This is a genomic window from Nocardia sp. CWNU-33 (genome assembly GCF_046764895.1).
GTDB lineage: Bacteria > Actinomycetota > Actinomycetes > Mycobacteriales > Mycobacteriaceae > Nocardia.
Genome location: NZ_JBKOQN010000003.1, coordinates 57,672 through 114,576 on the forward strand (window position 1 = coordinate 57,672; position 56,905 = coordinate 114,576).

The window sequence follows — 56,905 nt, forward strand, 5'->3', positions numbered from 1 at the left end:
GGGCGCGTTCGGCTACTGGCGCGAATCGGGCCGATTCGTGCTGTTCGAAGCGCCCGCCGTGGTGCTCGCCACCGGCGGCATCGGCAAGTCCTACAAGGTGACCTCCAATTCCTGGGAGTACACCGGGGACGGGCATGCGCTCGCGCTTCGAGCAGGCGCGACGCTGATCAATATGGAATTCCTGCAGTTCCACCCGACCGGCATGGTCTGGCCGCCGAGCGTGAAGGGCATCCTGGTCACCGAGGGTGTGCGCGGCGACGGTGGAGTGCTGAAGAACTCCGAGGGCGAGCGGTTCATGTTCGACTACATCCCGCCGGTCTTCAAGGGGCAGTACGCCGAAACCGAGGAGGAGGCCGATCAGTGGCTGCGCGACAACGATTCCGCGCGGCGCACCCCGGATCTGCTGCCCCGTGACGAAGTGGCCCGCGCCATCAACTCGGAGGTGAAGGCGGGGCGCGGCACCGAACACGGTGGCGTGTACCTGGATATCGCCTCCCGGCTGCCCGCCGACGAGATCCGGCGACGCCTGCCCTCGATGCATCACCAGTTCAAAGAACTTGCCGACGTGGATATTACGAAGGAGCCGATGGAAGTCGGCCCGACCTGTCACTACGTCATGGGCGGCATCGAGGTCGACCCGGACACCGGCGCGGCGACCGTGCCCGGGCTGTTCGCGGCGGGCGAGTGTTCGGGCGGCATGCACGGCTCGAACCGGCTCGGTGGCAACTCCCTGTCGGATCTGCTCGTCTTCGGCAGGCGCGCGGGCATGGGCGCATCGACCTACGTCGAGCAACTGACCGAACGGCCGGTCGTCGCGGACACCGACCTGGCATCGGCGGCGAAAGCGGCCGTGGCCCCGTTCGATCCGCCGTCCTCCGGCACCGGAGAGAACCCCTACACACTGCACACCGATCTGCAGCAGGCGATGAACGACCTGGTCGGCATCATCCGCAAGGAACACGAGCTGGAGCAGGCCATCGAGCGGCTCGCCGAGCTGCGCAAGCGCTTCGCGGGCGTGGTGGTGGAAGGGCACCGGCAGTTCAATCCCGGCTGGCATCTCGCGCTCGACCTGCGCAACATGCTGCTGGTCAGCGAATGCGTCGCGCAGGCGGCGTTGCTGCGCACCGAAAGTCGCGGTGGGCACACACGCGACGATCACCCGGCGATGGACGCCGACTGGCGCAACAAACTGCTGGTCTGCTCGATCGACCTCGCCGAAGCGGGCGAGGCCGTCCCGCCGGTGCGCGTCACGCCGGAGGAGCAGGTGCCGATGCGCACGGATCTGCTCGCGCTCTTCGACCTGGCCGAGCTCGAAAAGTATTACAACTCGGACGATCTCGCCGCTCATCCGGCCGGTTCGACCACTGCTGCGAAAAAGGAGGCGTAGCAATGGGTTACGACGCCAATTTCCGCGTTTGGCGCGGCGACAACGATGGCGGTGAGCTGCAGGATTTCACCGTGCAGGTGAACGAGGGCGAGGTGGTGCTCGACATCATCCACCGGCTGCAGGCCACCCAGGCGCCCGATCTCGCGGTGCGCTGGAACTGCAAGGCGGGCAAGTGCGGTTCGTGCTCGGCCGAGGTCAACGGGCGACCGCGGCTGCTGTGCATGACGCGTATGTCGACGTTCCAGCCGGAGGAACTCATCACCGTCACCCCGATGCGCACCTTCCCGGTGGTCAGGGATCTCGTGACCGACGTGTCCTTCAACTACCAGAAGGCCAGGGAGATACCGTCGTTCACACCGCCCGACGATCTGAAGCCCGGTGACTACCGGATGAAGCAGGTCGATGTCGAGCGCTCGCAGGAGTTCCGCAAGTGCATCGAATGCTTCCTGTGCCAGGACACCTGTCACGTGGTGCGCGATCACGAGGAGAACAAGACCGCCTTCGCGGGGCCGCGCTTCCTGATGCGGATCGCCGAACTGGAGATGCATCCGCTCGATGTCGCCGATCGCCGTGACCTCGCGCAGGACGAACAGGGCCTAGGCCTCTGCAATATCACCAAGTGCTGCACCGAAGTCTGCCCGGAACACATCAAGATCACCGACAATGCGCTGATCCCGATGAAGGAGCGCGTGGCAGACCAGAAGTACGACCCACTGGTCTGGTTGGGTAACAAGCTCTTCCGACGTTGAGTGCGAGGAGCCGCCGGCCGGGTCGACACCCGGCCGGTCGGCGCACCCTTTACAACATTGCCACTACTCCGACAGCGACGACCCACACCAGCACACCGACGAACAGCGCCGACAAGAATGAGCTGGTGAGGACGAACACCCCTACCGCTGACACCGCGAACAGCAGCGCAACGATCAGCCATTCCACCCAATCGCCCGGCCGCAATTTCTTGTACCGGGGGTGGGAATTCTTGAGCCCACGGTCCACAAATTCTTGTCTACCCGGTATTTAGCCCGGGCAAACACAAATTTGTTGCCGAACCTCCGCCGTTTCGTGATCAACACCACCCGCCGGCAATGCCGCGCGTCCTGCGTTCGGTGGCGGATCAGCACGGCCCGGCAGCCTGCTGCCGCCGGGCCGTGGCCAGCTGTCTCAGGGCCGGTCGAACTCGCCGTCGTGCACACCCGCGGTGAATGCGGCCCATTCGCCCGGGGTGAAGATCAGTACGTCGCCGTCGGGATTCTTGCCGTCGCGTAGGCCGACATGGCCGTCCTCGAGCAGGGCGACTTCCACACTGTCCTTGCCTGCGCCACTGCCTGCCTTGCGCCAGACCGCGCCGGTCAGATCAACCTTCGAACCACGATCGATACTCACGATTCGGACTCCTTCAGAATTCGCCACTCACCACGCGTGCGGTAAAACTGTCCCACTCGCCCTGGGTGAACAACAGCGCGGGTCCACCGGGATTCTTGCTGTCGCGGACCCCGATCCGGCCGCTGTCGAGGAATGCCACTTCCACGCAGTCCTTGCCCGCGCCGCTGCGCGTGCTCTTGAACCACTGCGCACCAACCAGATCCGTACTCATGCCACATACTCCTTCGCTACCTGTCGCAACAGGTGTCTACTGGGTTGAATATCCAGCGCGCAGCGCTGGAGGCACTCGTGAGCCCGATCGTACCGCCGTACATCAGCACATCTTTCGAGGTAGAGATCCCCGGTGAAACCTTCTGCGTAAACCACCGGCGGTTCAATCGGCTGGCCCTTACTATCGGTTCCGAACTCCAGAACCGTGAACGGGCCGGTGGAAACTCCGAGTGGTACACCGGCCGCGAACGGCAGGATACGCAGTGAAACGTTTTCGCGGGTACTGAAATCGGCAAGATGACGTAGCTGCGCCGCCATCACTTTCGCGCCACCGACCACGCGGTGCAACACCGACTCGTGTAGCACCACATCAACGGTGGCAGGTGAGGCCTTCCTGGTGATCAATGCCTGGCGTTGCAACCGTAACTGCACGCGCCGATCCAGCTCCGCGTCGGAATCGTTCGGGTAGCCGAGTCGATTGAGTGCCCAAGCGTAGTCTGCCGTCTGCAGCAGGCCGAGGACCAGTTCGGATTGGTAGGAGGTCAATTGCTGGGCGGAGGCCTCCAAACCGACATAGACGTCGAAGTTTTCGGGGATCAGATCGCCGTAGGCGTGCCACCAGCTTTTGACGGCCGCCTGCTGAGCGAGGCCCTTGAGTCCGTCGGCGAGTTCGTCGGGAATGCCGTAGATGCGGCAGAGCTCTTGGATGTCGATGGTGCGGATGCGGTCGGCCTGGCCTTTTTCCAAGCGCTGCAGGGTACTTGCGCCCCATTCCATGAGCTTGGATGCCTCGGCGATGGTCAGGCCCGCCTGGGTGCGCCAGTCACGCAGATATCTGCCCAGCTGGCGCCTGGGTAGCGTGGACGATGCATTGTCGGTGGACAGACGATCCGAAGCCCCAGACGCTCTTGCGGAACTCGTGGATCCGTTCAATGATGCTTCCGAACTTGCCGATGATCTGGCCGAACTCGCTGACGCTCCTGCTGAACTCGCTGACACAGCACGCTCCGTTCTGCGATCGGATCCTCACCCAAAGGGCAGTCCGGGCGACCCACAAGTTCGGTTCCCCGTCACTTCGCTTGGGCAGAGGGCTCTTTCGTCCACTATGGAGAATCCTCCCCTCCCGGCTGGATTTCATGCTGGGAATTCGCCTCAAATCTTTGGATATCCACCAAGGACGCCGCCTGAGCCGCACCCGAATGGTGTGCTGGAAGTGTGCCCGGAGCCGAGCAGGTCTTGCCCCCTCCCGCCGCGAGACCGCCTGGCACACCAACTGAATCGCACATAGGAACGAGGAGTCATGGCCGTACATGTCATAGCGTCTTCCTTGATGACCAGCGATTTGACCTCGCACAGGGCCCGCAGCGTCGGCCAGGAGAACTGGGTGGTTTCCTATCTGCCAGGACGCACACTGACCTGCGCGCAGGCAGTGGCCGCACTGCAGGTTGCTGAAGTTATGCCAGCCCTGTTGGACACGGTCGGCGAGCTCGCCGACGAGGTCGGCCTGACCGCACTGGAGGCCGTCGGGATGGCCGTCCGGCAATCACCGTGGGACGAGCCCACCACGTGGCATCCGTGCCGACTCGGGGCCGACGGGCGCCGGGCGGAGGTCGCCTGATGCAGTTGACCAACCTGAACATGCACGTAGCCGGACTGCTGATCTGCGGACGCGACCCCGGCATCATGACGAACGAACAAGCCCACGCCGCAATGCAATTGCACATCGACTGCACCGTCGACCGCTGCCGCGTCCGCCGTAGAGCCCGCACTACTCTGGTCGAAGCGGGCAAATGCGTGCTCGACGAGCGCGCGCTGCCGTGCTGACCGGCCCTCGAGCGCGCCTCGCCGACATTCCTCGCGCCGTCTTCCTCCGTCTCCCGCACTGATCGGCCGATCCGCCGTCGCAGTGCCCTCACCCCCGCACCTCGATCGCCACCCGGCAGCGATCGCGGGCCACGCGCGGGGTCGCGTCCACCGATGCGATCCCGCGCGGCCGGTGTCAGTGCCAGGTGTGATCGGTGAGCGGGGTGCGCGGACCGAACTTCGGTTTGTGGGCATGGCCGCTGATCTCCAGCAAGCGAACCGCCCGATAGCGGTGCGGGCGCAGCGGTTCCAGGTATTCGACCATGGCGTCGTCATCAATGGGGTGCCCGAGCAGCGTCCAGCCGACAACTGCGGCCAGGTGGTAATCGCCGACCGACAACGCGTCGGCGTCGCCGAAGGCGCGTTGGCCGATCTCGGCCGCGGTCCACACACCGATGCCGGGCACCGTCTGCAGGCGGCGGGCGGCCTCGACCGGATCGTGGGCGGCCGACTGCTCCAGCGCATCCGCGAGCCGGGCCGCGCGGACGATCGTCTGCGCACGTTGCGGACCGACATTCGCGCGATGGAAGCTCCAGGACGGAATGCGCCGCCAGGTCTCAGCGTCCGGAGGGAGCAGCAGGCCCGCGGGCGCGGGGCCCGGAGCCGGCGAACCGAACTGCCGCACCAGCTGCCGCCACGACGCGCGGGCGGAGACGGTATGCACCTTTTGTTCCAGGACCGCGGGAACCAGCGCCTCGAAGACCAGACCGGTGCGCAGCATCCGCAGACCGGGAAATCGGCGGTGTGCCTCGACGAGCTTCGGATGTTCGGGGGCGAACTCGGAGAGGTCCTCGTCGAGGCACAGCATGCGGTCGAGGCGATCGAGGAACTCGGACGCGCCCTCACCCCAAGCGTGAGCTCGTACCGAACAAAGGCCCGACTGGACGAGTCGGTAGGTGACCGGACCGGTCGGCATTCGCGATGCGTGCCAGTGCGCGCCGTCCGGCGTCACGTGATGACACGGGTCGCCTCGACCACGTGAGAGCGGTGCGAGGGTCGGCGCGAGATCAATGGGCCGCGCGGCCGTCACCGTGCGGGTCAGCCCGTCTGGGCTCACTCCCGGCTCGACCATCTGTTTGCGCACTGGTTCATTGTGCGCGGCGGGGTCGGGCGGTGGTTCGCCGGAGTGCGTCCCGCGAGGGGACCGCTGTCCACTCGCACGCATAGCGCCGGGCGACAGGTGCCGGAGTCGTACCGGTATTCGCCGGAAACGCGCGCTACCGACTCTGTCTCATCTCTGCTCCGAGTTATCTATCACGCGGCCGATAAAGTGTCGCGATAACTGGTGCCGATTGGCAAATGATCGGCAGTCGCCTGCGATGGAGGATGTCGAATGATCACCAACGTGCTCAACTCGTTGCTCAATGCCTGGGGTGGCGTCTCCGCAGGCAGCTCGGGTTACCAGATTCCGCCCGGCATGCTGCCCTTCGGCAGCTGACGGCTGTGCGCGCTCGCCGCGACAGGCGCGGCGGGTGCGCGAAAGTCTCACTCGTCCAGCAGGAATTGCACTAGGTGTCGGCTTTGTCGGTGCGCGAGCTGCGCGGCTTGGGTGCGGCACGAGAAGCCGTCGGCGATCAGGATCGAATCGTCTGGTGCGCCGCGCAATGCGGGTAGGAGTCCATTCTCGGCGACCGCGACCGATATGTCGTAGTGGCCGGATTGCATTCCGAAATTTCCCGCAAGTCCGCAACACCCGGTGATCTCGGTCACCTCAACCCCCATTGCGGCAAATAGTCGGCGATCCGCATCGAATCCGAGAATCGCATGGTGATGACAATGCGGTTGCACCACCACCGACCGACCGTGCCGCTGCGGCGGACGCCACTGCGGCTGCTCGGCCAAGAACTCCGCCACCGTACGCACCGCCGCGGCGGTAGCCGCCGACCTCGGATCCTCCGGCAGTAGCTCCAGCAGGTCCGAGCGCAACACCGCGGTGCACGACGGCTCTAGGCCGACGACGATCCCGCCCTTGCGCACATGCTCGTCGAGCGCGGCCAAGCTCGCCCGCAATCGGGCGCGCGCGCCGTCCAACTGCCCGGTGCTGATCCAGGTGAGGCCGCAGCACACATTGCGCTCGGGTATCCGGACCCGATAGCCCAGCGATGTCACCAATTGTGCTGCGGCGAGGGCGATCTCAGGTGCGAAGGCGTCGGTGAAGGTATCGATCCACAGCATCACCTCGCGCTGGGCCGCTATCGGATCGGTATCGGACCGGGTGGCCTCGACCCGCGCGTTCAGGTCGCGCCAGATCCGGCGAAAGCTGCGGTCGGCGAACCGCGGCAGCTCGCGGCGCGGATCAATTCCAGCGGCGCGTAGCCCTATTCGACGCAGCCATCGGACATCGACCAGCCGATTCGCGACGCGCGGCATCCGGTTCGCCACAGCCGACCACCGCGGCAGCCACCCGAGCGCATAGTGATCGATCGGCCGCGGGCGGCGACGATAGCGGCGGTAGAGCGCCTCCGATTTGTAGGTAGCGACGTCGACGCCGGCAGGACAATCGGAACGACATGCTTTGCAGGACAGGCACAGATCGAGCGACTGTGCGAGGGCCTCCGACGACCACGGCAGCGCACCACGCACTACCTCCTGCAGTACCCGGGCCCGGCCCCGGGTGCTGTCCTTTTCGTCCGCGGTGGCCAGGTACGACGGGCACATGAAACCGCCGCTCGCGCGAGTATCCGCGCGGCACTTGCCGACTCCGACGCACCGGTGGACCGCGGACCCGAGGTCGTCGCCGTCGTGCGGAAAAGCGAAACCGCCGACCCGTGGAGTGCCGGGCAATCCGACCAGGCGCAGATCACTGTCGACCGGCTGTGGCGCCACGAGGACGCCGGGGTTCAGCACATTGCCCGGGTCGAATAGTGCCTTGTATCCCGCGAATACGTCGAGCACCGCAGGGGAGTACATGACCGAGAGCAGTTCCGAGCGGGCTCGGCCGTCGCCGTGTTCACCCGACAGCGAGCCGCCGTAGCCGACCACCAGTTCTGCGGCATCGAACAGGAAGGCGCGAAAACGTTGCGGGGCGTCCGCGATCGGCAGATCCAAGCGGACGTGGATGCAGCCATCACCGAGGTGGCCGTAGAGCAGTCCATCCACACCGTGCTGTCGGGTCAGCGCGCTGAAATCACGCAGGTAGGCGCCGAGACGTTCGGGCGGCACCGCGGCATCCTCCCAGCCGGGCCAGGCAGGCTGCCCGTCCGGGGTACGGCCTGCCAGCCCTGCGCCTTCGGCCCGAATATTCCAGAGTGCCTTGGCCACCCCCGGATCGGTGACGATTCGTGATTCCAGTGCGCCGACCGATCGGCACAGTATCTCGGCGGCGGCCCGCGCCTCGGCCGGACTTTCGCCCGCTGTTTCCACGAACAGCCAACCGCTGCCGCGCGGCAGATCGGGCACCGCGCCGGAGCCTGCGCCGCGATGCACGCGCACGATGTCCACGAGGCGCGCGTCGATACCTTCGACCGCAATGGGGGCGCACGCCAGCACTGCGGCCACATCGTCTGCCGCGCATGCCATGTCGGGATAGCCGAGCACCGTGAGCACCGTGGCCGGCGGCAGTGCGACCAGATCGACGGTGGCATCGAGCAGCAGTCCGCAGGTGCCCTCGGTGCCTGCAAACGATTTCGCTACCGCCGAACCCTGTTCGGGCAGCAGGTGTTCGAGGCCGTAGCCGGATGCCTGCCGACCGAACCTGCCGAGCTCGGTGCGGATCACGGCCAGGCTCGCCCTGGTGAATTCGGGGAGTCCGGGAACTACGGATGGATCGGCCGCGAGGGTTCGCTGCGTACCTGTCCCGTCGAGGATGCGCAGTTCGCGCACGTTGTCCGAGGTACGACCCCAGGCAAGGGCATGGGGTCCGCAGGCGTTGTTGCCGATCATGCCGCCGAGGGTGCATCGATTCTCGGTCGATGGATCGGGTCCGAACCGCAGGCCGTGCGGACGAGCTCGGCGCTGCAGCTCCGAGAGCACCACTCCTGGCTGAACTCGCGCTACTCGTCGCTGCGGGTCCAGTTCCAGGACCGAGTTCATGTGCCTGCTGAAGTCGAGCACGATCCCGGGGCCGATCGCATTGCCTGCCACCGAGGTTCCCCCGCCGCGCGCGGTCACCGGCAATCCGTTGTCGCGCGCGAATTCGATTGTGGCTGCGACGTCGGCCTCGACCTGCGGAAATACCACCGCAGCGGGGAGGACACGGTAGTTCGAGGCATCGGAGGAGAACTCCGCACGCCGGCGCGCGGATCCGTCGACCTCGCCGCGGAGTTTGCCTCGCAGCGCCTGTGCGATTCGGTCCTCGGTCACCTCGCCAGCCTAAGTGCGGCGGCGGGTGGTCCGCCTTATCCACGCTCGAGCAAGCGACGCACTCGAAGCGATGAACGACGCCATCGAAATGGCCACCAACGGCTAGAACCGCCGCGGTCGTGAGATCGGTGTCGCGGACCTGCGCGGCACCGCTCGGGCGCGGGACGAGGCGAACGGGTGTACCTGACGAAGACGGGCCGAACAGGCTCGCTCGCTGGGGGTTCACCGAGCAGCGCGGGGTGCGTCGAGTGCTGTACCCCGACTGCCTCCCGCAGTTCGGGAGGCAGTGGCGCCTTCCAGCGTGGCCATCTGGCTGTGGATGCGTTTCGGGCGACTGGACACCTGTTGTTGTTGCACGTGCGCACCTGCTTGCACGGAGTGTGTGGTTGGCGCGGGGGTGTGCAGTCGGCACGGAGGCATCGGGAGTGAGCGATGCGCCGGTGCAGGGTGGGGAATGGGCTTGCCCTAAACCTTTGTTCAGGTCTTAGTGTCGGTGGCCAGAGGTTTGATGGTGGGGAGCGAGAGGGAGTTACGACGTGAGTATCGAGTCGGTGGCTTATAGCCAGATGTATCGGCGGATGAACGCGCCCGACGAACAGCGGCCGTTCCGGCTGGCCACCGCCAAGCGGATCCTGCGATTCGCCGGGCCGCATCGGCGCCGGATCAGCGCGTTCCTGCTGTTCAGTGTGGTTTCCGCACTGTTGGCAGTGGCCACGCCGGTGCTGGCGGGGCGGGTGGTCAACGACATCGTCGGCGGTGCCGCGCCGCGGGTGGTGGTCACTCTCGCGCTCGTGATCGGCGGGCTCGCGGTGATCGACGCCGCGCTCGGCGTGATCGTGCGGTGGCTGTCCTCGCGCATCGGTGAGGGGCTGATCCTGGATCTGCGCACGGCGGTGTTCGATCACGTGCAGAAAATGCCGGTGGCGTTCTTCACACGGACGCGGACCGGTGCGCTGGTCAGCAGGCTCAACAGCGATGTGATCGGTGCACAGCGCGCATTCAGCGACACCCTCTCCGGGGTGGTGACCAATCTGGTGACGCTGGCGCTCACGCTCGCGGTGATGGTGCGGATCTCCTGGCAGATCACGTTGCTCGCGCTGGTGCTGCTCCCGGTCTTCGTGATTCCCGCCCGCCGCATGGGCAACCGGCTCGCCGGTCTGCAGCGCGAGGCGGCCGGTCTCAATGCCGCCATGAGCACGCAGATGACCGAGCGGTTCTCCGCGCCGGGCGCGACCCTGGTGAAGCTGTTCGGTCGGCCGCAGCAGGAGTCCGACGAGTTCGCGCTGCGGGCCCGCCGGGTGCGCGATATCGGTGTGCGCACCGCAATGCTGCAGACCGTGTTCGTCACCTCGCTCACGCTGGTTTCCGCGCTCGCGCTCGCGCTGGTCTACGGACTCGGCGGCTGGTACGCACTGCGCGGCCAGCTCGACGCGGGCGCGGTTGTGTCGCTGTCGCTGCTGTTGACCAGGCTCTACACACCGCTGACGGCGCTGGCGAGCGCCCGAATGGAGGTCATGGCCGCGCTGGTGAGTTTTGAGCGGGTGTTCGAGGTTCTCGACCTGAAGCCGCTGATCGAGGACGCGCCGGGGGCGGTCGCGGTGCCCGAAGGACCGGTCGCGGTGGAGTTGGACAATGTCACCTTCGGCTATCCCTCCGCCGACAAGGTGTCGCTGGCCTCGCTGGAAGATGTTGCGACGCTGGACAGTCGCGGCGGAGTGGAAGTGCTGCACCAGGTGTCGCTGCGGGCCGAGCCCGGTCAGCTGGTCGCATTGGTCGGGTCCTCGGGCGCGGGGAAGTCCACTGTGGCCCAGCTCGTTTCCCGGCTCTACGACGTGGACGGCGGCGCGGTGCGATTGAACGGCACCGACGTGCGCGACCTGACCACGACCTCGATCCGCGAGACCGTCGGGCTCGTCACCCAGGATGGGCATCTGTTCCACGACACTGTCCGCGCCAACCTGCTGCTCGCGCGGCCGGAGGCGACCGAAGCCGAGCTGTGGGACGCCTTGGAGCGGGCCAGGTTACGCACTCTGGTGGACTCACTGCAGGACGGACTGGACACCGTCGTCGGTGAGCGCGGCTACCGGCTCTCCGGTGGCGAACGTCAGCGTCTGACCATCGCACGACTGCTGCTCAAGCAACCGCGGGTGGTAATCCTCGACGAGGCGACCGCCTCGCTGGATTCGACCTCCGAAGCCGCTGTCCAGGAAGCACTTTCCGAAGCGCTGGCCGGGCGGACCGCACTGGTCATCGCGCACCGGCTGTCCACGATTCGCGCCGCCGACCAGATCCTGGTGCTGGAGGACGGCCGAATCGTGGAGCGCGGCACGCATACTCAGTTGCTGGCCGCCGATGGGCGCTACGCCGAGCTGTACCGCACCCAGTTCGCGCAGGACCCCGTCACCGTCGCCGCCTGAGGTCAGCGGTTGCGCCGGGATTCCAGCCCGTCCAGGATTCGATCGAGCCCGTAGGTGAACTGGCGGTCGCGCGCGGCCGTCGGGTCCTGGTTCCACGTGCCGGTCGCGTCCGTCTGCCGCAATCTCGGGTAGTCGGCGGCGGCCTGCTCGGCGGCGGGCCGCAGGCTGGCAACCAGTTCGACCTCGGTCTGACCGCTGCGGGTCAGCAAGGTCAGCCACGCGGCCTCGCTGATACCGATGCCGATGACATAGCTGATGACGGCACCGATCGCGTCGCTGCGTTCATCCGCTGCAAATCCGCCCACTTCGAACAGCGCGAGCATGCGGTCGTTGAGCCGCATGACATTCGGGCCCAGGTATGAGAGTCCGACCTGGCCGAGCGTCGAGGCCATCCACGGGTGATGCAGGATCATCGCCCGTAGACTCGCCGCGCACTGCTCGGTGGCTGCGCGCCACTGCGCCCGCGCCTCGATCTCGGGGACCCGGATCTCGCCGTACACCTCGTCGACGACCAATTCGATGAGCTCGTCGCGGTTGGCCACATGCCGGTACAGCGAGGTGGCGCCCGCATTGAGGCGGGCGCCGAGCTGACGCATGCTCAGCGCTTCCATGCCTTCGGCGTCCAAGAGCGCGACGGCCTCCGCCACGATCTGTTCTCTGGTCAGCGCAGGCTGTTCCCTGCCACGCCGCGGGCGCGTCCAGACCGATCCGACCTGCTGCTTCTCGACGGGCATGCCGACTCCTTTCGATGCCGTCAGCTTAGCGCACGACGTTCCCCGTTGCGAACGCTCGACATTCATTCGTACAGAGTTCGCATAGCAAGAACATCGTACGCAACACCGTTGAGAGAGTTTCCGAGGGACGCGATCGAGGCCCGTAACCCGCGGCGCTGGTGGATCCTGATCGTGCTGCGCCTCAGCATGTTGGTCCTGGTCATCGACAACTTCACTAGCGAAGGGCCGTTATAGTCGCAGCTCTGCATGGTGCTCCGCATACTCCGCACAGATGCCCGAAGCCTGATCAGGTAGGCACTGGCTTCCAGCGGGCGAAATAGCTGTGGTTCCCCGTTGTCGGACGGTCCGGCTTGATCAGAATTCGCCCGCGACGCCGAAGACCGTGCGGCCGGAGTGGGTGCCGCTCTGGATAGAGCGCAGTACTTGTTCGGCGTCGGTGATGGGGGACAAGTGCTCGATCGTCGAAAGATGTTGGGGCCGTAGGTCGTTGCCGAGACGAGCCCACAGAGCGCGGCGCTTGTCGCTGGGGACATAGGCGGAGTCGATGCCGAGGAGGGCGACGCCGCGCAGGATGAAGGGCATAACGGTGGTCGGCAGATCCGAGCCGCCGGTGAGGCCGCTGACCGCCACTGCGCCGCCGTAGCCGATTGCGCTGAGAATGTAGGCGAGGGATTTGCCGCCGACGCTGTCCACGGCACCGGCCCACGCGGCCTTTGTCAGGGGGCGCAGGGTGGCATCCGGGTCCGTCGGCAACCTGCCGATCACTTCGTTGGCGCCCAGTTCGGCGAGCAGGTCGGCCGCGTCGGTTTTGCCGGTAGAGGCGATCACCTCGAAACCGAGACCGGACAGAATGTCGATGGCGACGCTGCCGACGCCGCCGGTCGCGCCGGTGACGAGCACCGGGCCGGTTTCCGGGGTGAGCTCGCGATCGAGCAGCCCTTGCACGCTCAAAGCGGCGGTGAAGCCGGCGGTACCGAGCGCGGCGGCGTCGCGGGTGCTCAAGCCGTCGAGCTTCACGACCCAATCGGCGGGGACCCTGGCGTACTCGGCGAAGCCACCGTTGTGCGAGACGCCGATGTCGTAGCCGTGCGCCACCACCAGATCACCGGGGGCGAAGTCGTCGTCCTCGGAAGAGACGACCTCACCGGTGATATCGATGCCGGGGATGATCGGGTATTTCCGGACCACACCGCCGCCGGGGGTGATCGCCAGGCCGTCCTTGAAGTTTGCACTCGAGTAATGCACTTTGATCGTCACATCGCCGGGCCCGAGGAAGTCCTCGTCGACCTGTTGCCGCGTGAGCACGATCCCGCTGTCCGATTCGTGTGCCACCATCGCCCAGAACTCCATGTCGACGAGCATACGAGCGTCGGCATGCGCTGGGGCAGAACTTGCCGTCGAACGGGGTCGGCGGCACGTCGATCATTCCGGCACGAGTTCGACGCGGACGCCGAGCAGCCGAATCGGGCGGTCCAGGTCGAAGCGGTCGATGATGCGGAGCGCGGTTTCCACGATCCCGGCGATATCGGCGGTCGGCTCCGGAAGCTTCGCCTGTTTGCTGCGGGTGTAGAAGGTGTTGGTCCGGACGGTGACCGAGACCCGGATGCTGATACGACCGGCCTCGGCCATCTCCTCGGCGACCTCGGTGGCCAATCGTGCGACCTGGGCGCGGATGTCGCCGGGATCGGTGAGGTCGTGTGGGAAGGTCTCGGACTTGCTGCGGCCCACCGGAACTCGCGGATCGGTCGTCACATCGGTGTCGCCCTTGCCGCGCCCGAGCACCCAGAGGTACGGGCCGGTGTTAGGGCCGAACTCGGCGGCGAGGCGATGCCGGTCTGCCGCCATCAGATCGGCGACCGTCTCGATGCCGAGTTCGGCCATGCGGGCCGCGATCCGATTTCCGATGCCCCACAGGGCATGCGTCGGCCGGTGCGCCATCACCTCGGTCCAGTTCGCCGCGGTGAGCCGGAAGACGCCCTCGGCCGTACCCGCGCTGTCGTCCGGTTGCGCCGAGGACTTGCCTGCGGACTTGGCGAAACCGGTGGCGAGTTTGGCGGTCAGCTTGTTGTCGCCGATACCGATGGAACAGGTGAGATCCAATTCCGCTATGGCACTGCGGATCTCGCATGCCAATGCCTCCGGGTCGTCGGTGTCGGCGGCGAGAAATGCCTCGTCCCAGCCCCACACTTCGACACGCCCCGGAAAGGTCCGCAGCAGCGACATCACCTCGTCGGAGGCCTCCTCATAAGTGGCCATGTCCAAGGGCAGGAACACACCGTCGGGGCATTTGCGCTGCGCACTGCGCAGGGCCATCCCGGCACGGACGCCGAACGCGCGGGCGGGGTAGGACGCACAGGTCACCACCTTGCGTGGTTCGGTCGGGTCACCGTTGCCGCCGACGATGACCGGCAGTCCGCGCAACTCCGGATGACGGCGGAACTCCACCGCCGCCTGAAACTGATCGAGATCGACGTGCAACAGCCATCTGGCCACCTGTCCGTCATACCGCACGACACCGACAAGCTGCAGATATTCCGCCCAGACCCATTGCGTCACCCGAAAAACAGAACTAAATTCTGGATATGAAGATTCGAGATCGGTTGCTGCTGGCAGCCGAGCGGCAGTTCGCGGAACGGGGGGCGCTCGAAACGACACTGACCCAGATCCGCGACGCGGCGGGTGCGAGCGTCGGCGCGCTCTATCACCACTTCCCGGACAAGGCCGATCTGTACCGCGAGGTGTGGGCGTACGCACTCACCGACTATCAGCGGCACTTCTGGCGCGCGGTCGGCGACAGCACCGACGCACGGGAGGGCATCACAGCAGGCGTGCGCGAGCATCTGCGCTGGGTTGCCGAAAACCAATACCGGGCAAAGGTTCTCACCGCAGCCCGGCCGCCGGGGGTACGCGAGAGCGAGAGCAACCGCGAATTCATGACGAATGTGACGCGCTGGTGGCGGACCCATGCCGGGTACGGCGCGGTGCGTGATCTGAGCCTCGATCTCGTCTATGCCCTGTGGCTGGGCCCCGCCCAGGAGTACACGCGGCAGTGGCTCGGCGGTGACATGCGCATCGCACCACGGGATGTCGCCGACGAACTGGCCGAGGCTGCCTGGCAGTCGCTCGGCGTCTCGAATCACTGAGCAACCGGAACCGAAATCCGCACGGACCCGAAATCCGCATGAACGGAGCACCGATGACCGCCGATACGTTCACCCTCGACATCGAACTCGCCAAGCAGGTGCTGGCCCGCCAGCCCTTCGCCGAATTGGTCGGCACCGAGCTCACCGCGTTCGGCGACGGCGCCGCCACGCTGGTCGTGCCGATCCGCAAGGAACTCGGCCAGCAATTCGGTTTCGTGCACGGCGGCGTGCTGTCCTATCTTGCCGACAATGCGCTGACCTTCGCGGCCGGAACGGTCCTCGGGGCAAACGTGCTGACCGGTGGCTTCACCATCACCTACCTGCGTCCGGCCGCGGGCGTCCGGCTGCGCGCCGAGGCGGTCGTCAGCGGGTCGACCCGCCGCCAAGCCGTCGTCAACTGCGAAATCTTCGCCGAGAGCGACGATTCCGAGCCGGTACTGTGCGCCCTCGCCCAGGGCACCACCCGCACCGTGGACCGGGACCTGCCGAACAACGGCAACTGATCGGTTCGCGAGACGAAAAACGGGCCGTGCACGGAATTCTCGTGCACGGCCCGTTTCGGCCGGATCAGGCGGTGGCCGCCAGGGTGCGGCCGTCCAGCGCCGGCTCGGCGACCGGTTCGATGGCGTAGGCCAGGATGTCGGCCACGTCGGCGACGGGGCGAACGTCCAAGGCCGCCAGCACATCTGCGGGGACATCGTCCAGGTCCGGCTCGTTGCGGGCCGGGATGAACACCGTCTTCAGACCGGCGCGCTGAGCGGCGAGCAACTTCTGCTTCACGCCGCCGATCGGCAGCACCCTGCCGTTCAGCGTGACCTCACCGGTCATGCCGACATCGGCACGGACCTGCCTGCCCAATGCGAGCGACACCAGCGCGGTGACCATGGTGACGCCCGCCGAAGGACCGTCCTTCGGCACCGCGCCCGCCGGGAAGTGCACGTGGATATTGCGATCGAGCACCGACGGTTCGATGCCGATCTCTTCCAGGTGCGAGCGCACATAGGTGAGGGCGATCTGCGCCGACTCCTTCATCACATCGCCGAGTTGACCGGTCAGGGTGAGCGACCGCTCGCCCTCCGCAGCATTGGCCTCGATGTAGAGGACGTCGCCGCCGAGACCGGTCACCGCCAGTCCGGTTGCCACGCCGGGCACCGCGGTACGTTCCACCGAGTCGGGGGTGAATCGCGGACGGCCCAGGTATTCCTTCAGATCGCCCAGGTCGATCGTCAGCGCGTCATCCGGTGCGGATTTCACTGCGTCATAGCCCAGTTCTGCGCCATAACCCAGATCGGTCACCACCGATTTGGCTGCGGCCGAGTCGGTTCCGACCTCCGACAGCCGAGTCGCTGCCTTACGCAAAGCCTTCGCGATCAGCCGCTCCAGCTGCCGCACACCGGCTTCCCTGGTGTAGTTCGCGGCGATCTCACGCAGTGCCGCGTCGGTGATGGTCACCTCGTCGGTGGTCAGTGCGTTGCGTTCCAGCTGCCTCGGCACCAGGAAGTCGCGGGCGATGTCGACCTTGTCGTCCTCGGTGTAGCCGTCGACGGTGATCAGTTCCATCCGGTCCAGCAGCGGGCCGGGGATGGTGTCCATGACATTGGCCGTCGCGATGAAAAGCACATCCGACAGGTCCAGATCCAGATCCAGGTAGTGGTCGCGGAAGGTGTGGTTCTGCGCCGGATCGAGCACCTCGAGCAATGCGGCCGCCGGATCGCCACGGAAGTCGGAGCCGACCTTGTCGATCTCATCCAGCAGGACAACGGGATTCATCGAACCCGCTTCCTTCATCGCACGCACGATCCGACCGGGCAGCGCGCCGACGTAGGTGCGGCGGTGGCCACGGATCTCCGCCTCGTCGCGCACGCCGCCGAGGGCGACGCGAACGAACTTGCGGCCCATAGCGCGTGCCACGGACTCACCCAGCGAGGTCTTGCCGACACCGGGCGGACCGACCAGCGCGAGCACCGCGCCCGAGCCGCGCCCACCGACAACCTCCAGACCACGAGAGGCCCGCCGGGAACGCACCGCCAGGTACTCGACCATGCGGTCCTTCACCTCGTCGAGTCCGTGGTGATCGGCGTCCAGTACCGCACGGGCAGCCGAGACATCGGTGCTGTCAGTAGTTTTCACTGTCCACGGCAGCTCGAGCACGGTGTCGAGCCAGGTTCGGATCCAGCCGGATTCCGGGCTCTGATCGCTGGCCCGCTCCAGCCTGCCGACCTCGCGCAAGGCCTCTGCGCGGACGTCCTCGGGCAGGTCCGCCTGCTCGACCCTGGTCCGGTAGTCGTCGGCGCCATCGGGCTCGTCTTCGCCGAGTTCCTTCCGAATGGCGTTGAGCTGCTGACGCAGCAGGAATTCGCGTTGGCTCTTCTCCAGGCCCTCGCGCACGTCGTCGCTGATCTTCTCGGTGACCTCGGCCTCGGCGATATGCGCCTTGGTCCATTCGATCAGCGTGGTCAAACGCTTGCCGGCCTCGGGGGTTTCGAGCAGTTCCCGCTTCTGGTCGTTGCTCAGGTACGGTGCGTAGCCCGCAGTGTCGGCGATCGCCGACGGGTCGGTCAACTGATTGACCGCGTCGATGATCTGCCAGGCCTCGCGGCGCTGCAGCACCGAGACGACCAGCTTCTTGTATTCGGCCGCAAGTTCTTTGGTGCGCCCATCGGCCGCGGGCGATTCGACCGCTTCGGCCTCGACCCAGAGCGCAGCGCCTGGCCCGGTCACCCCGTGGCCGATCTTCGCGCGCCGTTCGGCCTTCAACACCGCAGCCGGTGCGCCGCCGCGCATCCGTCCGACCTGTTCGATGGTGGCGACGACGCCGTAGGAGGCGTAGCCCTCGGTCAGTCGCGGCGCGAGCAGCACCGCTTCGGTCTTCGCCGCCCGCGCGGCGTCGATGGCGGCCTGCGCCGATTCGTCCAGTTCGATGGGCACGACCATGCCCGGCAGCACGATCGGATCGGTCAGGAACAGCACCGGCAGGTTCTGTGGTGTAGTCACGTGTTCGACCCTTCCAAAAGTTGAGCGATGCCCAGTCAACCCCGGCGGTTCCACGTTTGTTCCGGCCTACTCGCCACGTTCGCTCAGGGCGAATCGTCGAATATCGGCGAGAGTCTCGGTCCAGCCGCTACACCTCTCCCAGCGGCCATCCAGCCAGCGCGACCGGTATCGATGTCTCCAGCGACAAGTCGATGGAACCAATCGCCCATTCGCCACGTCCAACCATGTTGTAGGACACGAGACGTCGATCGCTGAACGAGAGCGATCGCACTGAAGCGATGAAGATGGGGCGGACTATGGGCGATGTCGACCCGGTGGCGGGGCAGATCGAGCGGCCGCAGGAGGCGCCGATCCGCACCAGGGGTATTGCGTGGTCTACGGACCGGTTCGCAGAGTATCTGGAGCCGATGTTCCCCGAGGGAAACGTCAACTACGACGATCTCGCCTTCGCAGGCGATCTCCTCTGGGACAGCTGGCGCACAGACCCATACGACTAGTCCGACTACCGTTCCGGATTCCCATTCGGACGCCTCTCGAGTGCGAATCCAACGCCTTCAGGCCTGGTTCGCCGGTCACGGCATCGAGATCCGAAAAGTATCGACCGACAACGAGGCCAACGAGCCGCACTGAGCAGGTGCTCGCATCGACGCGACCCCGGACTCCGACCGAGTTCGGGGTCGCGGTCGTGAGCCGTCACGACCGCACGGGCCCGCGTTGACACCCCACCGGAGCCAATGAGAATGTTGGAGCCTCGATATGTCACTACCCGGTCAGCACTAGGGAGACTCCGCGATGTCAGTGATCGCCTCCGGTGTATTCATCGACTGGGAAAATCTGACCGGACAGTCCAAGTTCACCGTCGATCTGATTACTTTCCCTATATTCAGCGCATTGGCGGGCTGGCTCACCAACTGGACCGGCGTGCTGATGTTGTTCTGGCCCGTCGCATTCCGCGGTGTCCGGATCCCGGGTCTGCACGTGTTGTATCCCTATTTCCCGCGCCGGGTCCAGGTGCTGCCGACATTTTCGGGAGACGGGCGCAGGCTCGGATTCCAGGGATTTATTCCGGCGCGCGCAGAAAAGATGGCAAGCATCTGTGTCGATAAGGCATTGATGCGGATCGGCAGCCCGAAGGATTTCATCCACGAACTGGATTTGGACGGAATCGCCGACTACATAGCAATACTCGCGAGCAAACAGGTGCAGCCGCTGGTCGACGAGCTGATGTACCGGGAGAACCCGGATCTGTGGCGCACCATGCCGCGCGCGATGAAGCAGCTTGTCTATCAAAGAGTGGATCGCGAACTACCCGCCCTGTGCAGGCGCGCCTTCGAATCACTCGGCGACAATGTCGATCAGCTCATCGATATCAAGAGTTTCGTCATCCGGTACCTGCAGGAGAATCCGTACATCCTGAAGGACCTGACCACCACCATCGCGGCGCCCGAACTGAAGTTCATGGTGCGAGTCGGTTTGCTCGGCGCACCGTTCGGCCTGCTGCTCGCTCTGTATCTGCACGCACACGGCCATATTCCGGTGCTCGGCTGGGTGCCGGGCTGGGTGATCGTGCTGCTTGCGGGCGCGGCGATCGGCGTCATCGTGAATGTGATCGCGGTCAAGATGGTGTTCGAGCCGGGTGATCCGCAGCCGCGCTACAAGTACTTGTGGCGGCAGGCGCTGCTGGCCAAGCGGCAGCCACAGGCCGCGACCGACCTCGCGCACATCCTTGCCTATCAGGTGTTGACCCTGCCGAATCTGTCGAAGGAACTGCTCGAGGGCCCCAACGGCGACAAGACCCGCCGGCTGCTGGAGCGATTGATCGCCGACGAGATCCATCGCCAGCTCGGCCCGACCACCTCGTTGGTGCGCGCGGCCTTCGGACGCCGCCAGTTCGACAACCTCAAGGTCGGCGCGGCAGGCGCGGCGGTCGGCTTGGCGCCGAGTCTGGTCGAGGACGAGGTGTTCACCCGCGAGCAGGCGAAAAAGATCGACGAATTCGCCGCCCGCAAGCTTCAGACCCTGACACCGGGTGAGTTCATGGAGATGTTCTACGCCTCGGTCGAGCAAGACGCCTGGCTGCTCTATCTGCACGGCGCAGTGCTGGGCCTGGTCGTGGGGGCGACCCACCTGCTCGTTTTCGGTTGGTAACCACCTCCCCTAAATACAAGCACGCATGCTTGCATTTTTCTGGGCCCGCTGCGATGCTGAAGCGCGACGGCGCACCGAGCAGTGTGCCCGCGACCGGCAAGGAAACAGATGGTTGACCTCGACGCGCTACTCGGCGACTTCGCAGCGGAATGCGCGGATCTCGAACTCCTGGTCGCGCCGCTGGCGCCGGCAGACTGGTCCACTCCCACGCCCGCCGCAGGCTGGGATATTTCACATCAGATCGGCCATCTGGCCTGGACCGACGAGGTGGCCATCCTCGCCGCCACCGACGGATCCGGCTTCGCACACATGCTTGCCGAGGCCGCACCGAAGGCGCTGACCTTTGTGGACGAGGCCGCCGAAGCCGCCGCCGCCACGCCGCCGCCGGAATTGCTGGAGCGCTGGCGCCGGGGCCGGACCGCCCTCGCCGCCGCCCTGCGCGCGGTGCCCACGGGCACCAAGCTGGCCTGGTTCGGCCCACCGATGAGCGCGGCGTCGATGATCAGCGCCAGGATCATGGAGACCTGGGCGCACGGCCAAGACGTGGCGGACGCCCTCGGCGTCACCAGGACACCGACCGCCAGGCTGCGCACGGTGGCCCACCTCGGCGTGCGCACCAGGAATTTCGCCTACTCCGTGCACGGCAAAACCGCGCCTGCCGAGGAATTTCGAGTAGAGCTCACCGCGCCGGACGGCACCCTGTGGGCGTGGGGCCCCGCCGATGCCGCACAGCGGGTCAGCGGACCCGCCCTCGACTTCTGTTTGTTGGCGACACAGCGCCGTCATCGTGACGACCTGGCGCTGGAGACAATCGGCGCGGACGCCGCGGACTGGCTGGCGATCGCGCAGGCGTTTGCCGGAAATACCGGAGAGGGCCGAACGGCGGGTCAGTTCGCCTGACCCGCCGTACTTCCCGACCACCCGTTCAAGCTTCGGGAGCGGGCGAGCGCCACACTTGGGTGCGCCGTACGTGTCGACGGCCGGACGCCGTTGGCCGGGGTGTCTCGATGTGGCAGTCGAGAATGACGCTCGCCAGCTAAGTGGGTTTACCCGCCCGTCAGCTGCCGGAAACATCGAACATCCGAAAAATATGCGCGATCCCGGCGCTGATGACACCCTTCGCCCGGCTTTGTGATGCTGCTCTCACCGATACGGCAGCCCCACAGGCAACACCGTAACCTGGACAAGTGTACGGCTTTCAACGATGCGGGCCGCGCTGCAAGGGGAGCAGGGGCGGAGGGAAGGAAAAAGCATCGTGACTGCACACAAGCCTGCTCAGGTCGTTCGGCATGCCGCGATCGTGCTCGCAGGCGCAGCCAGTCTCAGCCTCACCGTTGTCTCCGGGGCCTACATCGTGAACCAGATGGCCGATACCCATCGAGCAGGCAGCGAACTCTCAGCACCGCCTACCACGACCGCCGAGGACATCGCCGCCGACGCAGGCCCCACCATCTCCGAGGCCCTGCGGACCGGCGGAAGTCGCGATCTCCCTGCGCTATTCGTGCACCTGCCCGTCGATACGACCGCTGCACCCCCGAATATCGCTGCACCACATATCAATCCGGCCGTCGGCACTCCGGCAGGCCTGGCCGGAAAGCTCCGGCTCGGTACCACCTATGTCGGTGCGCAATTGACCCCGATCCGCGCCGACACCATCGCCTTCACTGTCGACACCAACGCACTGACTGTGCTGTCGGACTTCCTGCTGTCCACACCGATCCGGGACCGGCTCGGCGTCGGCAACGACCCGGCCGCGACCACGCAGGTGCGCACCGAACTCGACACCCACGGTCAGGTCACAGTGACGTTTTCCGACCCGACCCTGGGTGAGCACGCACTGCGCCTGAACCGATACACCGCACCGACTCCAGAGGACGCGCCGAACGCGACGCCGCAGGAATCCGCAGTCACCAGTGCGACGACGGCCGACACGGCGGCACCCGAAACTCCGGTCGCACCTGTGGACTCGACACTGCACCCGCAACTGAAGACCGCGCCGAGCACCATCAACGTCTGACCTACGCACGACCACATCCAGTTGCCGACCTATGGCAACAACTGATTTCGTATGCACATGGGTAATTCACCGGGCACACCCACAACCCCCGGCCCGCAACGAAACAGTCGCGGCACCCACGACCGGCAAGAATCGCGGAGCGGCGGGGGAGACTCACCGGGCGGAACAGACTTCTGCGTGATCGGTGGGGGGATCGTCGGTGTGGCGACGGCACATCGGATTCTCCAGCGCCATCCCGGGGCCAGCCTGGTGCTCGTCGACAAGGCCGCGGCGTTGGCCACCCATCAGACCGGGCACAACAGCGGCGTCATCCATTCCGGCATCTACTATCCGCCCGACAGTTTGAAGGCGAGACTGTGCAGGCAGGGTGCGCAGTGGACGAAGGATTTCGCCGCAGCGCACGGGATTCCGTTCGAGGTGTGCGGAAAGCTGCTGGTGGCCACCGACGCCGCCGAATTCGAGCGAATGCTCGCGCTGCACGAGCGGTCGGTGACCAATGGGGTGGATGTCGAATTGATCGACGCCGCCGAGCTCATTCGCCGCGAACCACATGTGACAGGGGTCGGGGCGCTGTTCGTGCCGAGCACCGGCATCGTCGACTACACCCGCATCACCACGGCGCTGGCGGAGGAGATCCGGCGGGCGGGCGGGCAGATTGTGCTCGGCGCCGAGATCGATGCGATCACCGAGACCGATGACGCGGTGACGATCGCGGGCCCTTCGGGTTCCTGGACCGCACGCACCCTGGTGGTGTGTGCCGGTCTGCAGGCCGATCGAATGGCAGCGCTCGCGGGCCTGCGCACCGATTTCCGTATCGTGCCGTTCCGCGGCGAGTACTACCAGCTGCCTGCCGAACGCGCCGGGCTGGTGCGGACATTGATCTATCCGATCCCCGATCCGAACCTGCCGTTTCTCGGTGTACATCTGAGCCCGACCATCGACGGCGAGCTGACCGTCGGCCCGAACGCAGTGCTCGGGCTGGCCAGGGAGGGCTACCGCAAGGGCAGCGTCAATGCCCGCGACGCCCGCGAGGTGCTCGGGTTCCCCGGCGTCCACCGGGTGGCCCGCACCCATCTGCGCACCGGGGTGCGGGAGTTGCGCAACTCGCTGTTCAAACGCGGCTACCTGGCCGAATGTCGGCGGTACTGTCCCGAGCTGACGATCGCGGACCTGCGGCCACGCGAGGCAGGAATCCGGGCGCAGGCGGTGCTGCGCGACGGCACTCTGGTGCACGACTTCATGATCGAGCGCACGCCGCGGTCGATCCATGTGCTCAATGCGCCGTCACCGGCGGCGACCTCCGCCATGCCGATCGCCGAGCATTTGGTCGATCAACTCTGATCCGCCACCATCCGGCAACCAAGCAACCGCCCGGTCGCAATGCGGAAAGCTGTCCAACCAAATCCTCGGCAACCCCCAATAAACCCAATAAAGAGGAGAACTGTAGTACTTTTATCGGCAGCCGTGGAACAGGGAGGGCCTATGGGCCACATCAAGTACGCGAGTGACGTCGGAGCACCTGTCGAGGTTGCCTTCACCTACACGGACAACCATCTGTTCGTGCCGGACTGGATGTTCGCTGTCGCCGGCTTCGAGCCGACCGGGGAGATCGATCACGGCCTCGGGGCGGGCTACACGACCACAGCGCGGCTGGCCTGGTGGCGGCCGGCGGTGCTCTGCGAGATCACCGAGTACCGACGCAATGTGGTAATCGGCTATACGCTGCGCGGACGGCTAACGGGAACACTCACACTCAGATTCGATCCACTCGGCTACGGACGGTCGGTGCTGACGTCCGAGGCGGAGTACGCTCCACCGAGCGGCCTACTCGGCCGCCTGTGCCTCGGTTTGGTCGACTCCGCCGTAAAATCGGCGCTGCGCCGCACCGAGTCTCAGTTGCGAAGGGAGATAGAGGAATTCCACGGTACCGATCTTGTCGGTCGGATTGCGTAGGGTGCCAGCCATGATCATCGTGAGCACCGACGGATCCTGCCTCCGCAACCCCGGTGGCGCCATCGGCTGGGCGTGGGTCAATCATCAGGGCTCTTCCCGCAGTGGAGGAGCCGCGTCCGGGACCAATCAGGTCGCGGAGCTACGCGCGGTGCTGGAGGCGATCCTCGCGCATCCCGGGGAAGAACCCCTGTTCATCGAGAGCGATTCGCTCTACGCGATCAAATGCGCGTCGGAGTGGATCTCGGGCTGGCGGGTCAACGGGTGGCGCACCTCCACCGGAGGCGCGGTGAAGAATGTCGAGCTCATCAAGCAGATCGATAGAGCCATCGCCACCCGGCCCGGGCCGGTCCGGTTCCGCTGGGTCCGTGGCCATGTCGGCAATTACTTCAACGAGCAGGCCGACAAGTTGGCGGGCGAGGCCGCCAGGCAGGCCGCGGTGACAGCCGCGGGCAGCGAAGTGGCGGCCGCGGAGCTGCCGACGGTGCCCGAGCTGCCGACGGTGGTCGAACTGTCGACGCCGGTCGAGGTGGCCGAGCCCGACAAAGAAAAGACTCCCGGGCCGCGGTCCGCGGGGAAGCCGGTCGCACCGGCGGCGCCTCAGACATTGACACTGTTCTGAGTCCGCCGGCGCGAACGGAGCGCAGGACCGCCCGAAAGACCTCCGGCGGTGGTGTCTCAACCCACCGCCGGAGGCGCTTCGGTCGGGTCAGTTATTGCCGAGCTGCTTGAGGATCGGCAGGTCGAACTTGTTGACCAGCCACTTGTCGCCGTCCTTTGCCAGGCCGGCAACCACGACGAGTTCGACTCGGCTCGGCGGCTTGCCCGCCGCGGCGATGTTGACATTGGTGGTGGTCTGGCCGATCACCACGAGCACGGTGGCCTTGTCCTTGTCACCGGACTGGAAGCCGCACTGCATGTCGTATGTCGACGACTTGGCCTTGGCATCGACGACCACACCCTTGAGGTCCTGGCCGAGCTTGCCGAAGGTTTCCTTCCACTCGCCGGTCGAGGCGGCGTCCACCTTCTTCAGGTAGTCGTCGATGGTGTCCGGGTCGTAAGTGGAGATGAGACGGCCATATTCGCAGGCAGCCTTGGTCGCGTCGGCTTGCGCGTCCAGCTTGTCGCCGCGATCGGTGGCCTGCAGATAGAACACCGCGACCGCGGTTACCGCGGCCACCAGCAGAATGCCCGCCACGAAGGCGGCAACCACCGGAACAGCCCCGAAGCCACCCTTGGCGGCGTCGGCGGCGGGCTTGGCTTCCGCCGTCTTCTTCTCAGCCGACTTGGTCTCGGCTGCATCTTTGTCCGCGGCTGCAGTCCCCGCGGCATCCGACTTTCCGAGCTCGACTGTCTTATCGTCGGCTACCGGACTGTCCGGTGCCGTCGAGTCGGCGGCAGTGGTGTCCTCGGCCTCCGGGTCCCGCTTCGATTCGGGGTTGTCGGTTCCAGCATCATCGTTGGACATCGATACAATCCTGCACTTTCCCGGCGCGCCCTGGCACACCGATTCAGCCTCGTCAGCTCGCATGCGGCGAACCGTTCGAACTCTGCGGGCGAGTATCCCCGCCCGGCGGCAGCGCTGCCGAGGCGGGTTGTTTCGAGCGACCTGTACGCAGTCGCCGGCGGTGGTCGACTCACCGCACCGGCGGGAGGGTCATTTCATTCGGATCCACGTTGGGCGGTACCTGGGCACCATTGTCGGGAACGTTCGGTCGCGGTGCGTTCGCCGAACCGCGAATCTGCAGTCCGGGCGGCGGGCTCTCGCAGTAGTTCCACTTGGGCAGCGAGCCGTCCTGGATGACCTCATTGCGCAACGGCACATGCTTGTACTGGCAGATCGGCCGAACCCAGATGTCGGCGATGGTGAAGAATTCGCCGTCGTGCGCGGGCACACCCGCCGCCGACAGACCGACCTTCAACGAGGGGAACAGGGCCTGCAGCGCCGGGATGCGCAACTGCGCGGCCTTGGTCATCGCCGAGAAATTGGCAGCCAGACTGGTGATCGGGTCCGAGGTCTTGTCCAGCACCGCGCCGAGACTGGTCAGCTGGCCGGGCGCCTGCTCGAGAATCGTCTGCAATTCGGCGTTGGCGTTGTTGAACTGAGTGAACAGCGCACCCGAATTGCGGGTCAGCGTGGCCAGATCGGGCTGGGCATGCGAGGTGGTGTCCGCGATGGTGCGCAGATTGGTGATCAGGTTCTGGGTCTGCGGCAGCAGCGAATCGAAGCCCGCCATGGCCAGGCTGATGCCGTTCACCATGCCGCGCAACTGATCAGGGCCGCCGCTGAGCGCGATGTCGAGCTCGGAGAGGATGGCACCGAACTTGTCCGGGTCGATCTGCGCGATCAGCGCGCTGGAGTTGTCGAGCACCGACCACACCGGGGTCGGGGTCTTGATCTTCTCCGGATCGAACTTGATGACCGAACCGTCACGAAGATAGGGCCCCTGCTCGGTGCCCGGCCGGAAATCGACGTATTGCTCGCCCGCGCCGGACAGCGCCTGCACCGCGATCGCGGTATCGACCGGAATCTTGTACTTCGAGTCGATCTGGGCCTTGGCGGCGATGGACTGGCCGCGGTCGGTCAGCTCGATCGAGGTCACCTTGCCGATCCGGTATCCGCGCAGCGTCACATCGTTGCCGGGCTGCAGACCACCCGAGCGGTCCAGATTCACCGTGACGGTGTAATTGGACTTCAGCGGGTTCACCCGCATGACGCTCACCAGCAGATAGCTGGCGCCGACGAGGAACACCAGCACCAGACCGATGCTCGACAACAGGAGCTTGCGCCCGAACAGGTTCTTCAGCCAGGTCACTTATAGGCCCCCGTCACTCGGGCTTGGATCAACTGCAGGACGGTGATCAGGCTGCCCGCGAAATCGCCCACGTCACGAAGATCCTGGATCTTGCCGTGCGCCGGGTCACTCAGCACGCTGAGGTCGAGGTTCGTCGCGGTCGCGTAGACGGCGAGGCTGTTGCCGCGGAACGACGCGTCGACACCGGGTTTCATCTCGCGCAGCGCATCCAGCGCCGGTCCGAAATTCTGTTCGGTCCTGGCCAGCGCGTCCATCAGCTGATGGACATTGTCGAGCAGGCTGGCCAGTTGACCGCCCGAGCTGCTGGCGTAGTCGCCGAGCGCCGCGCTGGTCGTCGAAATCTTGGTCAGCAAATCGCCGATGGCCCGGTTGTTCTCCGCGACGGCACCGATCATCTGCGGCAGCGTGTCGGCGACCTGACCGAGTTCCGAGCGCCTGGTCTCGATGGTCGTCGCCAGCGCGCTGAACTGGTTGAGCACGTTGTCGACGCGGGTGGTGTTGTCGTTCAAACTTGTGACGACCCCGGTCATCTCGGTGATCAGATGTGCCATCTGCGCACCGCGACCGCCGACGATCGAATCCAGCTCCGAGGTCAGCTTGCTCAGCGCGGCGACACCGCCGCCGTTGAACAGCATGGAGACCGAGATGAGCAGCTCCTCGACCGTGGCGCCTGCCGAGGTCTTGTCGAGCCCGAGCGTGTCACCCTGGTGCAGGATCTGCGTGCCCGGCTCCGACTTCGGCTTGGACACCGAGATGAAAACATCACCGAGCGGTGTGGCCTGACGCAGCTCGGCGGTGCTGCCGAGGGGCAACTCGATGTCCTTGCGAATGGTCAGATCGACGATGGCCTGGAAGTTCTTCGTCCTGATGTTGGAGACCACCCCGACATCCGAACCGCCGATCTTCACCTTGGCCTGATCCGGCAGGTTCAGCGCGTTCTCGAAAACCGCGTGCACGGTGTAGGTTTCGCCGCTCGCGCCCGGCTTGGGCAGCGGCAGTTTCTCCACGGTGAATCCGCAACCGGAGGTCACCGCGACACCGGTCGCCACCGCCAACGCGATCAGCGTGCGGCTTGCGTTCTTCATCAGCCGGTTGGTCATTTGGTCATCCCCAGCAGTGCCGCCGTAATTCCCAGGTCGGGTCCCAGGTCCTCGAGCCTCCCGGTTCGGCATCCGTCCGGCTTCATCTGAATCCGTTCACAGAACACGCTCAACAGCTCGCCGTTGAGGAAGGTCTGGATATTTCCGTGCAGTCGGATGTAACCCATCTCCCTGTTCACCGACCGATCGAGGTTGTACATGAGCAGCGGCGCGATATCGACGACCTCGGTGACGCCACGCGCATTGGCGCGCAGTTGGTCGGTCACCTTGGTCAGCCCGACGAGCGAGCTCGACAACTGATCCTGGTACTGCACGAACACCGAACTGGTGTTGTTCAGGAAGTCGTTGAGCTGTTGCAACGTCGCCTCGAGGCCGGGCGCCTGATCGGCCAGCAGTCCCGTCATCTGCGTCATCCGATTGCTGAAATCACGGACGGACTGGTCGTTTTCGGCCAGCATCGTGGTCAGCTCGTTCAGCTTGACGATGATGTTGGAGACCGCATCCTTGTTGTCGACACCGACCTTCAGTGCGCCGGAGAGCGCATTGAGTGTGTCGCGCATCTTTTCGCCCTGGCCGTTCACCATCGGGTACAGCACCCGGCCCGAGAGTGGGCCGATGCCTTCGGAACCGGGTTCGGGCTTCAGTGCGGCGGCGAACTGATCGATGGTCTTGATCATCGTATCCAGCTCGACCGGCGTCCTGGTGCGCGCCTTCAGCAGGTGGGCGCCGTCGGACATGGTGGCGCCCTGGGTGTAGACCGGGGTCAGCTCGATGTGTCGATCGGTCACGATGGACGGCGAAACAATCGCGGCCATCGCATCTTTCGGGATCTTCACCCCGGAGTCGATCGACAGGTGGACCTCGACCAGAGTGCCCTTCGGAATGATCTTGTCTACCTTGCCGACTTCCAGCCCGAGCACCGTCACCGGATTGCCCTCGTACATACCCGCGATGTTCTCGAAGTCCGCGGTGATGTGCATTTGGTTGCCGAAGGCGTTGTTCACCGAGCTCGGCAGAATCGAGCAGCTGCCGACCGCGAGCGCCGCGGCGCTGATCGCGACGGTCTTGGCGATGGTCCTGAGGTTCATCCCTGGCATCCCTCGATCATGTGGGCGAAGCACAACCAGTTATCGGGGAACACCCACGGCAGACCGACCTCACCGTAGGGACCGTTGCCGAACGCATTGTTGAACTGGCGCACCGACACCGGCATGATCTGCAGCAGCCGGTCGAGATTGTCCTTGTTCTTCTGCAGACCCTCTGCCATGGTGTTCAGCTGCGTGATGGTCGGGCCGAGCTGGTTGTTGTTCGCAGCGCCGATCTCCTGCAACTGCCTACTGAGCGTCGACACATTGTCCAGCAGCTGGCGCAGCAGGCCCTGGCGCTCCATCACCCGGTTCGCGATGGCCTCGCCCTGGGTGATCACCAACAGCACACTGTTGCGGTTGTCGCCGAGAATCTGGGTGACCCGATTGAGATCCTTGAGCAGACCGTCGACCTCGCCCTTGCGCGCGTCCATCACCTTGGCCAGCACGCCGATGCTGTCCAGCGCCTGCGCCGTGAGCTGCGGTGAATCGCCCATCTGCTTGTTGATCATGTCCAGCGAGGTAGCCAGCTTCTTGGTGTCGAGCGCCTCGAACTTCGGGGTGCCGATCTCGACCACATCGGCGAGGTTGTAGGGAACCGCGGTGTTGGACAACGGAATCCGATTGCCCTTCAGACCCGAACCGTCACCCGGCTCCAGATCCACGTACCTGGCGCCCAGCAGCGTGGCCATCTTGATGGAGGCCTTGGCGTCCGGTCCGAGCTCGATGTCGTCATTGACGCTCAGGGAGAGCAGAATGTGCCCGCCCTCGAGCTTCGCATCCGCAACCCGGCCACTCGGGACGCCGGCCACGTTGACCTTGTCGCCGACCTTGACCCCTGCGGTCTGGGCGAATTCGGCCTTCACCGTCTGCTCGCCGACACCGATCAGCTTGTAGACGCTCGAGCCGATCAGCAGCCCGAGAACGAGCACCGCGCCGACGACGCCGAGCCAGAAGTTCCGGTTGTTGTCGAACCTGGATCTGATCTTGGTCATCATGGGCGGCACACCGCCGACTGTCCGTTGCCGCCGATCTGGGTGAGCAGACCGCGCGGGAGCAGGATGCCGTACAGCGAGACATCCAGTTTGCACATGTAGGCGTTCGCGTAGGCGCCGTCCTGGGTGGCCTTGCCGAGGTTCGAGAGCATCCCCGGCAGGTCGATGGCCGCCTGGTCGAGCCTGGCGCCGTTGGCGATCAGCAGCGTCAGCGCGGCGCTCGTCGAGTCCTGCGCCGTCTTCATCTTCGGCTGAACCAGTCCGATCATGTCGACCAGGGAGCTGGTCGCATCCGCGATCTGCTCGGTGGATTGCTGCAGGGACTGTCCCTGGTCGTACAGACCGCCGATCAGTGACCGGGTCTGGGTCACCAAGGTCTCCAATTCATCACCTCGCTTGGCCAACCCCTGCATCACGCCGCTGAGGTTGGTGATCACATCGCTGAGAATTGCGTCCCGGCGCTGGAAATCCGTGGCCAGGGTCGCGGCTTGAGTGATGAACGCGCTCAACGAAACACCGTCACCCTGCAATGCCTGGATGAAGGTCTCCGACAGCCTGTTCACCTGCTCGGGCTGCAATACCTGGAACAGCGGCTGGAATCCGTTGAGCAGCGCCGAAACGTCGAAAGACGGCTCGGTGCGTTCCAGTGGAATGCTCGCCTTGTTCTTCAGTGCGGCCGGGCTCGCCGATTTGCCCGGCGCCAGCGCGATATACCGCTGGCCGATCAGGTTCTGGTAGCGGACAAGGGCTTTCGTGTCGTCGTATACCGTCTGGTTGCGCTGCACGATGAACGTCACCTTGGCGTCGTTCTTGCGGTCGAGTTCGATCTTCTCGACCTTGCCGACCCGCACGCCTGCCATACGGACGTCGTCGCCCTCACGCAGTCCGAGCACATCGGTGAATGTGGCCGTGTAGCTGTTGGTGTCACCGTCGACGACGCGCGCGAGGGTGTTCCAGATGACCACGGTCACCAGGATCGACACCAACGCGAACAGACCGAATCCGATCAGTGGTTTGCGAACGCTCACTTGCCCTCACCGCTCTCGGTGACCTGCAGGGTTCCCCCACGCAGCGCCGAACTCAGCAACAGATATTCGGCGGTCGTCGGACGCCGCCCGAGCAGCGCAGTGATCGCGGCATCTCCTTCGTACGCAATGGGACCGGCCGACGGAGTACTGGCCGGTTGCGCGGGTAGCCCCGGCTCCGGCGCCGGCTTGGCCGCCGGCGCGGGAGTGGGGGAGCCGCCGGGTGCGGGCGGGAACAGCTGGGGGAAAAGCCCTTCCAGCGGTGTGCCCGCGAACGGACTCGAGGACCTCGGCGCGTTCGAGCCGGGCACACCGGCGGTGTCCGCGGTGCCACCCGGAGTGGTCACACCCGGGATGTCCGGCAGACCCGCGGGCAGCGGCAGCCTCGGCAGGCCGGCCGCCGAATCCAGCGCCCGCGGCCGCATCGACTCCGGCAGGTAGCCGGGGTCGGCGATCGCCGGTGCGGTGACGCAGCTCGGACCGGGCAGACTGCCGTAGCGAGGGCAGTCGTCCACGGTGTACGGCTTGTACGGGGTGAGCGTGACGCCTGCGTTCCACACCATCTGCCGCTGCGGGCCCCAATGGAAGGTCTGGCTCAGTTTGCGCAGCGAGGTGTTGAGGCTCTCGATCGCCTCCGGGATCGAGTTCGCATCGCCCGCGAGCGCACCGAACATGTCGCTGGTGCCCGCGGTCACCTGCTTGCCCACGTCACCGTTGCGCGCGAAGAGTGCGTTCACGGTGTCCACCGTGCCCGCGCCGTTGGAGATCAGCGCGATCAGCGCGGTGCGCCGGTCGGCGATCGTCTGTGCGGTCTTCACCGAGCTGCCGAGCACGTCGAGCAGCTCCGGCGCGGACTGGTTGAGCGCCTGGAACGAGTGGGAGAAATCGTCCAGCAGCACACCGAGATTCGGGATCGACTCGTCGACCGCGGTGAGCCAGCGATCCAACCGTTCGACGGTGGAGCCGGGCATCCGGCCACTGCCGTCGAGCGCCTGCGACAGCGTGCCGAGCACGCGGCCGAACTGCACCGGGTCGATCTTGTCGAGGATGGTGCGGACCGTGGTCAGCGTGTCCTGCAGCGCGATGGTGCCTTGGCTGCGGTCCTCTTCGATCTGCGAGCCATCGTGCAGGTACTGGTCGGCGGGTCCGTTGAAGACGAGCTCGACGGAGGTGACGGCGAACAGGTTGCTCGGGACAACACGGGCGGTCACATTCGACGGGATGTCGCCGGCGAACTCCGGCTTCAGCTCGATCTGTACCTTCTGCTCTTCGCCCTTGGCGGCCACGTTGACGTTCTTGACAGCCCCGACGAGCACGCCGCGGAACTTGACGTCGGCCTGGCTCGGCAGTCCGTCGCCAGTGGTCGTCAGATTGGCGACCACATTCACCTTCGGCACGAAATAGCCACGGTAGCGGGCCATCAGGAAGCCCAGGATCAGCGCGAAGACGACCAGACCGCAGACGCCTGCGATGAGCAACTGCCGCATGGTGGGTCCGCGCCCACTCGGATCGATGATCATCTCGCCCTACCCAGAAATCCGGATGCCAGGGTTGACGCCCCAGATCGCCAACGTCATGAACAGGTCCGCGAACACCACCACGATGATGCACATCTTGATCGCCCGGCCTGCCGCGACACCCACACCTTCCGGTCCACCGGAGGCGAAGAAGCCGTAGTAGCACTGGATAAACGTGGTGATCGCGACGAACAGCATGGCCTTGGCCAGTGAGTAGAGCACGTCCGTCGGTATGAGGAACTGATAGAAGTAGTGCGCGTAGGTGCCGCTCGATGTGCCTCCGATCAGCTGCACGGTCAGCGAGCACGAGATGTAGGCCATGGCGAGGCCGAGGCAGTAGAGCGGGACGATGGCGACCATCGCCGCGAACATGCGAGTGCTCACCAGGTAGGGCAGCGGCTTGATGGCGATGGAGTCGAGCGCGTCGATCTCTTCGGAGATGCGCATCGCGCCCAGCTGCGCGGTGAATCGACAGCCTGCCTGTGCGGCAAATGCCAAGGCCGCCAACAGCGGTCCCAGTTCTCGGGTGGTGGCGAAGGCCGAGATGGCGCCGGTGATCGGGCTGAGGCCGAGCAGATTCAGCGAGGTGTAGCCCTGGATGCCGACCGTCATGCCGCCGAACGCGCTGAGGATCAGCACGACGCCGATGGTGCCGCCGCCGACGACCAGGCTGCCGTTGCCCCAGGTGACATCCGACAGCAGCCGCCACACTTCCTTCGGATACTGCTTGAGCGCCGTCGGGATCGACGCGATCGACCGTAGGAAAAAGAACACCTGGTGCCCCAGGCGCGCGACCATATTTACCGGCGCCTGTGCGAACTTCGTCAGTTGCTGAAGTGGCCGCAGCAGCGGCGGCACATAAGTTGATGACACCGGCTCAGACCACCTGTGGAGGGAGAAGTACGTTGTAGATCTGGGTGATGATGAGGTTCACTCCGAACAACATGATCGCGGAGCTGACCACCGCGGAGTTCACCGAGTTCGCCACTCCGCCGGGGCCGCCACGGGTATTGAGCCCGGTATCGCAGGCGATGATGGCCGCGAGCAACCCGAAGATCAGCGATTTCACCAGTGCCACAAGGAGATCGACGGTCACTGCGAACGAGGAGAAGGTGCCGACGTAAGAACCGGGCGTACCGTTCTGTGCGAAAATATTGAAAATGTAGCCGGTCAAGAATCCGACGAAAACAACGAAACCGCAGAGCAGCACACTGACCAACATGGCAGCACCGAGCCGAGGGGCGACCAGGCGGCGCAGCGGATCGACGCCCATCACCCGCATCGCGTCGATCTCCTCGCGGATGGTGCGCGAGCCGAGGTCCGCGCAGATCGCCGAACCGACAGCGCCCGCGATCATCAGCGAGGTGACCAGCGGTGCGCCTTGCTGGATGATGCCGAGACCGTTGGCCGCGCCGATGAAGGAGGTCGCGCCGACCTGGCCGGCGACCGCGCCGACCTGAATGGAAACGATGACACCGATCGGGATGGCGACCAACAGCGTCGGCGCCGCAGCGACGCTCGACATGAAAGCACACTGCTTGATGAACTCTTTGTAGGGAAAGCGGCGTCGGAATATCGCGATGAACAGCTCGGCAACGGCAGCGAATCCCATCGTGATCTGCCTGCCGAAGGTCTCGAGTGACCGCTTCGGATGGTCTTGCCAGTAGCCTTTTACCCAATCAACCGCATCACTCATCCGTGACTCCGACGGTGGACTCTCGGTCGACTGCACTGGCTAACCCCTCTCGACGCCGGTAACCAAACCCCGACGACTTGCTTTGCTTGACGCACCTTACTACGGAGTAGTGCAGAACACATCATCGTCATGTGATTGCAGTCATAGCCGCGTGTCACTGTTCGCGAAAAGCTATGAGACGCGGCACGGACGTTGGTACGGGGCCCAAAGTTAACCGTCCATCTTCTAGAACAAGTTACAGTTCACCTGCGCAGATCAGCATCATGTTCAGTATCTCGACGCAATTACGAGGAATATATTCATCGAAAATCGCATTTGTTTCGGAGCACCGGACATGACACAACGAACTTGTCACCGAAACACAAACTCGATGCGCAAACAGTGTTACTTATAGAAGATTGCTATTACGGTAGTAAGAGACGCTAGACCTGAAATGTCGAAAAATGAGGTGGCCACTGCACCACCCCCGGCCATGGCCAGTACATGACGCGCCCGGGGCCGAATACTGACACGATGGGTGCGACAGATTGATATCGTGCGGATTTCCGACCTCTGGAGGGACATGTTCAGCAAACTCGCCAAGGTGGCCAACGCCGCCTTCGCCGTAGCTCTTGGTGCGGCGCTGCTCGGGACGGGCGCAGGGGCAGCGGACGCGGCACCCGCCCCGCCGGTCGTGGGCGGTGGTTCGGGGATCATCATCGACAATCAGTTCGAATGCACAGTCACCACAGTGGGTTACGACGGCGGCGGTCGACTTGTCGGCCTCACCGCCGGACACTGCGGCGACCCGGGCGCTCAGGTGTACGCCGAGGCAGACCGCGGCGCAGGCCAGATCGGCCGGTTCGTCTACTCCAACCACGATCTCGACTACGCCATCATCGAGTTCCAGCCGGGCAAGATCACCCCGGTGAACCGCGTCGGCAACGTGACCATCACCGGGATCGGCGGCCCGGCCCGGTTCCCGATGATCGTCTGCAAGGAAGGCCGGACCACCGGCAACACCTGCGGGATCTCCTGGGGCGATGTCTTCGGGACGAATATGGAGACCTGGTCGCAAATGTGTGTGGTGGAAGGCGATTCCGGCGCGCCGGTCGTCGTCGGCACCACGCTGGTCGGCATGGTGAACGCCTACCTCGCCATCGCCTGCTTCGGGCCCGAGGTCGGCACCAACATGAGCTCGATCATGGGTGACATCAACGCACGTGGCGACATCGGCGCGGGCTTCAACCCGATCTGATCCAACACTGTCGGAAAAAAATGAGCGGGCCGTGCGGCCCGCTCATTTTTCGTTGACGGCCGCTTCGTGCACGGCGGGCGCCAGCGCGGGACCCGACATTCCGCACTGCGGCATGCAGTCGACGTTGTCCAGCAACGGTGTATGGCGCGGCTGCCGCAACAGCAACGCGGCCAGCAGCGCGCCTGCCACCAGCAGGCCGACACAGATCCACATGGCGACACCGAACCCGCGATCGAATTCGACCGGGTCGCTGAGCGATCCGGAGATCCCGGCCAGCCCGGGCAGCGCGGCGACCGCGAGCAGCTGAGCGGTGCGGGCTACGGCATTGTTCACACCCGAGGCGATACCGGCCTCACTGGAGGGCACCGCACCGAGCACCGCACCGGTGAGCGGGGCGACGAGCACCGACAGGCCGAGGCCGAACAACAGCACGCCGGGCAGCACGTCGGTCACATAGGTGGTGTCCGGTCCGATGCGCAGCAACAGCACCAGCCCACCACCCGCGAGCAGCGGTCCGGCCGTCATCGGGATGCGTGGACCGTGTACCTGGGCCCATCGGCCCGCGGGCGCCGAGAGCACCAGCATGATCAGCGTGACGGGGACGGTGGCGACGCCCGACATCAATGGCGAGTATCCGGCCACCAGCTGCAACTGCATGACCAGCAGGAAGAAGACGCCGCCGAGGGCGGCGTAGACCGCGAGCGTGACCAGATTCGCCGCGGTGAACACCCGCCCGCCGGAAGGGAACGGCCCGGAGGCGACGGCTTGCGCAGCACTCGCTTCCCGCGTCATCGACCCGGTGAACAGCGACGGCGGCACCAACGGATGATCACTACGCACTTCGATGACCACGAACAGCGCAAGCAGCAGTAGGCCCGCGACAACGAGCAGCGGCATCCCGTCGATCAAACCGAAGGTCAGCGCGCCCAGCGCCAGCGCGACCACCACCGCTCCCGGAATATCCAGGCGCGCGGCGGCATTCGGATCGTGACTTTCCGGCACATGCCGCAGCGCGACCAGCACGACGACCAGTGCGAGCGGCACATTGATGAAGAAGATGGACTGCCAGCCCGCCACGTCGATCAGCCAGCCACCGAGGAACGGGCCGAGCGCACCGGCGACGCCGCCGAACCCCGACCACAGCCCGATCGCCGCACCCTGGTCGCGCTGATCGATGGACGAGGAGATCAGCGCCAGGCTGCCCGGCGTCAGCATAGCGCCCGCCACACCCTGCAGGATCCGGGCGAAGACCAGCATCTCGATGTTCACCGCGGCACCGCACAGCACCGAGGCGATGGCGAAACCGATGGTGCCCCAGACGAAGACCTTGCGGCGGCCGAGGCGATCACCGAGCGATCCGCCGAGCAGGATGAACGACGCGAGCGTGAGCGTGTAGCCGTTGAGCGTCCACTGCAGGCCGGCGACGTCGGTGTTCAACGACTCACCGATCCGCGGCAGCGCGATGTTGACGACGGTGGCATCGAGCGAGGCCACCGACGACCCGAGGATAGTGGCCAGCAGGATCCAGCGGCCCTTGGCCGAATGTAAGCGGGGTAGCTCCAGGGTGCTCACCCACCCAACCTAGCCGCATGGCCAGAAATCCGCCGGTGACCGCTGCTGGGGATACCTGCTGGTTCAGAGCTCCTGAACGCAGACCACGAAATGCCTGACCGGGTAGGTGAATCCGGTGCCGCTGCTGCAGGCGCCCGCATCGTCGGCGTTCTGCTGGATGTTGGTCACCTTCACGCGCTGGGTGCCGCGCTCGGTGCAGTCGATGCGCTTGGGATCCTCGCCGCCGACATCCATACAGCCGCCGACGACCCAGTCGATATCGAGGCAGAGCGCGCCCTGCTCGATGCCGTTCAGCGTTTCCGCATAGTAGTTGTCGCGGTCGCTGATGCACTGACTGTTGTTCGGAGCCTTGCCGACGACCTTGTAGTTCGATACCCGGCTGCCACAGGATGCCTTGGCGATGGTGGCGTCGGCCACCGTGCCGCCCAGGGTCACGCAGTCACCGACGTTGGCCTCGAAGTCGGTGCTGCCGCCGCGATCCGCCGAAGTCGGCGTCGGCTTGCCCGAGGTGGGCCTGCCGGTGGTCGGTCTGCCCAACGAGGTCTTCGGAGTGCTTGTTGTCGATAGCGCATCGACCGTTCCATTGTTCATCGCAGGCTGTGCGGAGCCACTGATAGTGGAGCCACATCCCGCCACAAAGATCGCGGCAACAGCGGCAACCGCCGCGACGGCGGCAACCGCGAGCCGCCCCGAGTGAAGTCGACCAGACACGTAACAGTCCTCCCGAGCTGTAACGCTCCGAACTCACACCCCCGTCAGAATCCGAAGTTGATAATGCAGAGCTTGAATACCACGCCATGCATACACCATGCGCGGCGCGCACGTCGAGTCGAAGCCGGCACGGCGCCTGGTCGGTACCCGCGGTACGACGCAGCGGCCCACCGGCCGAATCGCATTCCCAGCAACCGATCTGAGTAGGGTGGTAATTCCCATGTGAAAGGAGTTGTCCGTGAAGCTGATCAGCACAATCATCTGCACGACCGCCACGATGGGCACCTCCTTACTGCTGCCGGCGTTGGCCTCAGCAACCGATGCGCACTGCTCATCGGACCAGGGAGTCGACATCACCGTTATCGATGGACGCGCCGCATGCCGGGCCGCGAGCGACACCTCCGGCCGAGCCCGCGCCGCGGGGTACGACGGCGTCGGCTACGCGAAGGCGACCTTCGGCGCGATCGCGTTCGGGATCGGCGCCGCCGGTGGCGTCGGCGCGAGCGAAGGGGCAGGCGGGATTCCGATCGCGATCGGAATCGGCAGGGATGCGGTGGCCCTGACCTCGATTGCCGACCCTGGCGGGCGCGACGCGGGTGCGCCGATCCTCGCGGTGTCGATCGCCTTGGACGGATCGCGCGCCGGTGTCGAATCCTCGGACAACGCCGTGGTCTGCCTCGGATCGGCGGCACTCGCCTGGAGTTCGACGACCGGCGCCACCTGTCTGGCAACTCCGTTCGGTCGCTGGCAAACCGCACCCGCCGCGATAGGCTGAACGTCCGGCCGCTGAGTTCGTGCCCGCTTCGGCCGTCCCCAGGTCAGGAGGTGCGAGGCATGGTTTCTGCCTTTCAACCATCCGGCAGGCGACTGGCAGCGCCCCGGGAAATGCTCGTTGACCCGAGGTTCGTCCGGTTGGCCGACCACTTCTTCGGCATGTTCACCCAGCCCAACCGCGGCGGCGGCGCCCTCGCGATCTATCTCGACGGCCGGCCCGTCGTCGATATCTGGGCCGGGTGGGCGGCCAAGGATCGCCGCTGGAACGGCGGCAATGTGGCACTCACCTTCTCCACCGGCAAGGGTGTCGCCTCCACCGTGGTACACCGGCTGGCCGAACGCGGCCTCATCGACTACGACGCACCGGTGGCCGAGTACTGGCCGGAGTTCGCCGCACACGGTAAAGCCGACATCACGGTGCGCGATGTGCTCTCGCACCGGGCCGGGCTGCACCGGGTGCGGGGGCTGGTGCCCGGCCGCGAAGGCATCCTCGACTACGACGCGGTGGTGCGGGCCCTCGCCGAAAGTCCGGCCGACCCGCGCCGCATCCGCTCCTCCGGCTATCACGCGATCACCTTCGGGTGGCTGGTTGCCGAGATCGTGCAGCGGGTGACCGGTGATCCGTTCACCGACGTGCTGCGCAGGGAGATCGCCGTACCGCTCGGCAGAGATGAATTCTGGTTCCGAGTACCGGAATCCGAACGCTACCGGATCGCGAAGATCTTTCCGCACCTGAGTCCGCCCGGAATCCGCTGGAACACCGCATCTTCGGTGCTGTCGTGGGTGCGGCCGATCCGCGGACTCGCCGAGGCGGGCATGCCCGAGAGCTTCGATGAGCTGGTCCGCGATCCTCGGGTGCACGATGCGGTGATGCCGGGATGGAATGGCGTGTTCTCGGCACGCGCACTGGCCGAGATGTACGGTGCGCTCGCCAACGGCGGGCGGGTCGAGGTGGATCGCGGCACGCAGGGGATCGAAACCGTGCAGCTGCTGAAGCCGGAGACGATCGAAACCATCAATCAGGTGCAGCCGTCCGAAAACCGCGACTACGTGCTCGGATTCCCGCTGCGGTTCACCCTCGGCTATCACCGTCCGGTGCTGATGTCCAAACAGCAGCCGCGAAAAGCCTTCGGGCACTACGGCATCGGCGGCTCCGGCGCTTACGCCGATCCCTTGCTCGGCATGTCGATCGCCTTCGTCACCAACCGGCTCGGCAATGCCGTCACCGCGCTCGGTGACGCCCGGCTCGCGAAGGTCGCGGCCATCGCAAGCAACACCGTGCGCAAATATCGACAGGCCACGCAGGTCGCCGTCGATCCGATCGAGCCGCCGGACTGATGCCGCGCGTCGAACCGCGAAGCCGATGAGTTCGTACCTATAGATATGAACGTCGGTCCGTCGCATGGTGAGGACGAACCAGCACCGGATGTCCCACGGGCACCGAGGCTGGTGGTCGCACACGCACTTGCGGCGGGCATCGATTTCGAGCGGTACTTACGCTGGCGCCGCGCGCACGAGGGAGATCCGTTCTTCGTGCGCTTTCCCGGCCTCGGTTCGGTCCTGTTCACCGGAACGCCCGAGGGCGCCCGCGAGATGTTTCGCGCACCACCCGACCTGCTCGAACCGCCGCGGCCGAATCCGATCGAACCGCTGGTCGGCAGCGCGTCGCTCATCCTCGTTGCGGGCGAGCGGCACCGGCAGGACCGGACCTTGCTCGCGCCCGCCTTCCACAGCGCCCGCATCCGCGCCTACAGCGAGCTCATCCGCGATTCAGCGCTGGCCGAAATATCCGGTGATACAGCAGGATCCGGCCCGGCCTGGCGGCCGGGCACGCGCATCGACTCACGGGCGGCCGCGCGGGCCATCACGCTGCGGGTCATCCTGGAGGCCGTCTTCGGAGTGGACAGCCACGAGCAGCGGGCGGCGTACACCAGCGCGGTCGCCGAATTCCTCGCCGCGTTTTCCGGGCCGCTGATGCTGCTGCCGGTGCTGCGCCACGGACTGTTCGGACAGGCGCCGTGGGATCGGTTCGTCGCGGCGCGCGACCGGCTCGACGCACTGATCCTGGCCGATATCGCCAGGCGCAAGAACCCGGCGAGCCGATCGGCCGACATCCTCGGAATGCTGCTGACAACGTCTTATGACGACGGCACCGCGATCTCCGACGCCGATCTGTGTGACCAGCTGCGCACCCTGCTGGTCGCGGGGCACGAGACCACCGCGACCACGCTGGTGTGGGCACTGTTCCATCTGCATCGGGAACCAGCGGCCTTGGGACGACTACGCGCGGAAATACAGGCCGCAGGCCCCGAGGCGACGCCGCTGGAGCTGGCGGGTCTGCCCTATCTCGACGCCGTGTGCCAGGAAACGCTGCGTCTACATCCCACGGTGCCGATCGTGCTGCGCCGGGTCACTGCGCCGTTCTCGCTGCTCGGAGTCCCACTCGCGGCCGGTGACACCATGGGCATCGCGGTGCCGCTGCTGCATTCCGAGCCCCGGGTGTGGGCGGAGCCCGAGCAGTTCCGGCCCGAGCGATTCCTCGAGCGCCGGTACGGGCCGTTCGAGTTCGCACCGTTCGGCGGCGGTCACCGGCGCTGCATCGGCGCATCGTTGGCCGACTACGAACTGCGGATCGTGCTGGCGACAATCCTCGGCCGGGTTCGGCTGCGACTGGCGCCGCGCTATGCGCGTGGGCGGGCGCCGCTGTCGGTGCCGCACAACATCGCGACCGGTCCTCGGCGGTCGATCCCCTTCGATGTTTTGGCGTGATTTACATCACGAACCCGTTTGGTGTCAGCTACAACCGTCCACCCGGTCGGCTCCACATCCGCATCGAGACTCGCCGCTGTGACCGGCGACTTTCGCGAAAGGTGGTGATCGCCAACAACATCTGTGGCACACGCCACATTGAACACTCGGACCGAATCAATGTGAAAAGCGGGTGGCCCCGAGCCGCGCCCGACGGTAGGAATGGACGTCAGGGGCGGGTGCGTCAAATGCCCGCGGGGCCGCGTCATGGGCTCCGCGCTTCATCCGCGGGGCCATGTCACTGGTTCCGCAACACATTCGTGGGGTGCCTCCAGAGGCTCCGCGCCTATGAAAGATCTCGCTCGCTACCGGCGGACGAGAAATGGAATGGACGAGAAACCTATGCATGTCGCTTTGCACACCAGGTCGTTGCCGTCTGCACACCGGGGAGCGCAGCTAGCCCGCCGGATCCGGCAGGGCGTCCTGTTGTCCGCGGCGATCGCGACGGTCGGCGCCGCGCTGGTCGCGCCCGCCCAGGCCGCACCGCTGCCCGGGGGCTCTGGCTCCTCTTCCCCCGCAGCCACCGATCAGACGCCGAAGGCGAACTTCGCGCCGCCGTCGATCAACATCGCCGACGGCGAGACCGTCGGCGTCGCGCAGCCGATCATCATCAACTTCACGGACCCGGTCACCGATCACGCCACCGCCGAGAAGGCCATCAAGGTCACCTCGTCGACTCCGGCGCCCGGCCACTTCCGCTGGGTCAGCGACAAGCAGGTGCGCTGGCGGCCGAACGACTTCTGGCCGGCCAACACCGACGTGACCGTGCAGGCGGGCGACACCCGCAGCGCCTTCCGCATCGGCGACGCGCTGGTCAGCACCGCCGACGACACCACGCACACCATCACGATCACCCTCAACGGTGAGGTCGTGAAGGAAATGCCGACCTCGATGGGCAAGACCAAGCACGAGACCCCGAACGGCACGTACTACGTCGGCGAGCAGCTGCGCAAGATGACGATGGATTCGTCCACCTACGGCGTCCCGATCACCGATCCCGAGGGCTACAAGCTCGAGGTCGAGTACGCCACGCGGATCTCCAACAGCGGCATCTTCGTGCACGCCGCACCGTGGTCGGTTTCGCAGCAGGGTGTTTCGAACGCCAGCCACGGCTGCCTGAACGTGAGCACCGAGAACGCCAAGTGGTTCCTGGAGAACACCAAGAAGGGCGACCCGGTCATCGTGCAGAACACCAACGGCGGCACCCTGAGCGCGAGTGACGGCTTCGGCGACTGGAACGTGTAGAGCTAGCGACAGCGCATGGGCCCAGCAACTGGGTGACCGAGAGCCGAACACTACGATCAATTCGGGCAAAGTCCGATCGTAGTGTTCGGCTTTTGTTTCACTAGGTCGGTGGTTGGAAAGTTCAGCAGGTTGACGGGTGATGTTAACCGGTCGTTTGCTATCTTCCGTAGAGTGCGCGCTGTGCGAACCAGCCCCGAGCGTGTGCTCCCGCAACTCCGAGATCGCGGAGGACGGGGGCGGCCGTGGCAGGACTACGCGCTGTTCTTCGTGTTGCTGGTACCGAATCTCGCGTTGCTGTCGCTGTTCGTCTATCGACCACTGCTGGACAACATCCGGCTGTCGTTTACCGACTGGAACATCTCCGACCCCTTCGTGACCTACATCGGGTTGGACAACTACCGCGAGTGGTGGGGCCGGTCGGATTCCTGGCAGATCGTCACCAACACAGTGGTTTTCACCCTGGCCGCCGTCGTCGGAAGCATGGTTATCGGCCTGGCGCTGGCGCTGCTGCTCGACCGTAAACTCTTCGGCCGCAACGTGGTCCGCTCGGCCATCTTCGCGCCGTTCGTCATCTCCGGCGCCGCCATCGGCGTGGCGTTCCAGTTCATCTTCGATCCCAGCTTCGGCCTGGTCCAGGATGTGCTGCACCGCATAGGCGTGGACGAGGTGCCGGATTTCTATCAGGACCCGCACTGGGCGATGTTCATGGTGACGGTGACCTATATCTGGAAGAACCTCGGCTACACCTTCGTCATCTATCTGGCCGCACTACAGGGCACTCGGGCCGATCTGATGGAGGCGGCCGAGATGGACGGCGCGAGCCGGTGGACCACCTTCACCAAGGTGCTGCTGCCGCAGCTGCGCCCGACCACGTTCTTCCTGTCCATCACGGTGCTGCTGAACTCGCTGCAGGTCTTCGACATCATCAACGTGATGACACGGGGCGGACCGCTCGGCACCGGAACCACGACGATGGTCTACCAGGTCTACGAGGAGTCCTTCCGGAACTTCCGCGCCGGATACGGCGCGACCGTGGCCACCATCATGTTCCTGGTATTGCTGACCATCACGCTGATCCAGGTGCGGATCATGGATCGAGGCGAGCAGTGAAACACGTCGGACCGACCACGTCTTCGTACCAGGCGCGGCAACGGCTGGTACGGCTGCTCGGCTACGCCGCCATGCTGTGCGTGCTGATCATCGTCGGCGTGCCGCTGTTCTGGATCGTCATCACCTCGTTCAAGGCGCGCCCGGACATCTACACCCAACCCGCCGTGTACTGGCCACACAGCTGGCATCCGGAGAACTACGAGGAAGCCACCACCGCGCTGCCGTTCTGGACGTTCCTGCGCAACTCGCTGATCGTCACCGGCGTGATCGCCGCGGTCAAATTCGTGCTCGGCATCCTCAGCGCCTATGGGCTGGTGTTCCTGCGCTTCCCCGGCAAGAACGTGGTGTTCCTCGTCATCATCGCCGCGCTGATGGTGCCCAACCAGATCACCGTGATCTCCAACTACGCATTGATCGCCCAGCTGGGCTGGCGAAACACCTTCCAGGGCATCATCGTTCCGCTCTGCGGCGTCGCCTTCGGGACGTTCCTGATGCGCAACCACTTCCTCTCGCTGCCCGTGGAGGTGATCGAGGCGGCCAGGATGGACGGCGCCAATTGGTGGCGACTACTCACCAGGGTGGTGCTGCCGATGTCCGGGCCGACCATGGTTGCCTTCGCTGTTGTCACGCTGGTCAACGAGTGGAACGAATACCTCTGGCCGTTCTTGATGGCCGACGACACCACCGTCGCCACCCTGCCTGTCGGCCTCACCCTGCTGCAGAACACCGAGAATCCGAGCGTCACCAACTGGGGACCGGTGATGGCGGGCACGCTGCTCACCATGCTGCCGATTCTGCTGGTGTTCCTGCTGCTGCAGCGCCACATGATCAAGGGCCTCACCTCGGGTGCGGTCAAGGGTTAACCGATACAGGAGAAACCACGTGTCCACTTCACAATTCCCCGCACTGTCGCGGCGCGGATTCATCGGTCTGGCCGGCGCGGTCGCCGCGGGCGCGGCGCTCACCGCCTGTGCGGGCAGCGGCGGTGGCGGCAAGCAGTCCGGCGACGCCAACACTATTACCTTCTGGTCGAACCACCCTGGCACCTCGAAGGAACTCGAGACCGAGCTGATCAACCGGTTCCAGGCCCAACACCCGGACCTGAAGGTCAACCTGGTCGATGCGGGCAAGAACTACGAGGAGGTGTCGCAGAAGTTCAATGCGGCGCTCTCCGGTGGCGACCTGCCGGATGTCGTTGTGCTGTCGGACGTCTGGTGGTTCAACTACGCCCTCAACGGCACCATCGAACCGCTGGACGCGCACTTCGGCGACGCAGGTGTGAAGCTGGAGGACTACGTCGACTCGCTGGCCGCCGACTACGTGTTCAACGGCAAGCACTACGCGCTGCCCTACGCCCGCTCGACACCGCTGTTCTATTACAACAAGGACGTGTGGTCGAAGGCCGGCCTCCCGGACCGGGGACCGCAGAGCTGGCAGGAATTCGACGAATGGGGCCCCAAGCTGCAGCAGGTCGTCGGCGAAGGCAAGCTCGCCTACGGCTGGGGCGACGCGAAAAACTATCTGGCCTGGACCTTCCAGGGCCCGAACTGGACCTTCGGCGGCGCCTACTCCGATCAGTGGATGCTGAAGTTCACCGACCCCAAAACCATCGCGGCGGGCCAGTTCCTGCGCGACATGATCCACACCAAGAAGTACGCGGGCATCAAGCCACAGATCGCGGTCGACTTCGGCACCGGCGTGATCGCCTCCACCATCGCCTCCACCGGCGACCTGAAGGGCATCAAGAAGAATGCCGAGGGCAAGCTCGAATTCGGCACCGCGTTCCTGCCGCACCCGAACGGCCCCGGCGTCACCACCGGTGGTGCGGGCCTTGCCATTCCGTCGCGTATTCCCGACCAGCGGAAGGTGAACGCGCTCAAATTCATCGAGTTCATCACCAATGCCGCGAACACGGCGTATTTCTCGCAGGGCACCGGATACATGCCGGTGCGCAAGTCGGCCGTCACCGATCCGAGCGAGGTGGACTTCCTGGCGAAGAACCCGAACGCGAAGGTCGCCATCGAGCAGCTGCCGCTGACCAAGTCGCAGGACTACGCGCGGGTGTTCGTACCGGGCGGCGACCAGATCATCGGCACCGGGCTCGAGCAGATCGGTCTGCAGAACGCGGACCCGGCAACGGCTTTCGCCAATATATCCAGCCAGCTGCAGGCGATCATCGACCGCCAGATCACACCGAAGCTGCCCAAGTAATTTCGCCAACCCCCATCGGACAACGCGCGAGCATCCGGCCGGGCAACAACCTGCGTGACCGCGCAGGCCATCTCACAAGGAGATCGACAGCATGGCAACAGTGCACTTCGACGGGGTGACGCATCTGTATCCCGGTGCGCCGACGCCTGCTGTCGATAGCCTCGACATCGATATCGCCGACGGGGAATTCATCGTCCTCGTCGGCCCGTCGGGCTGCGGCAAGTCGACCAGCCTGCGCATGCTCGCCGGACTGGAGTCGGTCGAGGCGGGCCGAATCCTGATCGGCGGCAAGGACGTCACCGGGCTGCCGCCGCGGGCGCGGGATGTGGCGATGGTGTTCCAGAGCTATGCGCTCTACCCGAATATGACCGTCGCGCAGAACATGGGCTTCGCCCTGCGCAATGCGGGAATGAGCAGGGCCGACACCATGGTTCGCGTGCAGGAAGCCGCCAAGATGCTGGAGCTGGAAGCGCTGCTCGACCGCAAGCCCGCGAAACTCTCCGGCGGCCAGCGCCAGCGAGTCGCCATGGGCCGCGCCATCGTTCGGCGTCCACAGGTGTTCTGCATGGACGAGCCGCTGTCCAATCTGGACGCGAAGCTACGGGTCAGCACCCGATCTCAGATCGCCGCCCTGCAGAAGCGGCTCGGCACCACCACGGTGTACGTCACCCACGATCAGGTCGAGGCGATGACCATGGGTGACCGGGTCGCGGTGCTGCGCGACGGCAAGCTGCAGCAAATCGCTGCGCCGCGCGAACTCTACGACAATCCGGTGAACACCTTCGTCGCCGGTTTCATCGGCTCGCCGGGTATGAATCTGCTCGACGCACCGGTGCGCGAGAACGCCGCGGTGCTCGGCGACCTGCGAATTCCCTTGCCGCACAGTGTGCAGACCGATCGCGTTGTCGTCGGCGTACGCCCGGAATCGTGGGAAGTCACCACCGAACCCGACGGCCTCGCCGTCGCCGCCGAACTCCTCGAGGAACTCGGCGCCGAGTCCTTCATCTACAGCCACGGCATCACCGAGGAGTGGAACAGCCACTCCGGCAAGGTGGTTGCCCGCGTGGACCGCCGCTTCCAGGTCGCCCTCGGCGATCAGCTGCGGCTACGGCCCAAACTCGACGAGATCTTCTTCTTCGACGGCGCCACCGAGCTGCGCCTGCGCTGACATCGGACCATCGGGAGCACCCCGGCATCCCGGCCTGACCCGGGATGCAGGGGCTCGGTGGAGCAGCTACCAGATCCGGACGCGCTCGGCCGGGTCCAGATACAGGCTGTCACCCGGCTTGACGTCGAAGGCTTCGTGGAAGCTGTCGATATTGCGAACCACGGCGTTGCAGCGGAATTCGGGTGGGGAGTGCGGGTCGACGGCGAGACGGCGGATCGCTTCCTCGGTGCGGGCCTTGGTGCGCCACACCTGCGCCCAGCCGAAGAAGACGCGCTGCAGGCCGGTGAGACCATCGAGCTCCGGGGCCTCGGCGCCCGCCAGCGAAATCTTGTAGGCCGCGAGCGCGATCGACAGACCACCGAGATCGCCGATGTTCTCGCCGATGGTGAACTCGCCGTTCACGGTGTGCTCGTCGGGCAGGTCCTTCGGCGAGAGCACGCTGTACTGATCGATCAATGCCTTGGTGCGCTTGCCGAATTCGGTGCGGTCGTCGTCGGTCCACCAGTCGATCATGTTGCCGTCGCCGTCGTACTTGGCGCCCTGGTCGTCGAATCCGTGCCCGATCTCGTGACCGATCACCGCGCCGATACCGCCGTAGTTGGCGGCGTCGTCGGCATGCATGTCGAAGAACGGCGGCTGCAGAATGGCGGCGGGGAAGACGATCTCGTTCATGCCGGGGTTGTAGTAGGCGTTCACCATCTGCGGGGTCATGAACCACTCATCGCGGTCGACGGGGCCGCCGAGCTTGTTCAGGTCGCGGTCGTGCTCGGCGGCATGGCCGCGCCGGTAGTTGCCGACCAGATCGGCGGGATCGATGACGACGCCGGAGTAGTCGCGCCACTTGTCCGGGTAGCCGATCTTCGGAGTGAACTTCTCCAGCTTGGCCAGCGCGGCCGCCCTGGTGTCGGGGCCCATCCAATCCAGTGCGGCGATATTGCGCCGGTAGGCCTCCTGCAGGTTGGCAACCAACTCCACCATTCGTGCCTTGGCCTCGGGCGGAAAATGCTCGGCCACATACAGTTTGCCGACCGCCTCGCCGAGCAGATCCTGCACCAGCGAGACGCCACGCTTCCAGCGTTCCCGGTTCTCCTGCGCGCCGGTCAGAGTACGCCCGAAAAAGTCGAAGCTCTCCTCGACCACCGCGTCGGTGAGATACGCCGCGCGCGAGCGGATCACCCGCCATGCGGCCCAGGCCTGCCAGTCGGCCGTCGACTCCGCGGCCCAGGTCTGTGCGAAGGTCCGCACATAATCCGGCTGCCGCACAATCACTTCCGCGAAGAGCTCGGGGCCGGTTGCCGTGCTGTCTTCGGCCAGGGCCGAAGTCCATGCGGTCCAATCGAATTCGGGATTCTGGGTGGTCAGCTCGTCGAAGGTGGTCAGGTTGTAGCCGAGTTCGGCGTCGCGGCGACGCACTACGTCCCAGTGCCCGGCCGCGAGCTTGCGCTCCAGCTCGAACACCTGCTGCCCGACGGTGTCCAGATCGTCCGGCAAGAGACCCGCGAGCTGTGGATCGGCGGCGGCCAGCGCGAACATGCGGCCGATATGCGCGATGTACTTGGTGCGGATCTCGGCGAATTCGTCCTGCCGGTAGTAGGACTCGTCGGGCAGGCCGATCCCGGACTGGGAGGCATGCACCAGATACCGGTTGGAGTCCTTGTCGTCGGTGTCGACGTAGAAGCCGAGCGCGCCGCCGACACCGGTGCGTTGCAGTCGGCCGAGCAGTGCGGCGAAGGCGCTCCGGTCGGCGACCTCCTTGATCGCCGCGAGCTCGATGACGATCGGCGCGAGCCCGACGGCCGTCACGGCCTCGGTGTCCATGAAGCTCGAGTACAGGTCGCCGATCTTGCGGGCATCGCTGCCCGGCTCGGATTCGGATGCCGCCGCGTTCTGGATGATCGTCTGCACGTCGAGTTCGGCCTGGTCGTACAACGTCCGGAAGGCGCCGTCGACCGCACGATCCGCCGGTATCTCGTAGGTGTCGAGCCAGGCGCCATTGACGTGCGCGAACAGGTCGTCTTGCACCCGCACGGCCGCGTCGAGGTAGGACAGGTCGATACCGGAGGGACTGGTCAGCTCGGAAGTCACGATCTCCAGTATGCCGATCGCAGCGACCGGGCGCCGGAGGGTTGCCCCGGCCGCGGTGCGGCCGGGGGAGTGATCATGCGGGCAGAATGATGCGGTTGAATTCGCCGTCGTGAACGCCGGCGAGGAAGGCGTCCCACTCTTCAGGGGTGTAAGTGAGTGTGGTTTCGCCGCGGCGGAGCATGGTGTGCCCGTCGGCGGAGGTGCTCGCGGTTAGATCGCTGTGTGTGCGCCCGCGGACAATGGTGTCCAGGAACGAGGTCCACTCGTCGGCAGTAACGGTGATGATGGGCTCTTCAGCGGGGCGATTGGCCGGGTTGCGGCGGTATTTGCTGTCTCGGATGAGGACCGCATCACCATCGAACCGGACCTCGACGCATTGGTTGCCGTTGTTCGATCGAGTCGATGTGAACCAGCCGGTAGAAACCGACCGGGCGGTAGCGGTGGTGGCCATGGGCAGAATTTTACACTCCGGCATACCGGCTGATCAGGGCCAATGACTCGTCACGGTTCAACGATTGCTCCAGTGCGCGCACGTACGCGAAGCTCAGATCGCGCACCTGTTCGGGGTCGTCGACGGCGCCGCCGAACACCGCGCTCTCCGCCCAGCCGAAGGTCGGCAGTTGCTCGCCCGCGAAGTCGATCAGATGGAAACTCGAGCCGCCGAGCACCGCGCCCGCGGTAGCGGAGAACGGGATGACGCGCACCTCGATGCTGTCGAGCTCCTCGATCAGCGCGGCCAGGTGCTCCAGCTGTCCGTAGAGCACCTTCGGTCCGCCGGTCTGCTGTAGGAGGGTGCCCTCGCCGATCACGGCGGTCAGCTCGATGCGGTTTTTGCCGCGCAACCGCTCCTGGCGGCGCATTCGGATGGCGACCAACTGCTCGACCTGCACCGGCCTGATCATCACATCGGCGCTGATCAGGGCCCGGGCGTAGTCCTCGGTCTGCAAGAGCCCCGGCACGACAAGGCTGTCGTAGCTTCGGATGCTCTGCGCGCCGGACTCCATGCCATAGAGCCGCTGCAACTCCGGGCCGATCAGCGCGGAAGACTTTGCCCACCAACCGCGCTGCTTGCTGGCCTCGAGCAGGGCGAGCAATTCCTCGCGCTCCTCGACGTCGACCTCGAGCAGCTCCAGCACCGGGCCGATGGTGTTGGTAGTCAACACCCGTCTGCCCTTCTCGACATGCGACCAATTGGCCGGGGTGAAGCCGACACGTTTGGCGAAGGTGGCCGAATCGAAGCCCCGTTGTTCGCGCAATTCGCGCAGGCGAAGCACCAGTTCCCAGCGGGCAACGGTAGGCGAGACGGGTGCCATGACAGGCGATGTTACGCCGGTCGACTTACCGGCGTGTGACTATTGTCAAGCATGTTGCGCAGGTCTAGGGTCGATTTCAGCGGCCGTTCCACGAATCATTTCGATCCACTTCATTTCGATCAACTGAGCATCGAGGCGAGGTTCGTCATGAGCACAACAGATAGCCACGAAGTGTTCGGACAGACCCGTGTGCAGCCGATGTCGCCCGGACAGGAATTCGCGACCGCCCAAGAAGCCATTACGCGCTGCCGCAGCTACCGCAAGGACCACGGGCTCTACGGTGTCGTGGATCCCGCGCTCGGGCGCATCATGCTGGAAGTCGGGGCGGTCGGGGCGGTGGTCATGCCTGCGGTACTCGGCGAACACGTGCGCGACCACCTCGGCGCGCGCAACGGCCCGATCATCGCGCACCCGCGCTCGGGCCGCTGGACCTTCCTGACCGGACCCACCGACAATTCGTACCTGGACATGGCCCTGTTCTCCGACCTGTTCCGGGTCTGCGCCTCGGTCGCGCTGCCGGGCAGCAATATCGTGCTGCCCTCACCCGCGGACGAACACAGCGGTTACCGAACCTGGATCGCAGCGCCCGAGCGCGACTTCCGCCCCGAACTCGCCGAGGTCGTCGCCGCGACCCGGGCTTGCACGGCGCTGCGGCGTCAGTAGGTCGGGACCGGCGCAGGCGTAATGGTCACGCTGTACTTGGTCTCCAGTGTTCGGTTCCAGTCCCGCGTGCACTGGTCGATCTTGGCTTGATCATTGCCCGCCTTGTTCACGCAGTCGAGGAAGTCCTTGCCGCCGGAGTCGACGAAGAAGCTCCAGCCGACAATCGACAACAGGATCGCGGCGGCCAGCGACAGCACACCGAGGATCAGACCGGTGACGGCCATGCCGGTGCCACCCGCTGTGCCCGAACGCGTCTTCACGAACGCGATCAGGCCGAAGATGATCGCGAAGGCGCCGAAGACGTAGCCGCCGACAAGAGTCCAACAGGTCAGGAAGGCGATGATGCCGAGCACAAGCGCGGTAATCGCCAGACCCTTGCCCTTGGGCGACTCTTGCCAATAGTTCGGCTGACCCTGCTGGTACGGACCCGGCGGCGGGTACTGACCGGGTGGCGGATATTGACCGGGCGGTTGATATTGACCAGGCGGTGGATATTGGCCGGGTGGCGGATCTTGACCAGGCGCTGGATATTCGCCGGGCGGTGGATACTGACCAGGCGGCGGATGTTGCGACATGGACTTCCTCTCAGTCCCGCGGGGCATGCACACGGCAGTCCCCTACTGATCGCGCTCCCTACTGAGGGATGTTAATGCCGCGAACGTCGTTCGAACGTTGAACACGACCTGAAACCCTGCGCTGCGCCGAGCGAAGGCGAGGCCACCGCCTTACTGGAACACCGGCCGACGAAGTCGGTCCTGAACCGCGCTCGGCCCGAGCGAAGGCGAGGCCACCGCCTTACTAGAACACCGGCCGACGAAGTCGGTCCTGAACCGCGCTCGGCCCGAGCGAAGGCGAGGCCACCGCTTACTGCGCGCCGAGGCGCGCATGCATCTCCCAGACCAGCACTTCGGAGGGCCTGCGCGCGATGACCCGCTGGCCACCGGACCTGGTCAGGCGCACGGCGTCGCCCTCATAAAGTGTCCCGACGCCTTCCATTTCGACCTCGCCGCGCGCGATGAACACATGCAGGTAGGGCGCGTCGGGTAGGTCGATCGTTTGCTCGGTGTCGTCCGGCTCCAGTCCCGCCATTCTGGCCACATGCAGCGCGGAATGACTGCTCGCGATCGCAATGGCGGTCTTGTCGCGGTAGCGCGCCAGCCCAGAGGCCACCGTCACCAGACGGCCGCCGGCCAGTTCGTCGTCGATCTCGAGTTGCTGGTAGCCCGGCGTCAGCCCCGGCTCGTCCGGAACCACCCACATCTGCACGAAATGCACAGGCTCGTCGTGTTCGGCGCTGTTGCCGTCCAGCCGCCAGGAGTCGTTCTTCTCCGAGTGCAGAATGCCGGTGCCCGCACTCATCCGCTGCGCGAGACCCGGGTAGATGATGCCGCTGTGGCCGAGCGAATCCTGGTGCACCAGGCTGCCGCCGAGCACCCAGGTGACGATTTCCATGTCCCGATGCGGATGGGTATCGAACCCCTGACCGGGGGAAACAATATCCTCGTTATTGACGAGTAGCAGGCCGTGATGGGTGTTGTCAGGGTCGTAGTGCTCACCGAAGGAGAACGAGTGCTTCGAATCGAGCCAGGACACGCGCGTTTTCATGCGGTCGCCGCCACGATGGACATCGATGTGTGGTGTCGTGAGTGTGGACATCATGGTCCTCCTCTCGGGACCGTGCACCGATCACCTTTCAGGGTAGGAGCACTTCAGTCGCGGTACTCCGAATTCCTAGTAAATTGTCCTGCACTCGGCATTTTACGCGAGCGACCAGCGGGTGAACGGCAGGCGAGCAGAACCGATCGGTAGGTCGCCTCGTTGGGCCGACCGGCTCGACACCGGAGCAGCACATCCCACCGCCGGAGGCCGCCTTCATAACATGATGTGCCACAACGGAACCGGAGGTGAGAACCAGATGCGACCCGAAGCGCTCGCCGACATCGAGCGGCAGCTGCGCGACGAGGCGCGCCGCGACGACATCTCCGATTTCGTCGTCGGCGTCGCCGTGTTCCGCGACCACAAACTTCTGCTGGTGCGCCGGGTCCCGGACGACTACCGCGGCGGCATGTACGAACTGCCCGGCGGCGGAGTCGAATCCGGGGAAACCTTCGCCGAATGCGTGGCGCGGGAGCTGTTCGAGGAGACCGGCCTGCGCGTACGCAACATCACCGACTTCCTCGGCGGGTTCGACTACGCCACCCGGACCAAGGCCAGGGTCCGCAAATACAGCTTCGTGGCGGAGGTAGAACCCGGCGAGGTGGCCCTTGCCCCCGGCGAACACGACGCCTTCGCCTGGATCGACGCCACCGCCCTCCCCACCCTCCCGATGGCGCCCGACATGCGAAAAACAGTCAGCATGCTCGTCGACATCTCCTGACCGCACCCAACTGACGACTCTTACCAGCGTCCGTTCACAACCAACTCACACGGCAAGTGCCTCCAACGTCACCCCGAGAGCACCACCCACAACCCACCCGACGACACCCTCTCGCAGCAAGATCCCCGACAGCCGCAGCACAACCGACACAGTCGCAAGCTCGCCACTGACACGCCCCTCCACACGATCACACCTTCCGCGCAGCGACACCCCAGACTTTCGCAACCGGTCCCACCCCACAACAGCCGCTGCACGCCACCAAAGTCGCAAGATCAGCTACCGGCACACCCACTCGGCACAAATGACACCTTCCGAGCAAAGCGAGACCCAGCACCAGAGTTCGCGGCCGTCCCACCTCTCACAACAGCCGAAGCGCATCCACCGAAGTCGCAAGCTCAGTTACCGACGCCCCCACTCGGCACGATGACACCTTTCGAGCGAAGCGAGACCGAGCACCAGAGTTCGCGGCCCGTGTCGCTTCCGAGCCGTCGAAGCGCATGCGCCGAAGTCACAACTATCCGCGCCACCCACACCGACGCGCCTTTCTCGGCGTGATGGCACCTTCCGAGCGCAGCAAGGACCTGCCACCAGAGTCCGCAGCCCCGTCCCACCTCCACAGCAGCCCGAGACCATCCACCGAAGTCGCAAGCTCAGCTACCGACGCCCCACTCGGCACGATGACACCTTCCAAGCGAAGCGAGACCGAGCACCAGAGTTCAGGGCGCATCCCACCTCTACAGCCCCTGAGCGCCTACAGCCCCCTAAGCGCCTAAACCAAAGTCGCAAGCTCAACTACCAACGCCCCCACCCGGCACGATGACACCTTCCGAGCGCAGCGAGACCGAGCACTAAAGTTCGCGGCCCGTCTCGCTTCCGAGCCGTCGAAGCGCATGCGACGAAGTCGCGAGTCTCGACGGCTCGGAAGCGAGACCAAGGGGGCCGCGAACACGCAACGCCGCAGGCGTTGCCAAAAAACACAGCGAACACGCGGCGCCGAAGGCGCCGCAAATTCAACACAGTAGCCTCGCGGCGTGTCTATTGGTCGCTCCGAGAGCTCCATACCAGCGGATGAGCGGCACGTTTCGCTACGGAGCGTGCTGCGTGAAAGCCCAGGTGTGCTGCGGCTGGCGCTGGTGCGTTTCACCGGGCAGTTCGGTGACGGCATGTTTCAGGCGGCGCTGTCGGGGGCGATTCTGTTCAATCCCGAGCGGGAAACCGATCCGCTTGCGATCGCGGCAGCCTTCGCGGTGTTGCTGCTGCCGTACTCCCTGATCGGCCCGTATGCCGGGGCGCTGCTCGACCGGTGGGATCGACGCGCGGTGTTGCTGGTGGCCAATGTGCTGCGAGCGGTCCTGATCGGCGCGGTGAGCATCGGGCTGTTGGCGGGTGCGGGTGCGAAACCGCTACTGCTGCTTGCGCTTGCGGTGGTCGGGATCAGCAGATTCGTGCTGTCCGGTGTGTCGGCGGCGCTGCCTCGGGTGCTGGACCAGCACTGGCTGGTTGCCGCAAATTCGGTGCTCGCGACGGTTGCTTCGGCGTGCGCGGGCGTCGGTGCCGCGGCGTCGGTGTCGATCATCGGACTGATCGGTGCGGGCGATGCTGCTTCAGCGCTCGCCGTGGCGATCAGCGGCGTCTGGTCGATCGTGGGTGCGGTTCTCGCGGCCGGGTTCGCCGCCAGGGTGCTCGGCCCGGAGCGGAAGAACACGGCCGAGGAGAGCGCGGTGCGGGCGATCGCCACCGGCCTGCGCCACGGTGCTGCAGCGGTCTGGGGATCGGTGCACGTCACCACCGCGATGCTCGGTATCGGCGCGCACCGGATCGTGTTCGGCACCAACACGCTGATCATGGTGCTGGTGCTGCGTCAGGCCCCGGCCGACGGCAGCACCATGAACAACGGGCTGACGCGGTTCGGGCTCGCCATCGGTGCGGCCGCGGCGGGCATGCTGGTCGCCGCGATCGTGGCGCCATGGCTGATACCTCGGCTCGGTCGGCCGCGGACAGTGATCGCCGGGCTGCTGACAGCGACGCTGGTCCAATTGGTGTTTGTCACTCCCACTGCGGTCGCCGCGGCCGGTCCCGGCGCGCACCGGGCGCATCAATTGCTGCTCGTCGGTGCTTTTCTGTTCGGATTGGCAGGGCAGACGATCAAATTGACCGGTGACGCGACGATGCAGATCGATATTGATGACACACGGCGCGGCCAGGTATTCGCGTTGCAGGACACGGTCTTCAACATTGCCTTCGTCCTGGCGATCGCGATCACGGCGCTGGTGATCCCGGCCGACGGACGCTCGCTTGCCGTCGTGATTGCGGGTGCCGGAATATATTGCGCCGGAATAGCGGCCATCGCGCTCAATTCACGGCGCAGACCCGCTACCCTCTGACGACTCGCCGACTCCCCCTTCGAAATTGAGCTGTTCGGCTGTATGGTCGCCCGTTGCGGCGCGTTGGTTGGGTAATGCGCCGATCTGATCCAGCGGCACCAATCGGTCGGCGAACGCCGACGGATAGCCGAGCGGCGCATCGGATTCTGCTGGTGCTGTGCCGGTTCCCGCGCCGACATCATGGTCCGGCGCCGGGCCGGTGCGCACGATCCAATCGAGCTGCTCGCTGCCAGCATCGGACGCGGAGCCGGTGACCAGGTGATTCCACGTGCCGAGGCCGGAGGGGTCGGTATAGAAATGATCGAGGACGCCATCCTCGTCCAGATCCAGCGCCGCCACATCGGCGATGCCGGTGCCGTGGGAATCCCATAGTGCGTCATCGGCAAGGCCGTCACCGTCGAAATCCAGTTGCAGTGCATCGGCGACGCCGGGGCCCGACAGCTCCAAATCCGCCTGGCTGGACCA

Annotated in this window: 55 protein-coding genes (2 of these 55 only partly in view); 28 read left to right on the forward strand and 27 right to left on the reverse strand. The window is 65.4% G+C overall.

What is annotated here, in order from left to right:
* Together ACLMAL_RS04635 and ACLMAL_RS04640 are read left to right on the forward strand one after the other, a co-directional pair.
* A protein-coding gene (locus tag ACLMAL_RS04635; protein ID WP_411997949.1) for a fumarate reductase/succinate dehydrogenase flavoprotein subunit crosses the window boundary here: on the forward strand, positions 1-1,387 show its 3' portion. Its footprint begins 554 nt before the window's first position; 1,387 of the gene's 1,941 nt are visible here — the last part of the coding sequence; its start codon lies beyond the left edge, outside the window; it ends in the stop codon at positions 1,385-1,387.
* A 2-nt stretch (positions 1,388-1,389) separates the two neighbouring features.
* Positions 1,390-2,136 carry a succinate dehydrogenase/fumarate reductase iron-sulfur subunit gene (locus ACLMAL_RS04640; protein ID WP_406234759.1) on the forward strand — a complete coding sequence of 249 codons (747 nt, stop codon included), beginning with the start codon at positions 1,390-1,392 and terminating at the stop codon, positions 2,134-2,136.
* Between the two features lie 49 nt (positions 2,137-2,185).
* Here ACLMAL_RS04640 and ACLMAL_RS04645 read toward each other — a convergent pair whose 3' ends face one another.
* From ACLMAL_RS04645 to ACLMAL_RS04660, 4 genes are all read right to left on the reverse strand, one after another.
* A complete protein-coding gene (locus ACLMAL_RS04645; protein ID WP_328407623.1) occupies positions 2,186-2,383 on the reverse strand; it encodes a hypothetical protein in 198 nt (65 codons plus the stop codon).
* Between the two features lie 165 nt (positions 2,384-2,548).
* On the reverse strand, positions 2,549-2,770 hold the full coding sequence (locus tag ACLMAL_RS04650; RefSeq protein WP_406234760.1) for a DUF397 domain-containing protein: 222 nt from the start codon (positions 2,768-2,770) through the stop codon (positions 2,549-2,551).
* A gap of 13 nt (positions 2,771-2,783) precedes the next feature.
* Positions 2,784-2,981 (reverse strand): DUF397 domain-containing protein, encoded by a 198-nt coding sequence (locus ACLMAL_RS04655; protein ID WP_328407627.1) that lies wholly within the window; start codon positions 2,979-2,981, stop codon positions 2,784-2,786.
* Positions 2,978-3,865, reverse strand: a complete 888-nt coding sequence (locus tag ACLMAL_RS04660) for a helix-turn-helix domain-containing protein (protein ID WP_411998137.1) — start codon at positions 3,863-3,865, stop codon at positions 2,978-2,980. Before ACLMAL_RS04660 ends, ACLMAL_RS04655 begins: the two co-directional genes overlap by 4 nt.
* Positions 3,866-4,310: 445 nt before the next feature.
* Here ACLMAL_RS04660 and ACLMAL_RS04665 point away from each other — a divergent pair, with 445 nt between their 5' ends.
* Entirely contained in the window at positions 4,311-4,598 is a 288-nt protein-coding gene (locus ACLMAL_RS04665) for a hypothetical protein (protein ID WP_411997950.1), read from the forward strand.
* Complete coding sequence (locus ACLMAL_RS04670; RefSeq protein ID WP_411997951.1) at positions 4,598-4,804, forward strand: hypothetical protein; 207 nt, start codon at positions 4,598-4,600, stop codon at positions 4,802-4,804. The genes ACLMAL_RS04665 and ACLMAL_RS04670 overlap by 1 nt, the downstream gene beginning before the upstream one ends.
* Before the next feature lie 175 nt (positions 4,805-4,979).
* Here ACLMAL_RS04670 and ACLMAL_RS04675 read toward each other — a convergent pair whose 3' ends face one another.
* Both ACLMAL_RS04675 and ACLMAL_RS04680 read right to left on the reverse strand, forming a co-directional pair.
* The gene (locus ACLMAL_RS04675; protein WP_411998138.1) at positions 4,980-5,915 is read right to left on the reverse strand and encodes a DNA-3-methyladenine glycosylase family protein; all 936 of its coding nucleotides are present in this window, start codon (positions 5,913-5,915) and stop codon (positions 4,980-4,982) included.
* Positions 5,916-6,328: 413 nt separating this feature from the next.
* A complete protein-coding gene (locus ACLMAL_RS04680; RefSeq protein ID WP_411997952.1) occupies positions 6,329-9,145 on the reverse strand; it encodes an FAD-binding and (Fe-S)-binding domain-containing protein in 2,817 nt (938 codons plus the stop codon).
* A gap of 566 nt (positions 9,146-9,711) precedes the next feature.
* Between ACLMAL_RS04680 and ACLMAL_RS04685 the strand changes: the two genes are divergently transcribed.
* Positions 9,712-11,562 (forward strand): ABC transporter ATP-binding protein, encoded by a 1,851-nt coding sequence (locus tag ACLMAL_RS04685; protein ID WP_406239079.1) that lies wholly within the window; start codon positions 9,712-9,714, stop codon positions 11,560-11,562.
* A 2-nt stretch (positions 11,563-11,564) separates the two neighbouring features.
* Here the strand turns inward: ACLMAL_RS04685 and ACLMAL_RS04690 are convergent, their stop codons facing one another.
* On the reverse strand, positions 11,565-12,296 hold the full coding sequence (locus ACLMAL_RS04690) for a TetR/AcrR family transcriptional regulator (protein WP_411997953.1): 732 nt from the start codon (positions 12,294-12,296) through the stop codon (positions 11,565-11,567).
* A gap of 108 nt (positions 12,297-12,404) precedes the next feature.
* Here ACLMAL_RS04690 and ACLMAL_RS04695 point away from each other — a divergent pair, with 108 nt between their 5' ends.
* A complete protein-coding gene (locus ACLMAL_RS04695; RefSeq protein WP_411997954.1) occupies positions 12,405-12,530 on the forward strand; it encodes a hypothetical protein in 126 nt (41 codons plus the stop codon).
* Between the two features lie 120 nt (positions 12,531-12,650).
* Here the strand turns inward: ACLMAL_RS04695 and ACLMAL_RS04700 are convergent, their stop codons facing one another.
* Both ACLMAL_RS04700 and ACLMAL_RS04705 read right to left on the reverse strand, forming a co-directional pair.
* Positions 12,651-13,646: an oxidoreductase gene (locus ACLMAL_RS04700; RefSeq protein ID WP_411997955.1), complete on the reverse strand. Its 996-nt coding sequence runs from the start codon at positions 13,644-13,646 to the stop codon at positions 12,651-12,653.
* 72 nt (positions 13,647-13,718) lie between these two features.
* The gene (locus ACLMAL_RS04705; RefSeq protein WP_411998139.1) at positions 13,719-14,789 is read right to left on the reverse strand and encodes a DNA polymerase IV; all 1,071 of its coding nucleotides are present in this window, start codon (positions 14,787-14,789) and stop codon (positions 13,719-13,721) included.
* 89 nt (positions 14,790-14,878) lie between these two features.
* Here ACLMAL_RS04705 and ACLMAL_RS04710 point away from each other — a divergent pair, with 89 nt between their 5' ends.
* Both ACLMAL_RS04710 and ACLMAL_RS04715 read left to right on the forward strand, forming a co-directional pair.
* Positions 14,879-15,439 carry a TetR/AcrR family transcriptional regulator gene (locus ACLMAL_RS04710; RefSeq protein ID WP_411997956.1) on the forward strand — a complete coding sequence of 187 codons (561 nt, stop codon included), beginning with the start codon at positions 14,879-14,881 and terminating at the stop codon, positions 15,437-15,439.
* A gap of 53 nt (positions 15,440-15,492) precedes the next feature.
* Positions 15,493-15,942: a PaaI family thioesterase gene (locus tag ACLMAL_RS04715; protein WP_411997957.1), complete on the forward strand. Its 450-nt coding sequence runs from the start codon at positions 15,493-15,495 to the stop codon at positions 15,940-15,942.
* A gap of 64 nt (positions 15,943-16,006) precedes the next feature.
* Here the strand turns inward: ACLMAL_RS04715 and lon are convergent, their stop codons facing one another.
* Positions 16,007-18,373 (reverse strand): endopeptidase La, encoded by a 2,367-nt coding sequence (gene lon, locus ACLMAL_RS04720; protein WP_411998140.1) that lies wholly within the window; start codon positions 18,371-18,373, stop codon positions 16,007-16,009.
* Positions 18,374-18,729: 356 nt separating this feature from the next.
* Here lon and ACLMAL_RS04725 point away from each other — a divergent pair, with 356 nt between their 5' ends.
* From ACLMAL_RS04725 to ACLMAL_RS04755, 7 genes are all read left to right on the forward strand, one after another.
* A complete protein-coding gene (locus ACLMAL_RS04725) occupies positions 18,730-18,930 on the forward strand; it encodes a hypothetical protein (protein ID WP_411997958.1) in 201 nt (66 codons plus the stop codon).
* A gap of 295 nt (positions 18,931-19,225) precedes the next feature.
* Complete coding sequence (locus ACLMAL_RS04730; protein ID WP_411997959.1) at positions 19,226-20,581, forward strand: hypothetical protein; 1,356 nt, start codon at positions 19,226-19,228, stop codon at positions 20,579-20,581.
* A 108-nt stretch (positions 20,582-20,689) separates the two neighbouring features.
* Positions 20,690-21,481 (forward strand): TIGR03084 family metal-binding protein, encoded by a 792-nt coding sequence (locus ACLMAL_RS04735; RefSeq protein ID WP_411997960.1) that lies wholly within the window; start codon positions 20,690-20,692, stop codon positions 21,479-21,481.
* Positions 21,482-21,836: 355 nt separating this feature from the next.
* The gene (locus ACLMAL_RS04740) at positions 21,837-22,598 is read left to right on the forward strand and encodes a hypothetical protein (protein ID WP_411997961.1); all 762 of its coding nucleotides are present in this window, start codon (positions 21,837-21,839) and stop codon (positions 22,596-22,598) included.
* Positions 22,599-22,775: 177 nt separating this feature from the next.
* On the forward strand, positions 22,776-23,939 hold the full coding sequence (lhgO, locus tag ACLMAL_RS04745) for an L-2-hydroxyglutarate oxidase (RefSeq protein WP_411997962.1): 1,164 nt from the start codon (positions 22,776-22,778) through the stop codon (positions 23,937-23,939).
* A gap of 141 nt (positions 23,940-24,080) precedes the next feature.
* On the forward strand, positions 24,081-24,551 hold the full coding sequence (locus ACLMAL_RS04750; RefSeq protein WP_411997963.1) for an SRPBCC family protein: 471 nt from the start codon (positions 24,081-24,083) through the stop codon (positions 24,549-24,551).
* A gap of 10 nt (positions 24,552-24,561) precedes the next feature.
* Entirely contained in the window at positions 24,562-25,170 is a 609-nt protein-coding gene (locus tag ACLMAL_RS04755) for a ribonuclease H (protein WP_328407660.1), read from the forward strand.
* Between the two features lie 87 nt (positions 25,171-25,257).
* Here the strand turns inward: ACLMAL_RS04755 and ACLMAL_RS04760 are convergent, their stop codons facing one another.
* The 9 genes from ACLMAL_RS04760 to ACLMAL_RS04800 form a co-directional block, all read right to left on the reverse strand.
* Positions 25,258-26,016, reverse strand: coding sequence for a hypothetical protein (locus tag ACLMAL_RS04760; protein WP_411997964.1), 759 nt, complete (start codon positions 26,014-26,016; stop codon positions 25,258-25,260).
* Positions 26,017-26,185: 169 nt separating this feature from the next.
* A complete protein-coding gene (locus tag ACLMAL_RS04765; protein WP_411998141.1) occupies positions 26,186-27,355 on the reverse strand; it encodes an MlaD family protein in 1,170 nt (389 codons plus the stop codon).
* Positions 27,356-27,360: 5 nt separating this feature from the next.
* Positions 27,361-28,464, reverse strand: a complete 1,104-nt coding sequence (locus ACLMAL_RS04770; RefSeq protein WP_411997965.1) for an MlaD family protein — start codon at positions 28,462-28,464, stop codon at positions 27,361-27,363.
* The gene (locus ACLMAL_RS04775) at positions 28,461-29,552 is read right to left on the reverse strand and encodes an MlaD family protein (protein ID WP_328407665.1); all 1,092 of its coding nucleotides are present in this window, start codon (positions 29,550-29,552) and stop codon (positions 28,461-28,463) included. Before ACLMAL_RS04775 ends, ACLMAL_RS04770 begins: the two co-directional genes overlap by 4 nt.
* Positions 29,549-30,544, reverse strand: coding sequence for an MCE family protein (locus ACLMAL_RS04780; RefSeq protein WP_411997966.1), 996 nt, complete (start codon positions 30,542-30,544; stop codon positions 29,549-29,551). Before ACLMAL_RS04780 ends, ACLMAL_RS04775 begins: the two co-directional genes overlap by 4 nt.
* Entirely contained in the window at positions 30,544-31,572 is a 1,029-nt protein-coding gene (locus ACLMAL_RS04785) for an MCE family protein (RefSeq protein ID WP_411997967.1), read from the reverse strand. The genes ACLMAL_RS04780 and ACLMAL_RS04785 overlap by 1 nt, the downstream gene beginning before the upstream one ends.
* Positions 31,569-33,089, reverse strand: a complete 1,521-nt coding sequence (locus tag ACLMAL_RS04790) for an MCE family protein (RefSeq protein WP_411997968.1) — start codon at positions 33,087-33,089, stop codon at positions 31,569-31,571. The genes ACLMAL_RS04785 and ACLMAL_RS04790 overlap by 4 nt, the downstream gene beginning before the upstream one ends.
* 6 nt (positions 33,090-33,095) lie before the next feature.
* Complete coding sequence (locus ACLMAL_RS04795; RefSeq protein WP_411997969.1) at positions 33,096-33,959, reverse strand: MlaE family ABC transporter permease; 864 nt, start codon at positions 33,957-33,959, stop codon at positions 33,096-33,098.
* A gap of 4 nt (positions 33,960-33,963) precedes the next feature.
* Positions 33,964-34,782: an ABC transporter permease gene (locus ACLMAL_RS04800; RefSeq protein WP_328407670.1), complete on the reverse strand. Its 819-nt coding sequence runs from the start codon at positions 34,780-34,782 to the stop codon at positions 33,964-33,966.
* Positions 34,783-35,344: 562 nt separating this feature from the next.
* Here ACLMAL_RS04800 and ACLMAL_RS04805 point away from each other — a divergent pair.
* Positions 35,345-36,019, forward strand: a complete 675-nt coding sequence (locus tag ACLMAL_RS04805; RefSeq protein ID WP_411997970.1) for a S1 family peptidase — start codon at positions 35,345-35,347, stop codon at positions 36,017-36,019.
* 42 nt (positions 36,020-36,061) lie between these two features.
* Here ACLMAL_RS04805 and ACLMAL_RS04810 read toward each other — a convergent pair whose 3' ends face one another.
* Positions 36,062-37,591 (reverse strand): MFS transporter, encoded by a 1,530-nt coding sequence (locus ACLMAL_RS04810; RefSeq protein ID WP_411997971.1) that lies wholly within the window; start codon positions 37,589-37,591, stop codon positions 36,062-36,064.
* Between the two features lie 63 nt (positions 37,592-37,654).
* On the reverse strand, positions 37,655-38,008 hold the full coding sequence (locus ACLMAL_RS04815; RefSeq protein WP_328407676.1) for a hypothetical protein: 354 nt from the start codon (positions 38,006-38,008) through the stop codon (positions 37,655-37,657).
* Here ACLMAL_RS04815 and ACLMAL_RS04820 point away from each other — a divergent pair.
* From ACLMAL_RS04820 to ACLMAL_RS04860, 9 genes are all read left to right on the forward strand, one after another.
* Positions 37,992-38,288 (forward strand): hypothetical protein, encoded by a 297-nt coding sequence (locus ACLMAL_RS04820; RefSeq protein ID WP_328407678.1) that lies wholly within the window; start codon positions 37,992-37,994, stop codon positions 38,286-38,288. The genes ACLMAL_RS04815 and ACLMAL_RS04820 overlap by 17 nt on opposite strands.
* Positions 38,289-38,540: 252 nt before the next feature.
* A complete protein-coding gene (locus ACLMAL_RS04825) occupies positions 38,541-39,077 on the forward strand; it encodes a DUF6764 family protein (RefSeq protein ID WP_411997972.1) in 537 nt (178 codons plus the stop codon).
* Between the two features lie 59 nt (positions 39,078-39,136).
* Positions 39,137-40,414, forward strand: a complete 1,278-nt coding sequence (locus ACLMAL_RS04830; protein WP_411997973.1) for a serine hydrolase domain-containing protein — start codon at positions 39,137-39,139, stop codon at positions 40,412-40,414.
* Positions 40,415-40,525: 111 nt separating this feature from the next.
* Positions 40,526-41,845 carry a cytochrome P450 gene (locus ACLMAL_RS04835; RefSeq protein WP_411997974.1) on the forward strand — a complete coding sequence of 440 codons (1,320 nt, stop codon included), beginning with the start codon at positions 40,526-40,528 and terminating at the stop codon, positions 41,843-41,845.
* A gap of 366 nt (positions 41,846-42,211) precedes the next feature.
* Positions 42,212-43,129, forward strand: coding sequence for a L,D-transpeptidase (locus tag ACLMAL_RS04840; RefSeq protein ID WP_411997975.1), 918 nt, complete (start codon positions 42,212-42,214; stop codon positions 43,127-43,129).
* 180 nt (positions 43,130-43,309) lie between these two features.
* Entirely contained in the window at positions 43,310-44,239 is a 930-nt protein-coding gene (locus ACLMAL_RS04845) for a carbohydrate ABC transporter permease (protein WP_411997976.1), read from the forward strand.
* Between the two features lie 71 nt (positions 44,240-44,310).
* Positions 44,311-45,102 carry a carbohydrate ABC transporter permease gene (locus ACLMAL_RS04850; protein ID WP_411998142.1) on the forward strand — a complete coding sequence of 264 codons (792 nt, stop codon included), beginning with the start codon at positions 44,311-44,313 and terminating at the stop codon, positions 45,100-45,102.
* A 19-nt stretch (positions 45,103-45,121) separates the two neighbouring features.
* Positions 45,122-46,450, forward strand: a complete 1,329-nt coding sequence (locus ACLMAL_RS04855) for an ABC transporter substrate-binding protein (RefSeq protein ID WP_411997977.1) — start codon at positions 45,122-45,124, stop codon at positions 46,448-46,450.
* Between the two features lie 91 nt (positions 46,451-46,541).
* A complete protein-coding gene (locus tag ACLMAL_RS04860; RefSeq protein WP_411997978.1) occupies positions 46,542-47,618 on the forward strand; it encodes an ABC transporter ATP-binding protein in 1,077 nt (358 codons plus the stop codon).
* Positions 47,619-47,684: 66 nt separating this feature from the next.
* Here the strand turns inward: ACLMAL_RS04860 and ACLMAL_RS04865 are convergent, their stop codons facing one another.
* The 3 genes from ACLMAL_RS04865 to ACLMAL_RS04875 all read right to left on the reverse strand — a co-directional run bounded on the left by ACLMAL_RS04865 (position 47,685) and on the right by ACLMAL_RS04875 (position 51,016).
* The gene (locus tag ACLMAL_RS04865) at positions 47,685-49,703 is read right to left on the reverse strand and encodes a M13 family metallopeptidase (RefSeq protein WP_411997979.1); all 2,019 of its coding nucleotides are present in this window, start codon (positions 49,701-49,703) and stop codon (positions 47,685-47,687) included.
* 73 nt (positions 49,704-49,776) lie between these two features.
* On the reverse strand, positions 49,777-50,154 hold the full coding sequence (locus ACLMAL_RS04870) for a DUF397 domain-containing protein (RefSeq protein ID WP_406234825.1): 378 nt from the start codon (positions 50,152-50,154) through the stop codon (positions 49,777-49,779).
* Between the two features lie 10 nt (positions 50,155-50,164).
* The gene (locus ACLMAL_RS04875) at positions 50,165-51,016 is read right to left on the reverse strand and encodes a Scr1 family TA system antitoxin-like transcriptional regulator (RefSeq protein ID WP_328407697.1); all 852 of its coding nucleotides are present in this window, start codon (positions 51,014-51,016) and stop codon (positions 50,165-50,167) included.
* A gap of 147 nt (positions 51,017-51,163) precedes the next feature.
* Between ACLMAL_RS04875 and ACLMAL_RS04880 the strand changes: the two genes are divergently transcribed.
* On the forward strand, positions 51,164-51,679 hold the full coding sequence (locus ACLMAL_RS04880; RefSeq protein ID WP_411997980.1) for a hypothetical protein: 516 nt from the start codon (positions 51,164-51,166) through the stop codon (positions 51,677-51,679).
* Here the strand turns inward: ACLMAL_RS04880 and ACLMAL_RS04885 are convergent.
* Both ACLMAL_RS04885 and ACLMAL_RS04890 read right to left on the reverse strand, forming a co-directional pair.
* Positions 51,673-52,254, reverse strand: coding sequence for a DUF4190 domain-containing protein (locus tag ACLMAL_RS04885; RefSeq protein WP_411997981.1), 582 nt, complete (start codon positions 52,252-52,254; stop codon positions 51,673-51,675). The two genes, ACLMAL_RS04880 and ACLMAL_RS04885, sit on opposite strands and share 7 nt — an antisense overlap.
* Before the next feature lie 289 nt (positions 52,255-52,543).
* Complete coding sequence (locus tag ACLMAL_RS04890; RefSeq protein ID WP_411997982.1) at positions 52,544-53,335, reverse strand: pirin family protein; 792 nt, start codon at positions 53,333-53,335, stop codon at positions 52,544-52,546.
* A gap of 259 nt (positions 53,336-53,594) precedes the next feature.
* On the opposite strand from ACLMAL_RS04890, the gene ACLMAL_RS04895 reads away from it, so the two are divergent.
* Positions 53,595-54,056 (forward strand): NUDIX hydrolase, encoded by a 462-nt coding sequence (locus tag ACLMAL_RS04895; protein WP_411997983.1) that lies wholly within the window; start codon positions 53,595-53,597, stop codon positions 54,054-54,056.
* Between the two features lie 1,037 nt (positions 54,057-55,093).
* The gene (locus ACLMAL_RS04900) at positions 55,094-56,440 is read left to right on the forward strand and encodes an MFS transporter (RefSeq protein WP_411998143.1); all 1,347 of its coding nucleotides are present in this window, start codon (positions 55,094-55,096) and stop codon (positions 56,438-56,440) included.
* Here ACLMAL_RS04900 and ACLMAL_RS04905 read toward each other — a convergent pair.
* Positions 56,414-56,905: the 3' portion of a hypothetical protein gene (locus ACLMAL_RS04905; RefSeq protein ID WP_411997984.1), read on the reverse strand. It continues 51 nt past the right edge of the window; the window shows 492 of its 543 coding nt (coding positions 52-543); the start codon falls outside the window, past its right edge; its stop codon occupies positions 56,414-56,416. The genes ACLMAL_RS04900 and ACLMAL_RS04905 overlap by 27 nt on opposite strands.

Coding starts and splice junctions, on each gene's coding strand:
- ACLMAL_RS04640 (WP_406234759.1), top strand. CDS start 1,390: ATGGGTTACGACGCCAATTTCCGCGTTTGGCGCGGCGACAACGATGGC.
- ACLMAL_RS04655 (WP_328407627.1), bottom strand. CDS start 2,981: ATGAGTACGGATCTGGTTGGTGCGCAGTGGTTCAAGAGCACGCGCAGC.
- ACLMAL_RS04665 (WP_411997950.1), top strand. CDS start 4,311: ATGACCAGCGATTTGACCTCGCACAGGGCCCGCAGCGTCGGCCAGGAG.
- ACLMAL_RS04670 (WP_411997951.1), top strand. CDS start 4,598: ATGCAGTTGACCAACCTGAACATGCACGTAGCCGGACTGCTGATCTGC.
- ACLMAL_RS04675 (WP_411998138.1), bottom strand. CDS start 5,915: ATGGTCGAGCCGGGAGTGAGCCCAGACGGGCTGACCCGCACGGTGACG.
- ACLMAL_RS04685 (WP_406239079.1), top strand. CDS start 9,712: ATGTATCGGCGGATGAACGCGCCCGACGAACAGCGGCCGTTCCGGCTG.
- ACLMAL_RS04690 (WP_411997953.1), bottom strand. CDS start 12,296: ATGCCCGTCGAGAAGCAGCAGGTCGGATCGGTCTGGACGCGCCCGCGG.
- ACLMAL_RS04700 (WP_411997955.1), bottom strand. CDS start 13,646: ATGGAGTTCTGGGCGATGGTGGCACACGAATCGGACAGCGGGATCGTG.
- ACLMAL_RS04710 (WP_411997956.1), top strand. CDS start 14,879: ATGAAGATTCGAGATCGGTTGCTGCTGGCAGCCGAGCGGCAGTTCGCG.
- ACLMAL_RS04715 (WP_411997957.1), top strand. CDS start 15,493: ATGACCGCCGATACGTTCACCCTCGACATCGAACTCGCCAAGCAGGTG.
- lon (WP_411998140.1), bottom strand. CDS start 18,373: ATGGTCGTGCCCATCGAACTGGACGAATCGGCGCAGGCCGCCATCGAC.
- ACLMAL_RS04725 (WP_411997958.1), top strand. CDS start 18,730: ATGGGCGATGTCGACCCGGTGGCGGGGCAGATCGAGCGGCCGCAGGAG.
- ACLMAL_RS04730 (WP_411997959.1), top strand. CDS start 19,226: ATGTCAGTGATCGCCTCCGGTGTATTCATCGACTGGGAAAATCTGACC.
- ACLMAL_RS04735 (WP_411997960.1), top strand. CDS start 20,690: ATGGTTGACCTCGACGCGCTACTCGGCGACTTCGCAGCGGAATGCGCG.
- ACLMAL_RS04750 (WP_411997963.1), top strand. CDS start 24,081: ATGGGCCACATCAAGTACGCGAGTGACGTCGGAGCACCTGTCGAGGTT.
- ACLMAL_RS04755 (WP_328407660.1), top strand. CDS start 24,562: ATGATCATCGTGAGCACCGACGGATCCTGCCTCCGCAACCCCGGTGGC.
- ACLMAL_RS04760 (WP_411997964.1), bottom strand. CDS start 26,016: ATGTCCAACGATGATGCTGGAACCGACAACCCCGAATCGAAGCGGGAC.
- ACLMAL_RS04770 (WP_411997965.1), bottom strand. CDS start 28,464: ATGACCAACCGGCTGATGAAGAACGCAAGCCGCACGCTGATCGCGTTG.
- ACLMAL_RS04775 (WP_328407665.1), bottom strand. CDS start 29,552: ATGAACCTCAGGACCATCGCCAAGACCGTCGCGATCAGCGCCGCGGCG.
- ACLMAL_RS04780 (WP_411997966.1), bottom strand. CDS start 30,544: ATGACCAAGATCAGATCCAGGTTCGACAACAACCGGAACTTCTGGCTC.
- ACLMAL_RS04790 (WP_411997968.1), bottom strand. CDS start 33,089: ATGATCATCGATCCGAGTGGGCGCGGACCCACCATGCGGCAGTTGCTC.
- ACLMAL_RS04800 (WP_328407670.1), bottom strand. CDS start 34,782: ATGAGTGATGCGGTTGATTGGGTAAAAGGCTACTGGCAAGACCATCCG.
- ACLMAL_RS04805 (WP_411997970.1), top strand. CDS start 35,345: ATGTTCAGCAAACTCGCCAAGGTGGCCAACGCCGCCTTCGCCGTAGCT.
- ACLMAL_RS04820 (WP_328407678.1), top strand. CDS start 37,992: ATGGTGGCGTCGGCCACCGTGCCGCCCAGGGTCACGCAGTCACCGACG.
- ACLMAL_RS04830 (WP_411997973.1), top strand. CDS start 39,137: ATGGTTTCTGCCTTTCAACCATCCGGCAGGCGACTGGCAGCGCCCCGG.
- ACLMAL_RS04840 (WP_411997975.1), top strand. CDS start 42,212: ATGGACGAGAAACCTATGCATGTCGCTTTGCACACCAGGTCGTTGCCG.
- ACLMAL_RS04850 (WP_411998142.1), top strand. CDS start 44,311: ATGCTGTGCGTGCTGATCATCGTCGGCGTGCCGCTGTTCTGGATCGTC.
- ACLMAL_RS04860 (WP_411997978.1), top strand. CDS start 46,542: ATGGCAACAGTGCACTTCGACGGGGTGACGCATCTGTATCCCGGTGCG.
- ACLMAL_RS04870 (WP_406234825.1), bottom strand. CDS start 50,154: ATGGCCACCACCGCTACCGCCCGGTCGGTTTCTACCGGCTGGTTCACA.
- ACLMAL_RS04875 (WP_328407697.1), bottom strand. CDS start 51,016: ATGGCACCCGTCTCGCCTACCGTTGCCCGCTGGGAACTGGTGCTTCGC.
- ACLMAL_RS04880 (WP_411997980.1), top strand. CDS start 51,164: ATGAGCACAACAGATAGCCACGAAGTGTTCGGACAGACCCGTGTGCAG.
- ACLMAL_RS04885 (WP_411997981.1), bottom strand. CDS start 52,254: ATGTCGCAACATCCGCCGCCTGGTCAGTATCCACCGCCCGGCGAATAT.
- ACLMAL_RS04890 (WP_411997982.1), bottom strand. CDS start 53,335: ATGTCCACACTCACGACACCACACATCGATGTCCATCGTGGCGGCGAC.
- ACLMAL_RS04895 (WP_411997983.1), top strand. CDS start 53,595: ATGCGACCCGAAGCGCTCGCCGACATCGAGCGGCAGCTGCGCGACGAG.